A 57,671-nucleotide genomic window follows, 5' to 3' on the forward strand; every position below is an offset into this window, starting at 1 on the left:
ACATGTTATCGAAGTGCTGAATGAGAGACATAAAAAAATCCGATATTATTTCTAATATCGGATTTTGAAGCCATGGAAAGATCAGTCAAGTGATCATAAAAATATTCTTAACTGATCTGCATTAAGCAACTAGCTGGTTTTTTAATAACTTAATAAATAAAAGCTAGACTGATTTAGCTCAGAAAATACAGGCCATAACCAACCATTAATGCCGGTATGGCGGTATAAATTGTAGCAATAATAGCCGCTTTGGGTGTCATTGCAATGGCTGGGAAAAGCGCATCGCCATCGTTGGAAATGGTGTTTGCTGCTAAAGCACTAAACGGTATCACACCTTGAATGTATAACGTGGTGACAATGATTTGCGGCCCACAACCGGGTAAAAAACCAATTAATACCGCAATTAAAGGTGCTAAATAGGCATAATTTACAAACCATGTTTTTAAATCAAGACCAAACACTGTCACCAATAGTTCAAATAATATAAAGGAAGCAACCACCCACGCGGTTACAAAATGCGTATCTTGCAGTACTTTTGTGAATTGTGAAGGTGGACTGCATATATCCTCTTCTGAGGTTACTTCTTTATAGCTTTCACCTTTTGAAGATAACGCCCACATAAATACGGCAAACAACGCCATTAATGCGCCAAAATGAGTAACAGTGATTGTGGTGTACTGTCCAAATTGGCTCAAATCAATATTAAAAGCGAGTAAAAAGGCAGTGAGTAACCCCGGAATAATAGCGATGTACCAAATAGGCTTACTGAGCGTAATTATTTTCGTCGGTAAAAGGGTAACTTGTGGTGTGTGCTTTTGATCAGTTGGGCATAAGTAGCCTGTTTTATGAAGTGTGTTGACGATTAAACCCGTTACTGAGCCAACCACAAACCCTATTGCCATGATGGTTAAACCCTCGGTAGGGCGAGTCGCTAATAATAAAAACGCGGCATCACCCATAGTGGCCGTTAATACGGCAACAATTGCGCCAAAGCTTGCTTGGCCTTTTGTAAATTGAGTCACCACAATAATCGCGCCACCACAGCCCGGTAACATACCTAAAAAAGCAGCAAAGCTGACCTCTAATACCGGTGACTTAGCATTAAGGTAACGAAGCTCTAGTTGGGGTAAATGATCAATCGCGTAGTAGTAAATAAATAAGGTCGCAGCAACAAACACACTGACTTGAAAAAAAGCATCACTGAGCGCAGTAATTGTTATGGCGCGTAAGCTGGGCAGGGCTAAACAGGCTAAAATTAACAGAGGTAAAATTAGGCGTTTATTTTGATGAAAAACACGTTTTGCAGCTGGCGAAATAACTCCTAAATGGGATGTTAAAAACATACAGTACGACCTAACTAAAGAATGAGATCGCACTGTACTATTTTATTAAATGATAATCAATATCATTTGTATGTTGGCCAGTAGTTACTTTTTACGTTGAAACTCTGAGTTTTCATTCCACGTAGGCCACTGAGTTTGTTGTGAAATATCAAATCCTACTTTATAAAATAATTGTAAATCTTGAACCGCACCTGATAAATCCCACTCATCACGGTATCTATCACAAGGTTGGTGGTAACAACCACGCAGTACTAAGCTCATACGCTTACGGTAATTTGCAGTTTCATCGTCAAACGCTTGTGTACCGCCACCGGCATACATGGCAGGAACACCCATATTAGCAAAGGCAAAGTGATCTGAACGGTAGTAACCACCTGAAGATGGTTTAGGGTCGCCCGATACCGTTCTGCCTTGCTCTTTGGCCGCAGTTGCTAATAGCTCATCCATTTGTGATTTACCAATACCCACCACACTAATATCTTTTACTTTACCTAATAGGTTTAAGCTGTCCATATTAATATTTGCAACGGTTTTATTAGCTGGAATAACTGGATTCGCAGCATAATATTTCGAGCCTAATAAACCTTGCTCTTCAGCGGTTACCGCTAAAAAGGTCATTGAACGGTCAGGGCGTTTACCTAGTTTGGTAAAGGCTTCGGCAACTTCTATCATACCGGCTGTACCTGTTGCATTATCGTGTGCGCCGTTATAAATTTGATCGCCTTTACGGTTTTTATCCGTTCCTAAATGATCCCAATGCGCAGAGTAAATAATATGCTCATCGGGTGTTTTACTACCAGGAAGAGTGGCAATAAAGTTATAAGATACCGATTTTTTGATGGTGTTTTTTACATTCACAGTGGCTGTTAAATCGCCCATATCAACATGGTAAGCACCTTTGGCAGCGTTTGCTTTGGCGGTTTCAAAGTCAAGGCCTGCTTTAGAAAAAAGCTCTTTTGCTACATCAACAGTAACCCAACCTTCAACAGCAACACGGTCCATATTATTGTTTTCTTTTACGAAACCAAATTGCTCGCCACTCCATGAGTTCTCAACCACAGACCAAGGGTAAGACGCTGGAGCAGTTTCATGAATAATAATAGCGCCTGCAGCACCTTGACGGCTTGCTTCTTCGTATTTGTAAGTCCAACGGCCGTAATAGGTCATTGCATCGCCGGTGAATAAAGCTGGATCTTTAGTTGCAAAACCCGGATCGTTTACCAGCATAACAACGGTTTTACCTTTAACATCTAGGCCTTCGTAATCATTCCAGTTATATTCAGGTGCGTTAACACCGTAGCCCACAAATACAAGCTCCGAGTTTTCAATTCCTTCTTGCGCACTAATACGGCTGCTGCCCATAACCATGTCTTTTTTGTATTGGTAGTCTTTACCGCCAATATTAAGCACCATATCAGAGTCTGCTTCTAACGATACAAGCGGCACTTCTTGGAAAAAGCTGTCGCCATTACCCGGATTAAAGCCTAAAGCAGTAAATTCTTTTGTTAAGTAATCAAGCGTAAGCTTTTCACCTTCAGATGAAGGAGCACGTCCACCAAATTCATCAGAAGCTAACACTTTTACATGCTTAGCAATTTCATCCGCTTGAATGCTGTTGTAGCCTTTAGCGACATCATCAGATGTAATACTTGTTGTTGCACAGCCGGCTAAAATTGCCGTTGTGATTAGGGTCAAAGAAAAATAACGTTTCATATTGGCTCTTTTTTTGTTCTAAGTGACGTTAGTATATGAACTTCTGTTAATTAGAACCAGTTTTTGCGGTAAACTGTTGCTGATAAAAATGTACAGTAAAGGTAACAATGAAGCGTTTTACTCCCCCAGAACAATTTCAAGTAACGAGTCTATATGGAGGTGCATTTGAGCACCTTCGTCAGCTGTTTAAAATAGATCAGCAAACAGACTGGCCTGAGCCTGCGTACTTTACCCCGTATTTAAACGCCATCAATGCTAATAATCTCCCCATTCGTTTTGTTGATGATGCCAAGGTTGATTTTGCTGAGCGCTATTATGAACAAGTCATTTTTGAAACAGGGGACGTGCCCACCCGACAACAAAACTGGCATGATCTGTTTGGTGGTTTTATTTGGTGTTTATTTCCAAAAACAAAAGCCTTAATAAATCAGCGCCATGTAGACGAAATAGCCGAGCATGGATTAAAACAGCGTAGCAAACATCGTAACGCTTTAACCCTGTTTGACGAATGCGGTGTGGTTTTAGCTATTAGCGAATCACAGTGGAAAGAGTGGTTAAGAGATCATCAATGGAAAACAGCCTTCATCGAACATAGAGAGCTGTGGGGTAAAACCATTGCGCCTTTTATGTTTGGCCATGCTAACTACGAAATGTTGACTAAACCTTATATTGGACTGACTGGCAAAGCCTTATTTGTAAATGTACCGGATGAAATATTTTGTAAAGATTTAGTAACTCAATACCAGTACCTAGATCAGCGCATTTATGAGATGATTAAAACTGATGATTGTTTAGCCGATAACAAACAGCTTTCACCTTTACCTTTATTAGGTGTTCCTGGTTGGTGTGATGAGAATAACAATCCATCATTTTACGATAACACGGACTATTTTAGACCGAAACGAAGGACACGAAAATGATAGAAGTTACCGCGCTTAAAAAGAAGTTTAAGCTCACTAAAGATCATAAAAAAAATAAAATAGATGATATAGACCCCCGTGAAGATAAAGATTATTTTCACTCGGTTAAAAATGTCAGCTTTAGCTGTGCAAAAGGCGAAGTCTTAGGGCTGTTAGGGCCTAATGGTGCGGGCAAAACCACGACATTAAGAATGATCTCTACCGCTTTAAAACCTGATGATGGCAGTATTACTATTGCAGGAAACGACATAATTAAAAAGCCACTTATTGGGCGCAAGTGTATTGGTTTTTTATCCGGCTCTACTGGTTTATATGGTCGTTTAACGGTAAAAGAAAACATAGAGTATTTTGCAAAACTGCACGGCATGAGCAAGCAGGCTATTAAGGCACGCTGTGAAGAGTTATTTACCTTACTCGATATGCATAAATTTATTGATAAGCGCGCTGAGAACCTATCAACCGGCATGAAGCAAAAAGCCAACATTGCGCGTGCTGTGGTACATCACCCAGACGTTGTTATTCTCGATGAGCCAACTACCGGTCTCGATATTATGACCACCCAAACGGTGATCAACTTTATTAAAGGCTTAAAAGCACAAGGTACTCCTGTTATTTTTTCTACGCATCATTTAGATGAAGTTGCGCTTTTATGTGACCGCGTTGCGGTAATTAATGAAGGCGTTAGTTGTTTTGATGGCACGCTTGCTGAATTTAAACAGGAAGGCAACAGTGAAGAATTAAATCAAGCGTTTATGAACATATTAACGGAGAAACATGATGTTTGAAGTATTTAAAAAGGAATTAACAGAGCTATTACGCGATAAAAAAACCTTATTGTTCGTGGTGATATTTCCTATTGTGGTTTTTCCGTTGTTATTTGCTGTGGTTGCGTTTATATCCTCGCAAGCTGCGCTTGATGCTGAACAAAAAGTAAATACCTATGTGATTATCAATGGCGACTATGCACCAGAATTTTCTGATAAAGTGTTTTATCACAAAAGCTTTGAGTTATATAAAGGTGATAAAACTTTCAACAGTGTTGAGGAGCTAAAAACAGGTGTTAATGCCGGCGATATCGACATGGGTATATACCTGCCAAGCGATGCAGTGCAAACATTAAATGAGCAACAGCAAAGCGAATGGCAAGTTGTATTTAATGACTCAAAATCAATTAACTTCTTATTTGAGCGTGTCAAAGAGCTTGCTAAAGAGTACAGCGATACTTTACAAGAAAGTAAACTATTGAGCTTTGGTATAGATAAAAGCGCACAAGAAGCTATTTTAAAGCCAGTTAATGTGGTTAAAGTAGATACTGCCGATAAACGCGAAAACCTAGGTGAAAAAGTGGGTGGGTTTTTACCTTATTTACTTATCCCGTTAGTACTGGTAGGCGCAACGTATCCGGCTATTGATTTAGGGGCCGGTGAAAAAGAACGAGGTACCTTAGAAACGTTATTACTTACGCCTATTACTCGTACTGAGCTAGTATTGGGTAAATTTATTACTCTATTAACCACGTCAATTGCATCAACCACGATAACCGTAATTAGTATGGGGTGTTGGATAGCCTTAGCGCTGGCATTTGCTGATCTTGAATTTATTAAAGCCGCTTTTAGTACATTGGCTATCACAGACTTACTGATGATTTTTGTATTATTATTGCCTATAGCAGCAACCTTTTCTGCATTAGCTCTGGCAATATCAATCTATGCACGCTCGTTTAAAGAAGCGCAAAATTACATGACGCCATTAAGCATGGTCGTGTTTTTCCCGATTATTATTTCAATTATGCCTAATATGGAACTGAGCTCGAAAACGGCGTTTATTCCGGTGACTAACGTCGCTTTAGCGATTAAAGAAATTGTTAAAGGCACCGTCGATTACACGCTGGTGGGATTGATATTCCTAGCAACAGCATTCATCGCTGGGGCACTACTGGCATTTTGTGTGAAATGGTTTAACCGTGAAGATGTACTATTTAGGTAAAATAATATAGACCATAAAAAAGCATCACGTGAGTGATGCTTTTTTAGAAGCTATATATTTAAGGCAGTTTGAATTATGTAATTAAATAGTTAAACTTTATTATCATAACTATGGACTAAGCAAACAAGGATGGATTCTTGTAAATACCGCTTTTTTATCTCTCACTATTGAGTATGAGCTGCACTTTTTGCTCGCTAACATACACAACACCATTACGCGCAAAAACTATTCAGCCAACTACCCAGGTAGGCACATGGCAAAATAAAGACGAATACGGCGATGGCGTGCCTAATGAACAGGATGTTTATCCGTTTGATGCAAATTTATCGGCAGCGACTTATTTTCAAGAATCAGAATTAAACGATAATCTAGGCAAAGCTGAAAACTTAAACTCAGAAATACCGTATTTTGTTTCAGGTGTAGTACAGCAAACACAAGATTTAGATTTGTTTAAGTTCTCAATAAATAAGGCAGAGCGGGTATCAGTTGTACCTAATACAACGAACTCAAATTTTAGACCCACTTCACTGAGCGAAATTCGAAAGTAAATAAAAGATATATTAAAGTAGCTGTTGTTGGGTGTTTTTAATTTAGGTAGTAAGGTTGATATGCAAGATTTAGTATACAAGTATGGACAAAGAGTTATTTCTTTTCTGATCGTTATTACATTGCTCGTTAATTGGGAAATGTATTCAATTATAGGGGCGGTTAGATTGACGCTTGCAAATAACTTGCTAATAATTATATGGATTATTCTTTTATTTACCTTTGCCGTGCAGCAGCAATTAATGAGTGTTCTCGTTTAGCCGTGTTCCGAGGTGCTATACAACTTAGGCTACGCGTTTTAAAATAAGCCCAGCGTACCCGCATTATGCTCGAACGGGATTTATTATAGATAAAGATGACGACCATTTTTACTATATGTCTAAACGTATCGCTTAAAAGCTAATTGCTCCAATTTTAGGCGTTTGTAATGGTAACTTAATTCTTTGTTCAGTCACTCTAAATAACTGTGTGATGATACAAAGATAAAACACTATTTTATAAGAGTCACCGCGGGTCATACTATGCACTTACTTACTAATAAAACATTGATGCTTGGTTTTTGCTTGTTACTAACAGGCGCTATTTTTATGCTTGTAGAGAATAGTTATTATCAATACGTTGATAATAACGGTTTATTGCATGAAAGCTTATTTTTGCCTTTGAGTATGCTGTGTTTTGCTTTGGGGTTATTTTTTGTGGCCAGTTTATTAGCCCGCAAAGTAATAGGGCTCTTTAAAAGCGCTAGTGGAGGTGGGCATTAACCGCTGTTGTTATTGCTCATTATTTAAGTTAGAGGGTTCTAACAAACTAAATGTAGGTAAGCGCCATTTAAAGCGTACCGATGCCATTCGAATTAAATAACCTACCACTAAACTTGCAACCACGCTGATATTGTCATCAATATTGTAGTGGTGCAGTGCTAAGTATAAACAAGCAACAATAAGCGCTACGCTTGCGTAAAGTTCATGATGAAGTACTAATGGCGCTTGTCGACAAATTAAATCACGTAACAATCCACCAAACACACCGGTTACTATGGCTGCAACTACACAAATTCCATAGTGCAAACCCATATTTAGTCCAACTTGGCAGCCAATTATACTAAATGCGGCAAGCCCTAGGGCATCTAGGCGCATAAATATGCCTTTAAATTTAACCACCCATTTTGCCAACCAAGTAGTCACAATACCGGCTAGGCAAGTGATCATTAAATATTCTGGGTGTTTTACCCAAGTCAGTGGGTAATTACCTAATAAAATATCTCGCACGCTGCCACCACCAATTGCTGTAGCACTGGCCACTAACATAACACCAAACCAATCCATGTTTCTGCGTCCAGCGCTAAGAGCACCAGTCATGGCTTCTGCTGTAATACCCATAATATAAACGATGGTTAAAAGCATGAGATGATCACTTGAAAATTTAACATGAAAATAAAAGTGCGATTGTAGAGATAAAATAGTGTATTGACGAGTGAAAAATTACATTAAAAACAGCCACTTTCAGATTAAAAAAACTAATGTTATAGCGAGGTGTGAATAGCCTGTTAATGCAAAGAAACCACTTGCTTTAGTGTTAAAAACAAAAAGGACAAATGACCGTAAAAACGCAATAAAGCCTGAATAAATTTAAGGGTGACAGGGCGTTATTGCCTTTTTTTGCTAGTTTTTAAAAGCAGTGTTAGCTAGAGCCACGTGCAATTAAACGCGGGGGCAGTAGAGTGCTTTGCAATTGCTCACCACGAATTAATTTTAATAAGTTCTCAACTAACATTTGCCCAGCAATAGTGGTATTTTGCTCTATGGTTGTCAGCGGCGGATTAATGTAACTGGCAATAGATATATTATCAAAGCCGATTACGGCCACATCTTTTGGTACGTTTATATTGGCTTCTTTTAAAGCCCGTATTGCGCCTATGGCAATAAGGTCGCTGGCAGCAAAAAGTGCATTAAAGGTAATGTTATTAGCAATTAACGAACGCGTGGCATGATAGCCAGACTCTTCAGTAGAAATAGCGTTAGCAATTTTACGATCATTAAGTGTAATACCATTTTGTTGTAATGCGTCTTTAAAACCATTGAAACGGGCAAAAAATTCAGGGCTATGATCAGAGGCATCGCCTATAAACGCGCAGTCTTTGCGGCTATGTGCCAACAAATGCTCAGCGGCGAGTTTACCGCCGCCATAATTATCACAACTTATGGTTAAATCAGGGCGGTTATCAACACTTGCTCCCCAGCAAACAAACTTGGTGTTTTGTTCAAGCAAGGTGTTAAATTTTGGCTGAAAATCAATGTAGTCGCCATAACCCAATAAAATGATGCCATCTGCACGGTGACTGTCTTCATAATCTGCCTGCCAATCAGCACTTGCCGATTGAAATGACACGAGTAAATCGTAACCCTCTTTAGCGCAGGCACGGGTAATACTGCCCAGCATGGCTAAAAAAAACGGGTTTATTTGTGACTCATCTGAGGTAGGGTCTTCAAACAACAATAATGCTAAGGTACTGCTTTGTTGAGTGCGAAGGTTACTGGCGTTTTTGTCTACTTTGTAATTAAGTTTTTTAGCAATATCGTGAACACGTCTTCGTGTTTCGTCATTTACCAGTGGACTATTTCGTAAAGCACGAGAAACTGTAGATTGAGACACCCCAGCATAATGGGCTATATCAAACGAGGTGGCTTTACCTTTCATCACTATTACTTACTAAAGAGGACAATAAGAGGCTATTCTCGTTTATTGATGGATTTTTTCAAGCTTATTTATCAATAAAGGCATTTTTTTATTGATTTTGGCATGACACCGGTGTCACAATAGGGGCGTTTTATCATTTTGTTGTCAAAACGTATTAGCTACCTTTATTATTTAAGGTAGCTTTTTTTACAGTGATAGCTGCTTTGAGGTGATAGCTCAAAGTAAATAAGTATCAATGATACCCCATTAAAATAATAAGTACTCATTACTTAAACAAAAGAGATAACACTATGGGTTTACACTCTAGCACACACTTTGATCCTATTCTGGTTGCCGATATTGGCGGCACAAATGCTCGTTTTGCGTTGATCACTGGGTTCGACGAATCAAGTAATCAATTTACCATTGAGCATAATCTTACGTTTCCAAGTGCTAACTATGGATCGCTCGAAAGTGCTACCGAGTACTACTTATCAACAGTGTCTCATATAAATCCTAAACGTGCGTGCTTAGCAGTGGCAGGCCCAATTAATGCAGGCCAAGTTCACTTAACTAATTTAGGTTGGCACTTTAGCGTTAATGATTTTAAACACCACTTTGATCTTACTCAATTAAGCGTTATAAATGACTTTGCTGCTTTTGCCTACGCAGCACCGTATTTAGACCCTTCACAAAATGTCACTGTTAAACCTGGTCAAGCGGATGAGTCTGCCAATATAGGTGTAATGGGTCCAGGCACTGGTTTTGGTGCAGCGTGCTTAGTTAGAACCGCACATTCATGCGCGGTGATGAGTTCAGAAGGCGGGCATATTTCCTTAGCAGCCGTTAATCAACTCGACGCTCAACTTATTCAAGAACTCAAAAAAGATCACCCACATGTATCGGTAGAAACGGTATTTTCGGGTCCTGGCATTGCTCATTTGTACAAAGCAATGGCTGCGGTTAAAGGGGTCGCCGCAAAGAATTTAGACGCTGCACAAATTAGTAGCTTAGCCAACAGCGGTGAATGTGAAGTGTGTGAAGCAACCCTTAATCAATTTTGTGATTGGATTGGCAGTGTTGCTGGCGACTTAGCGTTGGCCTACGGCGCCTTAGGCGGCCTTTATATTGGCGGTGGAATTTTACCACGCATGCAGGCTCGTTTACTAGAAAGTCGCTTTATTGAGCGCTTTTCGCAAAAAGGCATTATGTCGCATTACACAGGTCAAATACCGGTCACATTAGTAACACAAGACAACATTCCTTTAATTGGTGCTGCCGCGTGTTTGCATACGAGTCAACAGGTTTAATTACGTTGCATACATTTGGAAATAAATAGATGAAAAAAGTCACTATAAACAGCGTTGCCAGTCATGCAGGTGTTTCTAAAAAAACCGTATCGCGAGTACTCAACAATGAGCCTAATGTCAGTGCAGCTACACGCGAAAAAGTGTTAGCGGTATTTAAAGAACTAGATTACACCCCAAACCCGATTGCTCGAGGACTTGCACAAAACCGTAGTTTTATTATTGGTTGCTTATACGACAATCCAAGTAAAAGTTATATCACCCGTGTGCAAACAGGCGCATTGGCTGCATGCCAAGAAAACAACTATAACTTGTTGATTCACCCTTGTGAGCTCAGAGGTGAGGCACTTATTAATAACATAGAGCAGCTATTACAGTCATCACGCCTCGATGGTTTAGTACTTACGCCACCATTTTGTGACTTTTCAGAACTGGTTGATTTTTTAAAGTCGAAAAAAATTCCTTATGCTCGAGTGGCTTCTGCTATTTTAGAAGATGACTCTATTTCTGTTACCAGTAATGACGAGCAGGGCGCATTTGAGATTACCGAACATTTAATAAACCTAGGGCATACCTCTATCGCGTTTATTAAAGGTCACCCAGATCACAGTGCTACACAGCAGCGTTTTAAAGGCTACAGACGCGCACTGGCAAGCCATGGTATTGAATTTAACGAACGCTTAGTTGAAGAAGGTAACTTTAGTTACCATTCAGGGGTAGACAGTGCCCGTAGTATTTTAGATTTATCTCCACGTCCTACTGCTGTATTTGCATCGAATGATTACATGGCAGCCGCTGTACTTAAATTAGCCACTCAGCGCAACTTACGCGTTCCAGACGATATTTCTATTGCAGGCTTTGATAATGCGCCCATAGCGCGCCATATATGGCCAGGCCTAACGACCATTGCTCAACCTGTAGAAGAAATGACTAAACAAGCGGTTACCCAATTAATTACCCACATTATTGAGCCGCAAGAGTCGCCTTATAAAGTGATTTTAGAAGCAAAATTAATCACGCGTGAGTCTACCGCAGCCGTAAAATAACACCGCTTTTTCACAGTAGCCCGAGTATGAGTGACGCTTACTCGGGCTTTTTTTATCTGCATTTTAATCTTCATTATTTTCCACTGATATTTCATTAAAAATTCACGTTTATTTATTGTTATGTTAAAAAAAAGAACTATTTTTATCACTAAGGGTTGACACCGGTGTCAGTGTCATGCGTTAATGACTGACACCGGTGTCAGGGTTGTTGTGAGAGGCTCCCTGGTAGCGTACCTTTGAACGGGTAAGTCAAAGATGCTCAGTACAGTTATTTTCGTGGAGTCTATAGTTGTTACTGAGCCTTTATCCTCTAACGAATAGAGATGAGTAAAATTATGTTGCACCCTCGAATTCAAGAAGTCACAGAACGCGTTATTGAGCGCAGTAAACAAACCCGTCAAGCCTATTTAGAGCGTATTTCGCACGCAAAAAAACAAACAAGAGTTCGTGCTGGATTAGGCTGTGGCAATATTGCTCATGTAATGGCTGCGTGTAGCAGCGATGACAAAGCGCGTTTAAAAGCAGACGAGGTGCCAAACCTTGCAATTATCAATTCATATAACGACATGTTATCTGCGCATGTGCCTTACAAAGAATACCCCGATTTAATTAAAAGCATTGCCACTAAATTTGACGCCACCGCGCAAGTTGCTGGCGGCGTACCTGCAATGTGTGATGGTGTGACCCAAGGGCGTGACGGCATGGAGCTATCGCTTTTTTCTCGTGACGTTATTGCTATGTCTACTGCGGTTTCGTTATCACATGACGTGTTTGATGGTGTGTTTTGTTTAGGAGTATGTGACAAAATCGTCCCAGGTCTATTAATTGGTGCTTTATCATTTGGCCACCTACCTGTGTACTTTTTACCGGCAGGGCCAATGCAGTCAGGAATTCCAAACAAAGACAAAGCACGTGTTCGTCAGAAGTTTGCGCAAGGACTGGTATCTCGTGAAGAGCTACTAGAAGCTGAAAGCGCTTCTTACCATAGCGCCGGTACTTGTACATTTTATGGCACTGCAAATTCAAACCAAATGCTAATGGAAATTATGGGCTTACACCTTCCAGGTAGCTCGTTTATAAACCCATACACAGAACTGCGTGATGGCTTAACCGGTAATGCGGTTGAAACCATGCTTAAGCAGCTTACTGAAAACAAAGATGGCCCGTGTTTAGCGGATGTGATCAGCGAAAAAACCATTATTAACGGCTTAGTTGGCTTGTTATCAACAGGTGGCTCAACCAATCATGCAATCCATATTGTGGCGATTGCTAAAGCGGCCGGTATTCAAGTTACATGGAAAGACATGTCCGATTTATCAGCGGTTGTTCCATTACTGACGCGTATTTACCCTAATGGCTCTGCAGATGTTAATCACTTTCAAGCAGCCGGTGGAATGGGCTTCTTAATGCGTGAATTAGCAGGTGCTGGTTACCTTCATACAGACGTAACCACTATTTTAGGCGAAGGCCTTGCACCTTACATGTGTGAGCCACTACTCGATAAAGACGATAACCTAATTATGAGTGATGCGAACGGCCCAAGCAAAGTTAAGTGGGTAGCGTGTCCAGAAAACTCACATGATGAAGAAGTACTTCGCCCAGTAAGTAACCCATTTAGTAAGCAAGGTGGTTTACAGCTACTAACGGGTAACTTAGGTAAAGCGGTTATTAAAGTCTCTGCGGTTGCAGAGTCTCATCAAGTGGTGTCGGCACCGGCTAAAGTATTTAGCTCACAAGGTGAGTTACAAGATGCCTACAGCCGTGGCGAACTTAACCAAGATTTTATTGCTGTACTTAAAGAGCAAGGGCCAAAAGCCAAAGGCATGCCTGAGCTTCATAAGCTCACACCGGTAATGGCAACATTACAAGATCAGGGCTATAAAGTGGCTATTGTTACCGACGGTCGTATGTCGGGCGCATCAGGCAAAGTACCAGCGGCAATCCATTTAGCACCTGAAGCGGTTGAAGGTGGGATTATTGCTAAAATTCATGAAGGCGATATTGTTACTCTAGATGCGCCAAATGGTATTTTAAAACTGCATGTTAGCGATGAAGAGCTTGCTAAACGAGAGCCGCAAATTAGCCAAGCAAGCCAAACGTTTGGTACAGGTCGTGAATTATTTACTGGATTTAGAAACATAGTAAGCAGTGCCGATTTAGGTGCAAGTGCTTTTGGACTTGAATAATAATTAGCCATATTGGGTAATGAGGAACAAGTAATGAGTATTGAAAAAATCTTAGCATCGGCACCGGTAGTGCCAGTGGTGGTAATCGAAAAATTAGAAGATGCAGCACCACTTGCAAGAGCGTTATATAACGGTGGCTTAAAAGCACTTGAAATTACACTGCGTACACCCATTGCAGCAGAGGCTGTAAAACTAATGAAAGCAGAAGTGCCCGAAGCTTATGTTGGTACAGGTACTGTGGTTGATAAAGCAAGCTTTAACGCATCAGTAGAAGCGGGTGCTGACTTTATGGTGAGCCCAGGTGTTAGCGATGAGTTATTAGCGCTGGCAAAAGAGTCTACTATTCCATTTTTACCCGGTGCAGCAACCCCAAGCGAAGTGATGAACTTAGCTGCTCATGGTTTCAAATTCTTAAAGTTTTTTCCTGCAGAAGCTGCAGGCGGTGCTGCTATGCTTAAATCTATTGGCGGCCCATTACCTGATATTACTTTTTGTCCAACCGGTGGCATTAGTTTAGCAACCGCACCTGATTACTTAGCACTTAACAATGTTATTTGTGTAGGTGGTACGTGGATGTTAGATAAGCAACTTATTGAAAATAAAGACTGGCAAGCTATTGAAACGCTTGCTCGCCAAGCATGTGAAGTTAATAGGAGTCAAAAATGATTAAGGTAGCAATTAATGGCTACGGCCGAATTGGCCGTAATGTATTACGTGCACTGTATGAATCAGCGCAAAATAATGAAATTAAAATTGTGGCTATTAACGATTTAGCCCCAGCCAATGTAAATGCTCATCTGACTCAGTTTGACTCAGTACATGGTCGTTTTTCACAGCAAGTAACACTTAAAGATAACACTATGCTAATTGGCGATGATGTGATCACGCTAACGCAAGAGCGTGACCCTGCTAATTTACCGTGGAAAGAACTAAACGTTGATATCGTACTTGAATGTACAGGGTTATTTACTTCTCGCGAAGCAGCTAATAAGCATATTGAAGCGGGCGCGAAAAAAGTAGTGGTATCGGCTCCTGGTACAGATATGGATGCAACGGTAGTTCATGGTGTAAACAGCGATGTAATTAATGCCGATAGCAATATCATCTCAAACGCGTCGTGTACAACTAACTGTTTAGCACCAGTGGCCAAAGCAATTAACGATACAGTAGGAATTGAACAAGGTAGCATGACCACCATTCATGCTTACACTAACGATCAAAATTTATCTGACGTATACCACCCAGATTTATACCGCGCGCGTAGTGCGACTCAATCTATGATCCCAACTAAAACGGGCGCTGCAAAAGCGGTTGGTTTAGTACTGCCTGAGCTGGCAGGTAAATTAGATGGCATGGCGGTACGTGTACCTACAATTAATGTGTCGTTAGTTGATTTAACGTTTATTGCTAAACGTGACACAAGCATTGAAGAAATTAACCAAGTAGTTAAAGCAGCCTCAGAAGGGCCAATGAAAGGTATTTTAGAGTACAACGAGCTGCCGCTTGTTTCTATCGACTTTAACCATAACCCAGCTTCATCTATTTTTGATGCAACGCAAACACGTGCTGATGGTAAATTAGTTAAAGTAATGGCGTGGTACGACAACGAATGGGGTTTCTCAAACCGCATGTTAGATCAAGTTAAAGCGCTGGGTGCCTATTTATAAATTTTCCGTGTAGTTAATTTAGCTTTATCCAGCCAAGCCACGCATTGCGTGGCTTTTTTGTGTTTTAGTTAGCCCAAAATTTGCTAGAATATGCGCACTAGAATAGGGACTGCATATTATATTAAGGAAAATAATGCTAAAACACGCCACTAAAAAAATATTTCGCACCAGTCAGTTGCAAATTGGTGAGGGTAATATCAGCGGTTATATTGCTTGCTTTTTGGCGATATTAAGTTGCTTGGGAGTGCTTGCATTCCACTTCCCTGAATATTTAACGACTCCAGAATTGCGTAAAAGTTATAGCGTCGAGTTTTTACGTCAACTTATGTTTGTTGCCCTTATTATTTCAGGAAGCCTGGGTTTACTTAATTTTGTACGAAATACCAATAAGCGCTTGGGGGCGACTGCGTGGTTTTTTATTGTACTAGCAATTGGCTTTGGCGGCCCGAATGTTGAAGTGAATGACTTTGCCGATAACACCCCATATATTGGCTTAGATTGGTTTATATTAGACTTATTAGGCTCAACCTTAATTTTTATTTTAATTGAAAAACTGCTTCCGCATCGAAAAGAGCAAAAAATACTGCGTAGTGAATGGCGCGGGGATTTAAACCATTTCTTTGTCAATCATCTAATAGTGGGCTTTGTATTACTTGTTACTAATCATTTTGTGCATTATGGTTTTGGTTGGGCGGTGTCGAGCACATTACAAGGTTACATAGCGCAAATGCCGTTTGTACTGCAGCTATTTTTAATTATTTTGGTGGCTGATTTAATGCAGTATTGGACACATCGTGCGTATCACGAAGTCCCCTTTTTATGGCGATTTCATGGTGTGCACCACAGTGCCAAAGAAATGGATTGGCTCGCAGGCTCTCGTCAGCATATTTTAGAAATACTGGTTACCCGTAGTTTAGTGTTAACGCCTATATTTGTGCTGGGTTTTTCACAGCAAATTATTAGTTTGTACGTGATTATTGTAGGCTTTCAAGCGGTATTTAATCACGCTAACGTAAATGTAAAATTTGGGTGGTTAAAGTATTTTATGGTTACACCGCAGTTTCATCATTGGCATCACGCATCCGACAAAGCCGCCATTGATCGAAATTATGCAGCCCATTTTTCGTTTTTAGATTACTTGTTTGGTACTGCAGTAAAAGGGCAAGCAGAGTGGCCTAAAGAATATGGGGTTGTGGGTGATTACATGCCTGTAGGTATGCTAAAGCAACAAATTTACCCGTTTAAAAAACAAAAATAGTGTTCAATTTTAGCTTGCGGCCATAATATTAATGGCCGCATAACCACTATAAAAAGTCAGCTAATGCGCTAAGTGTTGGCCGCTGTGCGATATTTTCGCTCATGCATTGCTGCGCAATATGTTTTAAGTGCATGACTTCAGCGCTTTGCTCTTGGCAGGTTGTGAGTAAATCCTCGATTAAACACCCCAAAGCACGCACTTCTATTAACTGCATTTGTTGACGTTGATAGTCACTGAGCATAGTAAGATCAGTGGCCGCGCCAAAGTCCCCAAACAGCACACGCGCGTGCGGATCAACCATGGTATTGTGCGCATATATATCACCATGGCTTATATTGTGCTGGTGCAAGTGGGCCACAGTGCTAACCATTTGCTGCGCTATGGCATAAATTACTTGGGTAGAGTAGTGGCAATCGCTTTCAAATGTATCTCGAGTACAGGTATTAAGGCTCGGCGGTAAACCAAGATTTGTAAAGCTTGAATCAATTAACTCCATCACTAAACCAAGCTGTTGCTGTTGTTCAATGTAAGCCAGTACTTTAATTAAGTTTGGATGCTCAAGCGCTTGCAAGCAGCAATTAACTTCATCCAGCGGATAACCATCGCTTGTAATAGTCCCTTTAAATAACTTAACAGCAACCGGCTCTTTATTCGTTGAATAAGCAAGATGGATAATCCCTGATGCGCCTTGGCCTATTACTTTACTGAGCGAGTAGTCACTCAGTGGTTTATTGGTTAAATTTGATTGGGTAAGGCACTGTGATTTATTAAAGCAATTACCTGCAAATGCAAGCCAAGTCAGCTTTGGTAGTTCAAATAGCCAATTATCAATTTGAGTTAACTGATTTGCAGAGAGCCTAATTAGTTCCAGGTTATGGCAGTTTGCCATGCTTATTGGTAGCTCACTGAGCTGATTACCTGCCAATGCCAGCTTTTTAAGCGCAGTGTATTGGCCAAATGTTGCAGGCAGCTTAGCTATTTTATTATCTGTAAGAATAAGCCATTCAATCGCTTTAGGTAGGCAGTGATCTGCAAATTCAGTGATGTGATTACCTTTAAATGCAACAATGATCAAAGCAGGGCACTTAGCAAGTATTTTAGGTATATGTTTAAACTGATTAAACGATAAAAACAGTCGTTTTAATTTTGTTAAGCAGGCAAATTCATCAGGTAAATCAGATAAATTGTTATTAGATAAATCCAAGACTTCGAGGGTATCCGCGAGGGTAAAAATTTCCTCTGGAAAGTCGCTTAGCGCTTCAACTAATTGTAGGTGTTTAGCACCAAGTAATTGGCCGCTGCGAAGTTGTGAAAGGGTATTCAAAATTAATAATCCATTTTAAAATCAACAAAAAGGCCAACTAAGTTGGCCTTTAAACACGATTAAGCTTTAATGTTTAAAATTGTGCGTTGTGGTACACGTTTTGTACGTCATCACAATCTTCAAGCATGGCTAAAAAGCGTTCCATCACTTCTACATCCTCGCCTTCAATAGGGGCTTCTACTTGGGGTACAAAGGCAATTAAATCTTCGTCAAATTCTGTCACACCCATTTCTTCAAGTGCGGTACGCGTATTGTTGTATTCAGTGTGTGGAGCAAACACGGTCACTTTACCGTTTTCTACTTCTACATCGGTTACATCAACGTCAGCCATCATTAGCGCTTCAAGTACGGTTTCATCATCGTCACCGTCAAATACAAAAATAGCAAGGTGATCAAATAAGTGTGATACCGAGTTTTGTGCGCCAATTTTAGCGTTTGCTTTAGTAAAACACACACGTACATCAGCAAAGGTACGTTTGTTGTTGTCGGTTAAACAGTCAACAATAATCATGCAATTACCTGGGCCGTAACCTTCGTAGCGCGTAGCTGCATAGTCTTCACCGCCGCCGCCTTTAGCTTTATCAATGGCGCGTTCAATTACGTGAGCCGGTACTTGGTCTTTTTTAGCGCGTTCAATTAAACGACGCAGTGCTAGGTTACCGTCAGGATCAATACCGCCGTTTTTAGCACAAATATAAATTTCTTTACCGTATTTTGAATAAACTTTAGTTTTAGCACCCGCAGTTTTAGCCATTGAATCTTTTTTGTTTTGGTAAGCTCTTCCCATCTGCGTTTCGCCTTAATATGTATAAATAATTGAAAAAATTTGCAAGCCCATATTCTAAAGGTAAATGCGGGGCAGGGCTAGTAAGTATTGAGATTGATTACTAAGTAACAGGGGGAAACAGTTATTATGGTTGGAAAATAAAACAACCCGCCATAGCGGGTTGTTTAATACCTTACAATCTATGAAGGGTTGTTAGGGGATTACCAAATACGAACACGCTCGTCTTCTGGTAAGTACAACTCATCACCTGGTTTTACATCAAATGCTTTGTACCAAGCGTCGTGGTTACGAGGAGCTTGTGCTCTAAAGCGACCTGGCGCATGCGTACCGCCACGTAATTGGTTTAACATGCTTTGCTCAGTACGTTTTTCTTTCCATACTTGTGCCCACGCTAAGAAGAAACGTTGATCGCCGGTTACACCATCAATCACAGGGGCTTCTTTACCATTTAGGCTTAGTTTGTAGGCATGATAAGCCATGGCTAAACCACCTACATCACCAATATTTTCACCTAAGCTGTTGCGGCCATTTACAAAGTTACCTGGAATTGGCTCATATTTGCTGTACTGAGCCGCCAGTTTGTCGGCTTTAGCATCAAAAGCAGCACGGTCTTCGTCAGTCCACCAGTTACGTTGTATGCCGTTAGCATCTGATTTTGATCCTTGGTCATCAAAGCCATGGCCCATTTCGTGGCCAATCACGGCACCAATACCACCGTAGTTTACCGCAGGATCTGCATTTGGATCGAAAAACGGCGGTTGTAATATAGCGGCAGGGAATACAATTTCATTAAATGAGCTATTGTAATAAGCATTTACACGTTGTGGTGTCATACCCCAGCGATTACGGTCGGTTTTCTTAAGCTCTTTTTCAACGCTATCGGCTTGGAAAAACTGACGCATATTTTTTATATTAGCCATTAAATCATCTTTGCTAATACTTAAGCCTTCGTACGATTGCCATTCGTCTGGGTAACCAATTTTTGGCACAAACGCCGCTAATTTTGCACGCGCATTTACTTTTGTTTCTGCGCCCATCCAATCTAGATTATCAATACGTTCGCCAAGGGCTGTGCGTAAGTTTTCAACCAGCTCAGACATTTGCTGCTTAGATGACTCAGGGAAATAACGATCTACATAAATTTTACCAATCGCAAAGCCTAGTGAACTAGTGCCTGACATTTGGCTGATCGCACGTTTCCAGCGCGGACGAGGCTCTTGCTGACCGTTTAACTCTTTACCAAAAAAGGCAAAGCTGGTGTTAAATATGTCTTCTGACAACAGCCCAGCGTTACCATTAATTGCATGGTATGTTAGGTAGTCTTTCCATACGCTTAAATCTTCGTTGTTGATTAAATCAATCATGGCCTTTATAGGTTCAGGCTGCGACACGTTTAGCTGCGGTACTTTGTAACCTGTTTGCGCAAAGTATAAATCCCAATTAAATCCAGGGTACTGGGTACTTAACTCGTCGCGTTTTATTTGGTTTAACGTTATGTCACGATTACGGCGTTTTTCACGTGGCCAATGACCTTCTGCAATTTTTGTCTCTAGCGCTAAAATTGCTTGTGCACGTTCAGTGGTATTTTCAACACCAGCAAATTTAAGCATGTCGGCAATATGTGCAACATACGCTTCACGAGTTTTTACAAAACGCTCTGCATCTTCAAGGTAATATGAACGATCAGGTAAGCCTAAACCACCAGCACCTAACGACATTTCGTATTTATTAGGATCTAAGCGGTTAAACCACATACCACCACCAATTGGGGCGCTAACACCTGTGAGCCATGAATTACCAAATATTTTTGCTAAGTCATCAGTTGAGTCGACAGCGTTAATATCGTTAAGCAATGGTTTAATGGGAGTCACACCGAGCTTATTAAGCGTGTCGGTATCCATGTACGAATTATAAAAATCAGCAACTAGTTGCTCTTCTGCATTTAAATTTTCACGTGCTGCAATGTCTTCAATGATTTCTTTTACGCGTTCTTCACTGCGTTCAGCTAACGCAGAAAACGCACCATAGCGTGTTTTATCTGCTGGCATTTCATAGTTGTCGTACCATGAACCGCTGGCATACATAAAAAAGTCATCGCCTGGTTTTACAGCTTCATTGCGGGCAGTTAAATCAACCCCAAACGTGCCTAATTCAGCTTTCTCAGTTGCTTGTGATTTTTCTGCAACGGCTGCGACTTGCTCAGTTTTTGTAGTTTGTGGCTCTGAACAGCCGGTAATAAATGTGGCAGCGAGCGCCGCTGCAATTAAACTCTTTTTCATTACTTTCCCCTATGAATTCACGTTATTTAATTCGTTATATTTTTGTTATAAAAATAGCCATTTGATTGTATTGATAACTTCACTGCAAATAAACCTTTTGAGGTGAATAACCGTACCGGTCGATAAGATGAATAAAATACTATCAAAATAGCAAAAAAACACTCAACTACTTCAATCGTTCTTGAGCGGCTTAGTTTATTGCGCCTTTGACTGCTTTTGCTGTAATGCCCACATACGGGCATATTCACCGTTTTGATCTAGTAGTTCTTGGTGTTTGCCTTGTTCAATAATTTCACCAGCTTTTAAAACAATAATTGAGTCTGCATCGGTTATGGTCGAAAGTCGGTGTGCAATAACAATACTGGTGTGATCATTTGCCACTTCACGCATTGCTTTTAAAATAGCTTGCTCTGCATGAGAGTCGAGCGCAGAGGTTGCTTCATCAAAGATTAAGATGGGTGATTGCTTTAAAATAGCACGGGCAATGGCAATCCTTTGTTTTTCACCCCCTGAGACTTTTAACCCACGCTCACCCACGAGGGTTTTCTCGCCTTTGTCTAAGCTATTAATAAAGTCTGTTAGATGCGCCATGTTTATGGCTTTGTTTACTTCATCTTCACTGGCGCTAGGTCTGCCATAGTGAATATTTTCGCGTATGCTGGTATTAAATAACACAGTATCTTGCGGCACTATGGCAATAGCTTTACGCAAACTTGCCAGGGTGACTGTGTTTATGGCTTGATTATCAATTTTTATAGCGCCTGATGAAAGTTCATAAAAACGATATAACAAGCGGGCTAACGAGCTTTTACCTGCGCCACTAGCACCTACAATCGCTACCTTAGCACCAGGGTTTACATAAAAACTGACATTCTTAAGAATAGGGCGTTTACTATCGTAGCTAAAGCTGACATTTTCAAAGCTAATTGCCCCATTTTTGAGTGCTAATGGTTGCGCGGTTTCGCTATCTGCTACTTTGGGTGAGGTATTTAGTAATCCAAGCATGTTTTCAAGGTCGGTAAGGGCTCGGCGTATTTCACGGTACACAAATCCCAAAAAGTTAAGCGGTAAAAAGAGTTGAATCATATACGCATTGATCATCACCAGTTCACCAATCGTTAACTCGCCCGTGACGACCTCGCTTGCGCCAAGCCACATTAATGCGGTTATTGCACAGGCAATGATGAGCGCTTGCCCTGAATTTAGCGCCAGTAACGAGAGTCTGTTTTTTAATCGTGCTTGTTCCCAGGTTGCTAAAAACGTATCGTAAGTTTTAGCTTCATACTCTTCGTTATTAAAGTATTTAACGGTTTCGTAATTTAATAAGCTGTCGATGGCGCGGGTGTTACTTTGGTTGTCGGCAGCGTTTGACTCGCGAATAAAGCGGTTTCGCCATTGGGTAACTGTCACGGTAAAAAAGATATAAATAGCCACAGCAAGTAGGGTGATCAACGCAAACCAAATAGAAAACAAGGTGCCAAAAATAATCGCCACGGTAATTATTTCAAACAACGTGGGCACAATATTAAACATTAAAAAGCGCATCAAAAAGCTTAAGCCACTTGTGCCGCGCTCTATGTCTCGACTTATACCGCCAGTTTGCCTGTCTAAATGAAAGGCTAAATCTAACGAATGCAAATGTTTAAATACTTTAAGGCCAATATCACGCATGGCATGCTCAGTGACTCGAGAAAATACAGCATCGCGTACTTCACCTAAAAACACGCTGGCAAATCGCAGTGCGCCGTACATAACGAGTAATAAGGTTGGGACGAGCAGTAGGGGGTTAATTGATTTATCAACCGCATCAATTATTTCTTTTAAAGCCCATGGCATAAGAAGTGTCGCGCCTTTAGCACCCACAAGCGCTAATATGGCAATAAGCACACGCCCTTTAAATTTAGTGATATAAGGCCAAAGAGTTTGAATGCTTTGTTTTAAATTCATGGCATCGGGGCGTTTTACTGAACTTTGTCTGGAGCGCATCGAGGATCTCAGTATTGTTTTTATATAAATGAAATAGCTTAATGTTGGCTATTGTATTTTAATTAGCTGTCCTTATATACTAGCTATCCTTTATTTTAGTTTTAAATGACAGATGTTTAAATTTCGCGTTTTTTTAGCTACATGCTTGTTTTTTGTCGCACTCTTTAGTGTGCAAAGCCATGCTATGGGCGTAAAACACGAATTAAACAGTAACCAAAGCAGTTATAGCCATGTTGTTAATGTCGAAAATTTAACTAACGCTCCCACACCTTTAAAATCGCTAGGTAATTTACAGCATAAAAACTCAAAGCATTCTGAGTTTGCTGCGCATCAACCTAGGCTAACAGCCAATAACTCATTTTTATTTTTACACAGTGTGCAGGGCGATCCTGAATACGATGTAGTGCATGAGTTTTTTGCCCTAAATGGGTGTAGGCATATTTTTTTGCGACCGCAAGCAGTCACCATAAGTCAGCCTTGGTATACCTGGGTATTTAAAAGTAAAAAGTCGCGCTTGAGCGGCTGGAAAGATGCGAATCTATTATACACCGCGGTAACCACCTACCACGCTTAATGTTTCTTATTTAATTTAATTGGTTTTAACGTTTTGCGTTTTGACCTGCAGATTAATTGTACCTAATAGGTACGTTACTGGGCTATGCCGAGTAATAAGGAACAACGATGTTAAGTCTAAAAAAACAAAAAAAGCCATTTATGGCTAAATTTAAATTAAGCTATGTAGCCATGCTGATTGTATTGGTTTTACTAGCAATAAGCGCCTTACCTAATTTATACCCGAATAAATCGTGGTTGCATATTAGTGCCGCTCCTGAGGTTAAAACACAAGCAATACCAAGTACTGAAAACATAGTACGCTTTTTAAATAGCCAAGGGTTTGAGGTCAGCCAAGGGGTAGAAAACCAAGCAACAATTAATGTGCTTTTAAATACACCTACGCAAAGTGCCCAAGCTCAAGCGGCTATAAAATCGAATTACCCAAACACACAAGTTAAAATTGTAGAACATGCAACCAGCCCTATTTGGTTACAAGAGTTTGGTTTATCGCCCATAAAGCTGGGTCTTGATTTAAACGGCGGAGTATTGTTTGTACTTGATGTTGATTTAGATAAAGCCATTGATGAGCAATTACTCAGTGCTTACCAGCAAACGAAAGCCATTATTGTTAAACAAAAAGCCTATGGTGTTAAAGCAAAGCAAACTAACCAAGGCTTTGAAATAAGTGCATTAGAAAATGCAGCCGAAAAGCTAACCTCAGTTATTAACGACCTTAAAAGCCGCTTTGAAAATCTAACTATAACCACATCAACTCATGGCAACTTACAGGTCGTTAAAGTGAGTTATTCTGAGCAAGGGCGCAGCGCATTTGATAATCAAGTCATGAGCCAAACACTCACTACGCTTCGCTCACGCATTGAAGAGTTAGGAATTACCGAGGCGGTTACACAGCGCCAAGGTAAGCAGCGCATTCGCATTGAGCTACCCGGCGTACAAGACCCAGCCGAGGCAAAACGTATTATTGGTGCTACCGCGTCACTTGGATTTTATCAACTTAAAGAGATTGGCGGGCAAACATTTAATTTGCAATCGGGTGGGACTATTAAGCTCGACCCTGTGCCTATTTTTACTGGTGAGCATATTAATAATGCCAATATTGGCCGTGATGACTGGGGTAAACCTTTAGTACAACTGAGCCTAGATAGCCAAGGTGGCGATGCTATGTCGGCGTTTTCTAAGGCGAATATAGGCAAGCCGATGGCAACGCTCTATTCAGAGTATTCACAAAATGCTAAAGGTGAAGTGGTTAAAAAAAGCGAAGTCATTAATGTGGCGAATATAGCCCAGCATTTAAGCTCACGCTTTAGTATAACCAATATGCAAAGCCAGCAAGCGGCTGCCGATTTAGCGCTATTACTTCGTGCGGGGTCGCTTACTGCGCCAGTGACCATAGTACATGAACAAACTATTGGTCCAAGCCTTGGTCAAGACAACATAAACAATGGATTGGCGGCCTTAATGTTAGGCATGGGGTTAACGCTTGCCTTTATGGCGCTGTGGTATCGTCGTTTAGGGCTTATTGCAAATGTTGCGTTAGTTTTAAATTTAACGTCTTTAGTGGGGTTAATGTCATTATTACCTGGGGTGGTTTTAACACTTCCTGGTATTGCAGGTTTGGTACTAACCATAGGAATGGCGGTTGATACTAACGTGATTATATTTGAACGCATTAAAGAAGAGCGCCGCAAAGGACGCCCTCCATATCAAGCGATACAAGAGGGCTATAAACAAGCTGCGAATACGATTTTAGATGCCAATATAACCACGATGATCACCGCGATTATTTTATATGGCATAGGTTATGGCCCTGTAAAAGGCTTTGCTATAACGCTGGCGCTGGGACTTATCACATCGGTATTTACTGGTGTGTATGTATCGAAATATTTAAGCCAAAGCTTATATTTAAAGCTTGGTAAAAAAGCAGGAGTAAACGCGCATGCTTAATTCTTTTTTAAAATGTGAGGCAGGGTCTCGTATACGTTATACAGGCATGCTGATAAGCGCCATATTTGTGTTACTGTCGGTATTCACCATTGCACAAAAAGGGCTAAACTTTGGCCTTGATTTTACGGGTGGATACTTAATAGAGTTTACCACCAGCCAAGGTGTTGAACTAAAACAGCTTGAGCAATTTATTGCAAAAAATCATCAGGGTGAATTTGAGCTAACAGCACAGGGCAATAATCATTTTCAACTAACACAAGGCCCCAATAATACAAGCAATAACGATGACTGGAAAACGGCTATAATCCAAAACCCAACTATAAATGCTGAGGTTTTATCATCGGCTTATATTGGCTCTCAAGTGGGTGATGAACTATTTGAACAAGGTTGCTTAGCATTATTTGCTGCTATGGTTGCGGTAATGATTTATTTAGCTGTTCGTTTTGAATGGCGTTTGGCATTAGGCTCTGTGGTGGCTTTATTTCATGACTTAGTGCTGGTTGTTGGCTTATTCTCATGGTTACAAATAGAGTTTAACCTAACTGTTTTAGCCAGTTTGTTGGCGATTATTGGCTACTCATTAAATGACTCAATAATAGTTGGAGATAGGGTGCGCGAGCTGTTGCGCATAGCAACAAACATCACACTCAAACCAAGTAGTATTATCAACAGTGCAATTAAAAGCACCTTAACTCGTACGCTTATTACCTCCGGGACTACGCTCGCAACGGTGGCAAGTGTTTGGCTGTTAGCTGGGGCGCCGCTTCAGGGATTTGCCATTGCTCTGTTTGCAGGAATAGTCGTAGGCACGTTATCGTCCATTTGTATTGCTGCAACATTACCCGAGCTACTTGGGTTAAGTGCTAAAAACTACGATAAGCAAGTGGATCAGCAAACACAGGCATTAATGGATATGCCATAGGCTTAAATCAGCATTGTTGTTACACAGCAAAGGGATAGTGTTAGGTGTAGCAACAATGCTAATACCAACCTGCATAAATATTTGAATAATTTAACGAATTAAATTCCCCTATAACGTTGTTAAAATTTTTTCATTTAGAACAACTAGATGTCAAAAATTTTGCCTAGTTATAGAGTCATTTTCTTATCGTTAAAATAGGTCCCATATCAAAGTAGATTGGTATAAAATGGCAAAATTATTTTTACCGTATTTAGTGAATTTCCAAATGAATAAAGCCCATGTTATAGAGCACCTGCGTTTTGCCTTAGAAGAGCAGCTAAATACTGCGAAAATTGCAGCTAAAACAGCTCACGATACCGCGACTCACGAAGAAAGTATTGCAGAAACTCAATATGATACGCTCGGGCTTGAAGCCGCGTATTTAGCGCAAGGTCACGCTGATCGGGTGAATGAGTGTTATAAAGAAATACAACTATTTGAAGCCATCTACAACGACGCCGTTACAGGCACAATAGCAGTCAGTTCATTGGTGTGTTTAGCTGATGATGCAGGCACACAAAAATGGTTTTATTTAGGCCCAGCAGCTGGTGGATTAACCGTTGATATTAAAGGCACAACTATACAAGTACTTACCTCTGGTGCACCATTAGGCCAACAGTTATTAGGTAAACAAGTCGATGATGAAGTTAGTTTAACACTCGGTGATGTAAAACATAGTTACGATGTAGTTAAAGTGTTTTGAATGTAGTATTTATTTGTCTTTTACTCTGAGACGCAGCATCTCGTAGGCCTCTTTATTAAATAATTGCCTGAAACTGAACCCGCATTCGAATAATTTTAATCAACGCGCTTACGATGAAACATTAACTGTGTTACCTAATAAGCTAATATAATAAACTAGTTAAGGGGTGTTTATAGCTCGATGTTAGCCGGTTTCACTCAACACAACTAAGGCATTTATAGCGTGAACTTATAAGATTTACTTGAGTCTGATAATCATTAACGGATAAGCAGTTAAATAAAGGACATAAATTTAAGGGAATATTATGGAGATAGGGATTTTTACCGTCACAATTACGGGTGTTTTACTCACGGCTTTAATTATAAAGTACTTAACTTTTAGGCCTGAGCGTGTTTTTTCTGATATTGGAGAAAATGTTCTACTTTGCAAAAAACCTCACTGGTTCAATAATAATAAAAGTAGAATGCAGCTTATTCCTAAAGGGGCGATAATTAAAATACAGCTAGCGTCAAATACCGTTACTTTATTTTGTAAAAGTGGCAATGTTATTGATGTACCAGTGCCAAACTCAAAGTTTACTGCCGATGTTTTGCAAAGCGCAAAAACACACTTTCACAAAGCAGAAGTAGTAATACTAGACAACTAACACACCAGTATGAGAACTGAATTTAGATTTTCAATTTTTAAAAGGCGCTTAAAATCAATTGGTTAAAGTGGATTTCAGTTTGTTAATGCAATAAAGCGCCAAGTTTACACAGGTTATGGCTGAATTTAATTTTTAATCTCAATGGGTTTAGGCTTTTTTAACAAATTTAGCCGTCACCATCATTTCACCTATGCCATCTACTTTACAGTCAAGCTCATGATCTTTTTTATCAAGTACACGTCTTACTAAGGCCTTGGTGCCAATTTTAATAACTTGTGAGCTACCTTTAATTTTTAAATCTTTAGCTACGGTTACTTTGTCGCCATCAGCAAGTAAAGTGCCGTTTGCGTCTTTCACTAAAATAGCGTCTTCGTCATTAGTAACATTTGGGTTCCACTCATAGGCACATTCTGGACAAATAAGCAGCTGTTGGTCTTCGTAAACGTATTCACATTGGCATTTAGGACAAGCAGGAAGAGACATGATGATCACTTTTAGTATTAAATTTTGGCTATTTTAAAACACAAATTAGCAATAAAAAAGTTCATCAAAAATTTTTATCTTTACGCTAAAAATATCTCGTTTGTGCGCATCTAAAAAAGGGCATATAAATCACCTGTCGCTTAAGCAATTTAAGCGCTAACGTTTATAGTAGATATTCGTTAAAGCACCTATCGTATTAAGTGATTTGCTAAATGCTGCACTTAGTGCGATAGGTGTTTCTATTTGCTGTTTTATTCGCTGAGCTAACTGATTAGCAAGGCTGCTTTGTATATTTTGACTTAACTAGGAAAAGTCGTGTTTAAAACCTTAATAGTGGTTGATAACAATGAGCAAACGCTTGCTCTTTCATTTGAAAATGTCATTACCTTTAACACCTATTTGCGTGACTACCCAAAACGCAACGAACCAAAAACCCGCATAATAAATCTATGTGATGCTAGCCAGTATTTAAGTAAAGGCTATTACTGTTCGTTACTTGCTGAGGCGCGCAAGCACCAAGTATTACCGAGTGTAAAAACAATTAACGCGCTTCGAAGCAATCAAGCGTCATTACAAAATATTGGCCATATTGATGGTGCTGTTTATTTTGGTCACGCGGGAAATGATCAACAAGCTAAAGCCGCTAAATCGGTATTTAAACAATACCCAGCGCCTATTTTATTTGTTGATGAGCAAGGCCTATTACAACAAGGATCATTAGCGTCCCTAAGCGAGCAACAATATGCTGCGTTTATTGAAAAGCTAAATGAGTTTACCCAAACGCAATGGCGTATTGGTAAAGTAGAGCGCCGTTTTCGTTGGGATATGGCGATATTGGTTGATCATAACGAAAAAGTACCGCCAAGTGATAAAGATGCAATAGCCCGTTTTATAAAAGCAGCAGCGAAACATGGTATTAACGCAAAAGCACTAAGCTTTGAGGAAATAGACAATATTGCCCAATTTGATGCGTTGTTTATTCGCCAAACAACAGCGATTGATCACCCAACCTACCGCCTTGCAAGTAAAGCGCAAAGCTTAGGTTTAGTGGTGATTGATGATGCGGAGTCTATTTTACGATGCTGTAATAAAGTGTACTTACATGATGCATTCAATTATCAAAAAGTACCGAGCTTAAAAACCGTAGTTGTGGCAGATCAATCAAAAGACACAATTGAGCAACTAGAAGCGTCGTTTACTTATCCGCTGGTATTAAAAATGCCAGAAGGATCGTTTTCAAAAGGCGTGTATAAAGTTGCTAATCGTGATGAATTAGAAGTTAAGCTTAGTGAGTTATTTGCTTTAAGTGCGCTAGTTCTGGCGCAAGAGTACATGTACACAGAATACGATTGGCGTGTAGGGGTACTTAATGGCCGTGCTATTTATGCGTGTCGTTATTTAATGGCGCGTAACCATTGGCAAATATATAACCATGACGCGAAACGGTTTTTCTCGGGTGGCTTTGAAACATTGCCTACGTTTGAATTACCTAAAGCTGTACTGGATGCTGCTTTAAAAGCATGTAAAACCGTGGGTAAGGGTTTATACGGTGTGGATGTAAAAGAGCATCAAGGCCGTGCGTATGTGTTGGAAGTAAACGATAACCCAAGTATTGATCACAAAGTAGAAGATGGTTACTTAGGTGATGAGTTATACATGATCATTATGGATGAGTTTAAACAGCGCCTTGAAGCACGAGGTCGCGGCTAATGCTTAACGCATTGTCTGATATGACGATTTTGGCAGGAGCGGGTATTAGTATTCGCCCTGCAAGCGCGAGTGATTTAAAAGCCTTAGTAGCGCTTGAAAATGCCTGCTTTAGTAACGATAAGCTTAGTGCGCGAAGTTTAAAGCGTTGGCTTAGTGCTAAACATGGGATTTTATTAGTCGCCGAGCATAATGCGCAATTATGTGGTTACGGTTTAGTGTGGTGCCACAAAGGCACGCGGTTAGCACGTTTGTATTCGTTAGCCGTATTACCGACGATGCAGGGCAAAGGAATTGCTAAAACGCTGCTTAAAGCCCTTGAAAAAGCCACTAGTGAGCGTGGGCGTATTTATTTGCGTTTAGAAGTGGCAGTAAATAACGACAGCGCCATAGGGCTTTATAAAAGTGTAGGGTATCGTGTTTTTGGTCAGTACAGTGATTATTACGATGATCACAGTGATGCCTTGCGCATGCAAAAAAACATCCGTCAAACCAGCGAGTTGCAAGTTGAGCGTTTAACGCCATGGTATCAGCAAACTACCGAGTTTACCTGCGGGCCTGCGGCATTATTAATGGCAATGGGCTCGCTTGATAACAGCACAGAGCTGAGTCAGTCACATGAACTTGCCTTATGGCGTGAAGGCACCACTATTTTTATGACCTCGGGGCATGGTGGTTGTCATCCGTTTGGCTTGGCATTGGCTGCAAATAAACGGGGATTTAAAAGTGAGGTTATTGTTAATACCTCAGAGCCATTATTTTTAGATGGGGTACGCAGTGATAATAAAAAAACGGTGCTGGCGACAGTACATCAGCAATTTATTGAAGGCATAGCCTCGGCTAATATTTCTGTTACCTACAAAGATGTTGAACTAACCGATATAGAAACCTGGTTAAACCAAGGTTTTAGTGTGTTGCTGTTAATAAGTACTTATCGGTTTGATGGAAAAAAATCACCGCATTGGGTATGTGTTACTCATTTAGATGCGCACTGTGTGTACGTACATGACCCGTTTTGCGAACCAGGTAACGACAACCAATTAGCGATTGACTGTCAATATGTGCCAATTGCACGCAGCGATTTTAGTAAAATGTCTGCTTTTGGTAGTCAAAGGCTTAGAACGGCAGTTGCTATTGGTAAAAAATAATAGATAGGATTTTAAGTGACATTTTTAGATTTTATCGATGTAGCCCCATACTCGTGGGCAGCTATTGGTACGGCGGCTTTTTGTGGGGCTATTATTGGTATAGAACGGCAATTGCGAGGCAAACCTGTAGGGATCCGTACTTCTGCACTGATCACTTTAGGTACTTACTTGTTTTTATCGACTGCGTTTAATTTACAAGGGGATGTGATTGATCATTCTCGCGTAGTCGGGCAAATAATTACCGGCATCGGCTTTTTAGGCGCAGGCGTAATGCTCGCAAAAGACGGTGCGGTAGTCGGGGTTACCTCTGCTGCCACCATTTGGGTACTGGCCTCCATTGGCGTGATGATAGCAACCGAGAATCTAGGGGCTGCTATTAAGCTCTCGGTGCTTGTGGTGGGTATTTTATACGGCGTTGATGTGCTAGAAGCTAAGTTTAAAAGCTTAAGTAAAGGCGTGCATGCTAAAGTGAAAAGTTATCATAAACGCTATTATCGAAAAGACAGTATTGATACCGAGCGCCACTAATTAGTGGCGTTTTTATGCGGGTAGTGCTTTGTTTTGGAAGCTAAGCGCATCTTCAGTTGGTGCGGGGCGGCCAATAAAATAACCTTGTACACTGTCTACATTGAGTATTCTTAACGAGTTTAGTTCTTCTGCGGTTTCACCAAACGAGAACAAGCCGCTCTAAATTATGGCATCGCTATGCTGTTATTTATACTTACTTTGCGGTTGTGTTGCTCGCTATCACCGCAATTAATCTAGAGACTGGCATATCGCATTGGGTGTGTACTCTTCCTGTATTGGTTTACTTATTGTTTGGAAAAAAGCATGGCTTTATAAGCAGCTCTGCGTTGTCAACGGGCTGACTAAAATATCAAACAAGGGCAAAGAAACAATTAACCAAATAACTTTCGTCTGACTACTTTTCTGTATTCGCTCGGGGTTTGGCTCAATACCTTTTTAAACACACGGGTCAAGTGTCCTTGATCGTTATAGCCAACTTCTAACGCGACTTCCTGAATTGATAAGTTCGATGAGGCCAGTAATTCTTTTGCACCTTCAACACGTAGCTGCTGCCAGTACTCTATAGGGCTTTGATTTGTAGCAAGTCGAAACCTGCGTGTAAACGTGCGGTAGCTTAAGCTAAATTGTGCCGCGACTTCTTGTAAATCTAACTCACTAGATAAATTAGTTTTTAACCAAAATTGTATTTGTGCAATAAGTTCATCAGCATGTCGGTTCACGGCGCCTTCTAAATAGCGTTGATCTTCGTAGGGTTTACGTATTTCATGTGAAAAGTTTCGCTCAACATGCTGCGCCGCTTCTTTACCATAGTATTGGCTAATAATATGAACAATAACATCAGCTAAGGCATTTAAACTCGCTACCGTATACAGGCGCTCTGATTGGGTAATAAAAAAATCAGGTTTTAAGCTAACGTTTGGATAATCTTGAGAAAATTGCTTGGCATAATGCCAGTGAGTGGTTGCAGGGTGACCATCAAGTAAACCGGCTTCTGCGAGCAAACAATTGCCGGTACCAACACCAATAATATGGCTTCCCATCGTAAAACTCTCATTGAGCCAATTAACTATTGGTTGATTCGTTTTAACAACCGGGCGTGGATTACGCCAAATACCCGGAACAATGATTAAATCGCAATAGGGGGCGTTATCACTGCTGCAATCAGGCACGATGGCTAAACCTGTTCTGGTTGCAATAGGAGCCATATTTTTAGCAATTAAATGAATATTAAGCGCTCTAAAGTGTTGCTTACTAGTGTGCCCCTTGGCGAACGCTTCACCTGCTCGGAGCATTTCAATTGGCAGGGTTAAACTAGTTACCAGTAGGTGCGAGTAAACAGCAATGGCTATATTTAATGGTGAATTTGTTGGATTATTGCTCATTTAAATGCTCCGACCAGTTGTTTTTGGCCTTTTGTGCTTAATATTTGGCTATTAAAGCACAAAGATGTGTGCGTAATCCATTTAAACTAATTCCATATTCTTATAACACGTTTTTTTAAAGGTAAATTATGACCGCATTACCCGTCATTGTCGGCATGGGAGGCATTAATGCCGCTGGCCGTACTTCTTTTCATCAAGGTTATCGTCGTATCGTGTTAGATAGCTTAGAGTCTCAAGCTCGTCAAGAAACATTTTTAGGCCTTGCCACATTAATGAATTTAGTGAGTGTTGTGAATGGACAACTACAAGACATGCAAGGCAATAATGTTGAGCAAAGCGACATAGAAGCACGTTTTGGTGAGCAAATTATTGCAGGTACATTAATTCGCAAAATTGAAAAACAACACTTTGATGTAGATGCCACGCCGTGGCAGCAAAAAATGACGTTAACCGCATCGGATGAAAACGCGATTGTGTTTGAAACACGCCGTCGTGATTTACCTTCGCCAGTTCCTGAAAGTTGGCACGTAGAAGAGCTTGAAAATAAAAAAGTGAAAGTAACTATTGCGGCTCAATTTGATATTAAACATGATTCTACTCGTGATAACCCAATTAAATCGGCAGGGCAACTACCCACAGGGTTTGATCCTTCAATTATGTACAATAGCCGCTACCAACCTCGAGGCTTACAAGCCACTATTTTTGCTGCCACCGATGCAATAAAATCAACAGGACTTGATTGGCAATACATTATGAATAGTGTAGAGCCTGATAAGATTGGTACCTATTCAGCATCGGTTATTGGCCAAATGGACGATAAAGGATTAGGTGGGTTAGTTAAAGCGCGCCAGCAGGGTGATCGCGTCAGCACTAAGCAGTTGGCACTGGGTTTAAATACAATGTCGACTGATTTTATTAACGCCTATGTTACGGGCAATGTAGGAACTACTTTTTCTACATCGGGTGCGTGTGCTACCTTTTTATATAACTTGCGCGCAGCAGTAAATGATATACAAGCAGGGCGCACACGTGTTGCAATTGTGGCAAGTGTAGAGTGTGCGATTACCCCTGAAGTGGTTGAAGGCTTTGGAAATATGAGTGCGCTGGCTAATATTGAAGGTTTGCGCCGCTTAGATGATTTAAGTAATGACGATGAACCTGATTATCGTAGAAGCAGCCGCCCATTTGGCGAAAACTGTGGCTTTACTTTAGGTGAAGGCGCACAAGTGGCTATATTAATGGATGATGCGCTGGCACTTGAACTAGGTGCAGACATTATGGGCTGTGTGCCTGATGTATTTGTTAACGCCGATGGAGTAAAGAAATCAATTACTTCACCTGGGCCTGGTAACTACATTACCATGGCAAAATCGGCTGCACTTGCCAGTAGCTTACTAGGTAAAGAGGCATTACAGCAACGTAGCTTTATTTTAGCCCATGGTTCAAGCACACCACAAAACCGCGTAACTGAGTCGTTAATTTATCATAAAGTAGCGCAAACATTTGCAATAGATAATTGGAAAGTAACCGCCCCTAAAGCGTATGTTGGCCATACTATAGCACCTGCCAGTGGCGATCAGCTTGCCATTGCCTTAGGTGTATTTAGTCATAATATTATGCCGGGTATTACCACTATAGATAAAGTGGCTGATGATGTTTATGCAGATCATTTAGATATTCGTAACAATCACTATGATTGTGGTGATATGGATATTGCATTTATAAACTCTAAAGGGTTTGGTGGTAATAATGCAACAGCCACAGTACTTTCAGCAAAAGTAACGATGCAGATGCTTGCTAAGCGTCATGGCGATGAAACGATGGGGCTTTATACCAGCAAGCATGCAGCAGTAAAAGAAGCACAACAACACTATCAACAACAAGCAGATTTAGGTCAATACGTACTTGTTTATCGTTTTGGTGATGGGCTGATTGATGAAAATGACATTGTTATTGATGAGCACAGCATTCAGCTGCCAGGCTTTGAAAAAGCAATTACATTCAGTACAACAAATTCCTATCAAGATATGTTCTAAGCACACATACTTGTTAGCAAGGCGCTTTTTAAGCGCCTTTTTTAATATATGAACCCATATTGTAGTTTAACTAATGCGCTAATTAGCTCCTTAACAAAAATATTAAAACTTCACCTCTTTGCAAATACTTCAAATTACTAATCTCTTATTCCGCATTAATCTTTGGATGGCCAGCCTGAAACTATTTTATTGGTGAAGCTTTGCACAGGCGTTGAGTCTTGATTATGTGTAACTTTTGAAGGGGCAGGCTTTATATAAAACAGGCAAACAATAGTACTATAACACCAGCTGCAATGGCTCAGAGCTGTTCAAAAAATAAAAGAAAACAAATAGATAAATAAAAACGCTATAAAGCAGGTAGGTTACTTTCATTCCATTGACCTCATTACTGTTTGTTTTATGAGGCCTTACCTATAAATGCAAAAAGCGCCAAAACAGTAAACCTACTTTGGCGCTTTTATTAGTATTAATAAACAATTAGTTAGCTAATAACCATTCGCTTAGTAAGCGAACACCAAACCCCGTTCCCCCTGGCGAAAGCTCATCTTTACCTTTTTTCACTAAGGCATTACCTGCAATATCGATATGCACCCAACGTGTATCGCCAGCAAAATGCTCTAAGAAAGTGGCTGCAGTGGTTGCGCCTGGGCCACCTGATCCCACATTTGTTAAATCTGCAATGTCAGACTCCAACATATCTTTATACCCTAAAGGTAGGCGCCATAGGTTTTCGTTTACTTGTTTACCGGCTACCGTTAGTTGAGATATTAAAGCGTCGTCATTTGAAAACACAGCCGCGTATTCATTGCCTACAGCACGGATTTTTGAACCGGTGAGTGTTGCAACATCAATCATAATCTCTGGTTTGTAATACTCACGTGCATACCACATAGCATCACTTAAGACTAAGCGGCCTTCGGCGTCGGTATTTAAAATTTCAACACTCAAGCCTTCAGCTGTGCGAACAACATCACCTGGTGCTACAGCGAACTGCGATACCATATTCGCAGCCATACCCATAACAGCTACCACGTTTTTCTCAGCTTTAGCTAACGCCATTGCTTTAACTGTACCCAATACTGCAGCAGCACCGGCCATGTCTGACTTCATACGTGCGATAGATGCGCCGGTTTTAATGCTGTAACCACCTGAGTCAAATGTAATGCCTTTACCAACAAGGGCAATAGGGGCATCGTCAGACCCTTTATAATGGGCAACCACTAAACGGGCACCTTGCTGGCTACCTCGGCCAACAGCTTCTAATGCACCCATACCCAGTTCTTTTATTTCTTTAGGCTCTAATACTTTGATGGTTACGCCTAAAGATGCTAATTCTTTTGCCGCATTAGCAAAGTCAACCGGCGTCATTTCGGTAGCGACTTCAGAGGTTAAATCGCGGGCTAAAAAAACCCCCGCTTGAATACTTTCTAATTGGGTGTAAAGCTTGCGAGTTTGCTTGGTGTTATTAACATCAAATGTGTAGCTAACTGTTTCAGTGTTTGGTTCTTTTTTATAGTTTTCAAAACGATGATCGCGTAAGTTTGCACCATGGGCAAAGTTAGCAGCAAGTAATGCATTGTCACTTACACCGGTTACATCTTCAAAAACAACGCTGGCAGTACCAACTTTGGCTTTAACTAGTTGAGCATGAATATTACCGCCTAACTTAGCTGCTTTTGCTTTATCAAGCTCGCTAGTTTTACCAGTACCTACGACTAAAACGCGGCTGTAGTTACTTTTACTTGGCGCAGCAAGTTGTGCCACTTTAGCGTAATCGCCGGTAAAATTTTCTATATCAATAACGCGTTGCAATTGGCCATCGAACTGCTTGTCGAGCGCTTTAAATTGGCTGTTATTTCCATCTTGGCTATAAAATACAACCAGCGTATTTGCATCGCTGTTCACTTTTGAAGAAAAATTAAAGTCTGCGGCTTGGGCATTCATGCACATACTCAGTGCAAGCGCGATTGAAGAGGCTTTTATAATACGTTTCATTTTTTTACCTAAGAATAATATAAAGGTGTGTTTTACACTATTTACGATGCTGTGGTTAAGTAGGATACGGCGAAATCGCAAATAACAGCGATATACGTTTAAATCATGTCTAATTACCATGACATAACGACTTGATAAACATATTGTGATGCTTAAAGGTTTAATTAAAACAATGCTCGCGTTACTATTAAATATAAAGGTAACACTGCGCTTTTAACAACTAACCTAGAGAGCCCACATTGAAAGCTAAAGAAATTCGTAATTTTTATATCAACGAAGAGCAATCGGTTTATTTGCTGTCACACCGTGATGCAAAAAAACATCGTCAGTGGCTTAATATTTGTATTAAACAGCTCACTTTGCTTGGGTATAAAAAGGTAGAAATGATTGGCTCAGGGGCATTTGGGTTTGTATTTGCAGGGGATGATGAGCATGGCCTGCCTTGGGTGTTTAAGTTTTCTAGAATTACGCTCGCGCAAAGTGTACGTGATCGCCTTGAAGATGAAGCGTATATGCTTTCGCAAATCAAAAATCCCTTAGTGCCAACATTTTATGGCTTTGAGCGAATAAAAAAGCAAGGTATTTTGATGATGGCGCGCGCCATTGGTGAAGACCTTGAAAAAATATCACTAAAGCAAGGGCGCTTACCGGCCGCCAAAATAATGAGCTTAGCGGTTAAATTAAGAAATGTGTTGCTTGATTTACGTCGTCATAAAAATGGTTTAAGTCCGCAGCCTATTGTACATGGTGATATTAAACCCTCTAACTTGGTGTGGGATGAAAATGAAAAGCAGCTATCCTTGGTTGACTGGGGAAGCTCTGTCTATGCCCAAGTAGATGAACAAGGAAACCCAATTACCAGTAATTTTATGGATTTAATGTCCGGCGATTTAAGTACCACTAACGCACGAATGGGTGATGTTTATTTTATAGGTGATGCGCAAATGTCGGGTGAAAAGTCATCCCCTCGTTTTGATGAGCAAGGGGTTGCATCAACGCTATATGCACTTGCCTCAGCGCAGTCTTGCCGATTTGGTGCTCAGGCTATACCGGCCAGCAGTTTAATGTTACCTAAGGAGCTGGCAAACGTTATTGATGGCATGCTTTCAAAAGAACGGTTGGTTAGAGACAAAGCGGGTGACTATTTTATGCGTAACATAGAAACCATGGCAAAAGCGTATTTACCAAAACTACCAAAAACAGAAACTAAAGCGGCAATTCCGTTTTGGTTTAGCCAAGACCCCGAACCCGAAACCGTAGTTTATAGCTCTAGAAAACAATTTTTACGCCAAGCCGACCATAAACAGCAATTACTCGATGTAAACGATGCTCAGCTTGATAGGTATTATAAAGAGTTTTTATTTGATACTGGGGATACCGAAAAAGCATTTTTAGCCTCTATTAGTCGTTTAGCTAAATATCCTGTAGTAGGAGGGCTCAGCTTTCATTGGAAAGATGAATCGCTCTATGTTGAATCGTCACTCATTATGCATGACGAAACACTCGCAACCGCGTTTACTGATGCGGTTAATAACACGGTGATGCTTGCACAAGCTATTAGCCAAAAAGGCTTATTTAAGTGCTGTTTATTTGATGCCCGCAAAACAATTCAGTTAGAACGTGATGGCACCGGCGCATTTAAATTTAATCAATTACCAGAGCTTGATTATGAAGTGGTTAATGTAAAAGCCAGCGATGTGACGCGTCCGCATTCATATTTTGAAGATGGTAAAGACCCCGATGAGCAACTGCAACTGCCTAAAAAAGTCATTAAATGTGTATTTGAGCTAAACCAGATACATCATACCGGCTGTATTATTTTTGAGGCGCTGCCAGATAGGATGAAAATTCATCATTACTACAGATTACTTGATGCCAGCAAAGAAGTAGAATTTAAACGTTTACTAAATAAGCTTATGCAATACGCGGTAAATATTACCGACGTGGGGGTGGCTGGCTTTATGAAGTTACCTTATAAAAACACTCGTGAGTTCGGTTTATGTGAACAACAACCCAGCAATTATTACCCTAAAAATCCAAAGCAACTACTTAATTAATAAACCGCTCGCTTAAGCTGGTGGTTTAAAAATTGAAAGTCAAAAATAGAAAGTTCAATGGCAAAATCTAAACCACAAATTACATTACAAAGTTTCGGCATATATAGTCACTGGGACAAAGACAGTAAATCACTACCGCAAATTACTCAATTCACTACGCAAGTCAAAGCAGAACTTGATGTAGAATTTGGTCTGATAGTTAATATTAAAAAAGCCAAAGGCGAAAAACTACATTTCTGTATTTACCACCCAGATATTATAGATACCAATGGCGAAGTGATGCTGCCTTTTGAGGGCACTGTATATGTTAAAGATAACGACTGGTCGTTTTATTTAGGCGATACGGTATGGGAGCCTATTGAGGATAAAATAGGTGACTGGCGTATGACCTTATCTTTAGCGGGGAAAGTCATTGCGGATAAAACATTTAATCTTATCAATGAAAAAACTAAAACTGAAGACGATTTTTGGAAATACCGCCGTTATTAATTGCTACACTATGCAATAACGCAAGAGCTAACGTTTATTGTTAACTCTTGCCTAAAAGGTGTATTAGTTACCCCACGGGTTACTTGAATTTGAACGTTGCTTACGGGTACGCGCACGTTGTTTTGCTGCTTTTTTTGCTTGAATACGTTTGGCATCAGAAAAGCTTAACTCGCAAGGCTCACCTGGTTTATCACCTTCAGGAATAATACGGTCGCGTGGAGGCAGTTCGTATTGTACGTCATCTGGGCGAGGTAAGTTTTTAAGGCGGTACAAATAGAAATTATCTACTTTTTGTTGTGCCCACTCGGTTTTACGCAAAAATTTAACTGCAGATTTAATGTCTGGATTATTTTTAAAGCAGTTAAGTTGTAAGTAGGCATGCAGGAGTTCCCACCCATATTGCTCAACCAGTTCTTCAACCACTTGCTCTAATTTAACGCCTTGCAGTGGGTTATTACTGAAAAGTTCTTGGTTGCTCATAGGTGTTCTCTCGTTATTAAAAAATCAGCGAACATTATAAATTTAATAACGAGAGTTTAGTAGCAAAAATGCTTAACTTTGACAATTAACCACTACACGACCACGAATTTGGCCTTGCATTAGTTTCTCGGCGCTTTCAATGACTTGATCAAGATTTATTTCAGTTGAAATTTTATCCAAATAATCAGCATTAACTAATGAAGCTAAACGATCCCAAGCTTCAACACGATCCACTTTAGGGCGCATAACGCTATCAATACCCATTAATGAAACCCCACGTAAAATAAATGGTGCAACCGAGGCCGGTAAGTCCATACCTTGAGCAAGCCCGCAAGCAGTAACAACCCCCCCATATTTAAGTGATGCACAAATATTTGCAAGTGTATGGCTACCCACAGAATCAATAGCTGCAGCAAAGCGTTCTTTTTGCAGAGGTTTACCAGGGTTCGAAAACTCATTTCTATCAATTACATTAGTTGCTCCTAATGATTTTAAATAGTCTGCTTGCTCCATACGACCTGTTGCAGCGGAGACTTGATAACCTAGCTGGCTTAGTAAATAAATAGCAAAACTACCTACGCCACCATTAGCACCGGTCACTAAAATTTCACCTGACTCGGGAGTAACGCCTTGCTTTTCTAGTGCAATAACACTGAGCATTGCCGTATAACCGGCAGTACCAATTTGCATAGCTTGTTTAGGTGATAAGTTAGCGGGTAGGGGAATTAACCAATCACTGCTCAGTGCTGCTTTTTGAGATAAGCCACCCCATTGCTTTTCGCCAACACCAAAACCATTTAAAATAACGTGGTCGCCACTTTTAAATTCAGCACTGTCGCTGCTAGTCACTGTACCCACTAAATCAATCCCCGGCACCATAGGAAAGCTACGTACAACTGGGCCTTTACCCGTGATGGCTAAGCCATCTTTATAATTTAAGGTACTGTAAAGCACATCAATTAATACATTTTCGTTTGGCAGATCGTCACTGTTTATGGTGCTTAGGGCTGCAGTGTAGTTGTCGTCTTGCTTATCTATAACAATAGCTTTAATAGAATTGCTCATTAGATTTCCTTTTAGACCGATCGTCTTTAAATTAATAATAAAAAATACATTAACTGAGTAATGCGCGTAAAAACATTTCTGTGTATAAGGTAAGTGGCTTACTTGATTGGGTAAGTTTAGCTCGCATTACTGCGCCTTCCCAACCCACCCAAAAATATTCACTCATTTGTTCGGTATTAATGTGTGGATTAATAGTTTGTTGCTGCTGGGCTAAATCTAAACATCGTTTTAATTGTTGTTGCCAAGCGATGTAGCTTTGCATTAAACGGGTTTTAAAGTCGTCACTTAAATGATTAAGCTCTTGATTTAAGTTACCCACCAAGCACCCGCGTTTGTAATCATACTTTTGCATTCCAGTAATTGCGCTTTGTGTGAAATTAACAATGCGCTCGAGTGCGGGCACTTCAGATTGCTCTAGGTAACATTTAAGTTTATTTATAAAAAAATCGTCGTAGGCATCAACAAGTGCCAAGCCATAGGCTTCTTTACTTTTAAAGTAATGATAAAAGGAGCCTTTAGGTACTTTTGCTTTTTTTAATATGGTATCGAGCCCGGTGGCACTAAAGCCAAACTCAGTTAAGGTTTCTAAGCCCACACGAATGAGTAGCGCTTTTGTATCTGCGCTGTCTCTGGCTATTTTGGGTGGGCGGCCACGCCTAGTTGCAACTGCTGGTGTTTTGTTCATGCTTTATATTAGACCGATCGGTTTTAATTAATCAAGTTTTTATTTGGGATGTTTTTAAAACAGCTCTGACGTTCATTTTTTGATTACAAATTAATTGGGAACTTAAGGGTATATTGTTAGTCACAAATATGACACTTGTGTGTTTTGAACCGATGTATCGGTACATTTTAATAAAGTTAAATAGGTTAAAGTTGAGCAATAAAATTATTTTTAAATTAATTTATCATTGCATCAGCAGCTTAGTTAAAGTCAAACAAATTAATTGTATTTTGTGTTTGAATTAAACATTTTTGTTAGCTATTTATTAAATGTAGATGAACTTAATGCTACAAAAATATAAATATAAAGGTGAGGATTTTACCGATGAAGAGACAGAAAAGAGATCGTTTAGAAAGAGCTCATTCTCAAGGTTTTAAAGCTGGTTTAGCTGGTCGCTCAAAAGAGCACTGCCCTTATCAACAAGTTGATCCTAAGTCTGAGTGGCTTGGTGGTTGGCGCGAGGCAATAGAAAATCGCAATATGTATAAAACATAAACTCACAACGAATTTAAGCAAAAAAGCCTCTAGTTAGAGGCTTTTTTGTTGCGTGCGTTAAAATTAAAACGCGCTAGTGTCTTGGAATAAGCCCACTTTTAAATCTTTTGCTTCGTATATAACGCGGCCGTCTACTTCAACAGTGCCATCAGCCATACCCATAAACAACTTACGTTTAATAACGCGTTTCATATCGAGACGGTAAGTTACTTTTTTTGCCGTTGGTAGGATTTGGCCAGTAAATTTCACTTCGCCTACACCTAATGCGCGGCCAAGACCAGGGCCACCAGACCAGCCTAAGAAAAACCCAACCAGTTGCCACATTGCATCTAAGCCTAAACAACCCGGCATTACAGGGTCGCCTTTAAAGTGGCAGTCAAAAAACCATAGGCTAGGGTCAATATCTAGCTCAGCAATAATTTGGCCTTTACCATGCTCACCACCATCATCGGTGATAGAGATGATACGATCCATCATTAACATGTTGTCACTTGGTAAACGACAATTTCCTTCACCAAACATTTCACCTTGACCACAAAGGATCAAATCTTCTTTTGTATAGCTATTCTTAGGTTCCATAACACTTTATCTTTGCTTAGAAATTGCCCCGTACTTTAGCGTACACTTGTACGCTAAACAACTCGGAGCAGTTAAAAAATGGTTTAAATATAGCCAATCAGACAATGGAACTGATTTTAGTATGATTAAACCGCGCAATTACTAACAGAAATCATTATAATTAGGGCTGACTTTTAATCAGTTTAAAGGAAATTTATGACCCTTTTTGTTAACTCACTCACTGTGATTGATTTTTCTTACTTATGCAATAAACGCGGTGCAGTTGGCGAAAGTTGGATTGTTGATTTGACTTTACATGGCAAACTAAATGAAGAGTCTATGGTTTTAGACTTTGGCTTAGTTAAAAAGCAAATAAAAGGCATCATTGATGAATGCATTGATCACCGTTTAGCCGTACCTAACAATATAAACGGCAGCATTCATGAGTTTGCTGATCACAAAACATTAGATTGCACGTTTGCCGATAATAAGCACCTAGCAATGAGTGCGCCTCATCAAGCTTTTTGCCTGATTGATACCGATAAGATAACCATTGAGTCGGTTACAGAGTATTTAGTTGCCACAATACTGCCACAGCTTCCTGATAATATTGAAAAAATTGAACTTGTATTAAAGCCTGAGCACAATCAAAGTTTTTACTACCACTACAGCCATGGCCTTAAAAAGCATGATGGTAACTGCCAACGTATTATTCATGGCCATCGCTCACAAATTGGTATAAGCCTTGGCGGTATTTCTATGCCTCGTTTACAAAAACAGTGGGCTGATAAATGGCAAGATATATACTTAGCTACCAGCGAAGATAAAATCAGCGCCTCTGAATTAAAACATATTATCGCCAAAGAGGATGACGTGTGTTTTGCATATACAGCCGCGCAAGGTTATTTTGAAATGGCTATTAGCGAATCGCGTTGCGACATTTTACCAATGGATACCACAGTAGAATGTATTGCTGAGTATATTGCCGGCCAAGTAAAACTGCAGCATCCAGAAAAAGACGTAAAAATTACCGCTTATGAAGGCGTTGGCAAAGGGTCTATTAGTTATGCTTAAATCCTTATTAGTGTCAGCGTTAATTGCATCATTTAGTTTTAGTGCTTTGGCAGTTGAACTAAAAGGGCATTTAACTCAAGGCGGCTTGGTTACAGGGCAATTAAATAACGCAAAATCGGTTAGCTTAAATGATAAGCCATTAAAGCTATCTGATACTGGCTTATTTGTATTTGGTTTTGGTCGTGATGCAAAACCAAACCACACTTTATCATGGGTTGATAAAAGTGGAAAAAGCCACAGCCAAGATTTAGTTATAACCCTTCGTGACTACAACATCGATAAAATAACCGGTGTTGCAAAAAAATATGTATCGCCACCAAAAGCGGTCAGTGAACGTATTAGCCGTGAAGCGGCCGCGGTAAGAAAAGCGCGCGCTGTTAACTCTGACCTAGAGTACTTTTTACAGCCTGTGCTTAGGCCTGCCGAGGGCCGTATTTCAGGTGTTTATGGAAGCCAGCGTTACTTTAATGGTGAACCACGCAGACCACACTTTGGTTTAGACATAGCAAATAAAACAGGCTCTCCTGTGTATGCGCCGATCAGCGGTACCGTGGTATTTGCTGAACCAGATTTATATTACTCAGGTGGCACATTAATTTTAGATCATGGCCATGGGGTTACCTCGACTTACATTCATCTAAGCAAGCTAGATGTAAAAGTGGGGGATAAAATTACACAAGGTATGAAAGTGGCTGAAATAGGTGCTACGGGCCGTGTAACTGGCCCACATTTAGATTGGCGATTTAATTGGCAAGGTGAACGCCTTGACCCTGCATTATTGATGCAAGACACATTAGCAAACAAAAAGTAGAGATTATGACTCAAGTAGAGCGCGAAGCAATTATTGCGCAGCGTATAAAAGATTCGACCACATCGGTTACAAAAGCGGTATTTCCTGGGCGTACTAATCACCACAATACGCTATTTGGTGGTGATGCATTAGCGTGGATGGATGAGGTTGCTTTTATTGCAGCTACCCGTTTTTGCCGTAAGCCATTAGTGACTATTTCATCTGATAGGGTAGATTTTAAAGAGGCTATTCCGGCAGGTTCATTTGCCGAATTAATCTCAAAAGTGTCGCATGTAGGGAATACCAGCCTAAAGGTAGATGTAGAAATATTCCTAGAAACCATGCACAAAGATAATAAGCATTCTGCTATTACGGGTAGTTTTACCTTTGTTGCCGTGGATGATAACCACAGACCAACACCGGTAGTATGCGATAAAATGCTACATGGCTTTGAGTTATAACGCTAAATAGTAAATTAATATAAGCACCTAGTTTTGGTGCTTATATTAAAACCCACCAAGAACACATCATACATTATCTGTTAGTGCTGCAAACTTAGCATTAATGTTTGTCTGAAATAATGAGTAAAAAGGAGGGGGTAAATTTCAAAATAAAAAGGCGTGCACAAAGCACACCTTTTAAAAATTAAAGTACCATGGCGGCTATCCAGCCGAATACCAATAGCGGTAAATTAAAGTGAATAAAAGTTGGAACAACCGAATCCCAAATATGGTCGTGCTGACCATCAGCATTGAGTCCGGAAGTTGGCCCTAACGTGGAATCAGATGCAGGGGAGCCGGCATCACCTAATGCGCCAGCAGTACCAACAAGTGCAGCGGTTGCCATTACGGAAAAGTTTAGCTCTAAACATAAAGGAACAAATAAGGTGGCAATAATAGGTACCGTTGAAAACGAGCTGCCAATTCCCATCGTTATAAATAAGCCGACTAATAAAATTACAGCCGCAGCCATCGGCTTATTACCATCAAAAATAGCGGCGCTACTGTGAACTAAGCTGGCTACGTGCCCAGTTTCTTTCATGACTGCGGCAAAGCCTTGTGCTGAGATCATAATAAAGCCAATCATGGCCATCATTGCCACGCCTTTACTAAATACGTCGCCGTTTTCTTCCCACTTAACCACACCAAATACACTAAATATAACCACGCCAACTAGGCCGCCTAATATCATAGAGCCACTGGCATTTTGAGCAATTAAGGACGCAACTACAGCAAATAAACCAACCATCAATACTTTTTTGGGGTTATCAATTTCTGTTTGTTTACTTTCAAAGGTAAGGGCGGTATTTGTATATTCTCGGCGTTTTCTATAAGTCATAAACAGCGCAATTAACAACCCCACGAACATGCCAATAGCAGGAATAATCATCGCCATAGGTACGCTGGTATTGACTATTTCAAGGCCATTATCCACTAGGTTTTTATGTAATATAGAGTATAAATAAATTCCACCAAACCCATAAGGGAGTACCATATACGAGGTGGCTAAACCAAAGGTTAAAATACAAGCAATAGCGCGTCTGTCTAATCGCAATTTGTTAAACACCACCAATAACGGGGGAATTAGAATAGGAATAAACGCAATATGAACAGGGACTAAATTTTGTGAAGAAATAGCACAAATCAAAATAATAAACAGAATAAAATAGCTTAGCAGGGTTTCGCTTGAGCCAGTTTGTGCGTTAACTTTTGCCAGTAACTTCGCAGCTAAAATACGTGTTAGGCCTGACTTAGAAATTGCGACGGCAAATGCGCCCAACATAGCATAACTTAAAGCAATCTCGGCACCTGACGATAATCCTGAATTAAATGCATCAATACTTTCTTTTAAGCCCATGCCTGCGGTTAATCCGGCAACAAGCGCACTTATTGTCATTGCAACAATCACATTTACACGGACTAAAGTGAGTCCCAGCATTAAAATAACGCCGATAATTACTGCGTTCATAGATTTCTCTGTTTTGTAGATTTAATTAATTTTATCAGATATTTAGCCTGATTTTTACGTTCTTTAGTAAATGGATGCCTTGCATAGCGCACTTGCTTAAATAACTCACAAAAAGCGGTTATTTGTTGCTCAGTATGGGGCGCTTGGTTGCTAATGTATTCTAAAGTTTGGGTTGGCGTGGCATTTTCAGGATAGCTAATCGCGTGTTTATTAGCCCAACGAATAATTTCATAATACTCATTGACCAGTGGCGGTTGTTTTATTGAGGCTTTAGGTCTGTTTAAATAAATAAAGTAAGCCGTAAAACTCAAAATTAAAATAATAATAACCCCAAGCGGCACCAGCCAAATAAACTTATTACCAAATAAGGTAGCAAATAAATCTTGTTGTTTGTCTTTATCAAACCCAAGTACCCAACTAGACCATTGATAATCTAAGTTTTCTAATTCAAGTCTAAGCCAATTAATTGCGGCATAGTTACTTAAACTAACGAGTCCAAAGTTAATATTATTTTTAAATTCGTCATTAAGGGTGGTACTTTGTGACAAGGAGCCGTTTAACCGTTCGGGTGCGACAACCGCTGTGGCATCAAATACTCTCCAACCGGCACCGGTATATACTTCAACCCAGGCATGCGCATCGTATTGACGAATAGTCATATAATCACTGTTTTTATTTAGCTCGCCTCCTAAATAGCCACTGACAACACGCGCAGGAATACCTGCGCTTCTAAAAATAAAGGCGGCGGCGCTGGCATAATGCCCGCAAAAACCGCGCTTATTATCAAACATAAACTGATCGAGCGTATTTTCGCCGCGCATGGGGGTGGGTGTAAGTGTATAGCTAAATTCATTTTTTGAAAAATAGCTTAAAAGTTGATTAAAAAATTCATCAGCATTCGCGCTATTATTTTTTAATTGTTGCGCTAACTGCTGAGATTTTTGATTATTACTAACAGTTAATTGGCTATAAAACCGCTGTTGGGACTTATTAAGCGATGTACTAGATAACGGTTCACTATTAACTGCATATTGTAAAACTTTGGATTTATATTGCTGTTTACGTAATAAACCTAAAGTATTGGCAATAACATTGGGGGTTTCACTAGTTGAAAAACCAAGCCCATATAGCCAATCTGAAATAGCAGGCTCAGCTATAACCGTATACTGAGCAACAGTTTCACTCGTACTTTTTTTAGCGGGTAATATCAACGCTTGCTTTAAAAAGGAGGATGTTTTCCACGCTGCACCATCAAATTCATCATGTACAATAGCGCGCCAATAATAGGGCTTAGGGGGTGGTGTACTATTAAATTTGGCTCTAAATACTAGTTCATCTGAATTTGATAACTTTGCTATATCAAACGGATCGACTTGTTCAGATAATCCTGTTTGTGCCATTTTGGGCCCAGGTAGTTGCCAAAATGCTGGAAGTTTAGGTAAAAATAATAAAAGTATTACGGCTAAAGGAAAAGCCAGTAGCATAATTTTAGCACTTTGTTTTGAAGAGAGTTTTAAACTATGACTAGACTCTAATAACCCTAGCACCGCAAAGTTTAAAATATATAAAGTGCTTATAACTAAGGTAGTAACAATGGTTTGGCTAAACAAATATACCGCTGAGAGTGAAAAGAACGTAAGGGTAATGATCAATTGGTAATGCTGTTTTGATTTTGCCTGCAATAATTTAAAAACACACGACAATAACAGCATGGCTACAAACAATACAACGGTATCTTTAAAGCCTATGCTGCTTAGCATAATAATTAAAGCAATGGCGGCCAATCCATTAGCAAACCACGCGTTGGGTTTCTGCTTTTGTTTAACTGTTAAATAAACATTCCAGCCACATAACACGCTAAGCATTGCAATAAAGGGCAGGGGTAAGTGCTCTGTAAAAAAACTGACTAGCCCTAAATAAATAAACGATAGAGCAAAGTTAATAACGCGATGGTTTTTAATCTCACTCATTATCATTACCGACTTGGCTTAACGCTTGTAAACAGTGCTGATGATGCAGCTTGCCTGAATTGCTGGCGATTAATTTATTAGGAAGTTTTAAAGAATAATTAATGTCACTTTCAAATGCTTGGCAAACTAAAAAACAGAGTTGCCCTAAACGCTGTTCGGTATCGCCCGTGACTAAGTTAAAATCGAATTGTGCATCGGCTGATTTAAAATCACTAAATTGTTTTACAAGTAATTGCTGTGTTTTTGCATAGTGCTTCCATGATATTCGCTGTAACCCCATTTCTGGCAAATGAGTAATTAAACTTTCAAATTCGTCATCACCTTTATGTTTTTCAGTGCCTTCATCGGTATTATTTGCAACTAAGTTTGGGTGTTTTTGATTTGTTGTTTTAATTATTGACGGATAAACATACACCACTTTATTAGGTTGTATATAACTCCACACACTGACTAAACCAAAGGGGTAATTACTGGCAATTTTTATTGGCTTTAACTGATAACAGCCTCGCTTGGTATAAGGTAATGATAATTGACATTTTATTGCTTCATTTTTAACGCGCGTAATGTAACACGCATTTTTTAAATCATTGGAGTAACTCAATGTAATTGATTGGCAAGGATCATCGGCTTCTATTTGCCAAACTAGCTGTGGTGTCTGAGGCGCAAAACTGTCAATGGCGTATTTAAAGCTGACAGTTAAACCTCTGGCATTACTGTAGCCCAATAACAATGCAAAAATTATAATCACAAACATTAAATAAGCCATAAACAGAATTAAATTATTTTGATAATTAATCCCCATTACAAAATTTAATGATGCAACAACGCTAAAGTAAACGCCAAGCGTGGATGGTAAAACATAAATAGTATTATGTTTTAAGGTGATGCTATTTTTTTTGTGCTTATTTTTTAATAAGACCGTTAAAATCGCGCTTTTTATATCGTGAATAAAAGTAGGGCGCTTAAATTTATAAATACGCATTTACCTAAACGGGCACTAATACATGTTGTAAAATGGCCGCTATTTGTGTATCGCCCGCATCACTATGTAAACCTAATCGATGCTGACACACACTTGAAAAAACAGCTTGTACATCTTCGGGTAATACATAATCACGGCCTTCAATATAGGCCCACGCTTTGGCCGATTTAGCCAGTGCCATACTGGCTCTTGGGGAAAGCGAAGTCGTTAATGTTTGAGACTCACGAGTATAAGTCACTAACTCAATTATATAATCAACCACCGGCGAACTTAGCGTGATATTTGATATAGCATCTTGAATTTGCTTAAGTTGATGTTGTTCAATTCGCTGCGGTAACTGCGAATAGTCACGTTTTTGATTATTTAACAGTAACCGTTTTTCTGCATCTTTAGGTGGAAACCCTAAACTAATTCGCATTAAAAAACGATCTAGTTGTGATTCTGGTAACGGGTAGGTACCTGCCTGATATAATGGATTTTGAGTCGCAATTACAAAAAATGGAGTAGGGAGCGGGTACTTGTCTCCATCTACTGTTACTTGATGTTCTTCCATCGCCTCCAATAAAGCACTTTGTGTTTTAGGACCCGCGCGATTTATTTCATCAGCGAGCACCACTTGGCTGAAAATCGGGCCTTTATGAAATGAAAAACTATGTTCATTATTATTAAATATATTGGTGCCAATAATATCAGCGGGCAATAAATCGCTGGTAAATTGTATACGCTGATAAGATAACCCCAGTACTGCAGCTAATGCATGCGACAAAGTGGTTTTTCCCATGCCAGGTAAGTCTTCAATTAGTAAATGGCCTTCACTAAATAAACAGGCTAACGCTAATTTTATTTGTTGTTGTTTACCAAATATAACGGTAGATAGGTCATCAATTATTGTCGTAACAATGTGCTGCATAATTTCCTTTAATCTATGAGTTCTAAACGTTTCATTACCGCATCAACTTTTTGCGCATTAAAGGGCTTAGCTATAAATTCTTTTGCGCCTAGCTCCCAGGTATTTTGCACTGTTTCAAAGCTATTGTGGCCTGAACACATAACAACATGTGCATGAGGGTGTTCGTTGTTAATTGACTCTAAAATTTCAATGCTTTCAGAATCAGGTAAATCAACATCTAAGAATATAACGTTGGGTGATTTTTCAATAAGCAGAGGTTTAGCACAATTAAAATTATCGCACTCAATAATGTCATCAAAACCTAAACCGGCTAATACTTGGCTTAAATCAGCGCGGATCTGTTTAACATCATCAATAATTAAAATTGGTTCGAGTGGGCGTACAAATTCCATATGAATACTTCAACGTTTTTTACGGCTTGTGCTTTAATATTAAGCTAAGCATTAAGGAACCTCAAGGTGATAACTATGAATAACCATAATAGTCGTTTAAAGTCATAAAATGTCCGATACCGTCTAGTATTGGACATAGTGAGCTAAAGCTTTTAAAATACAGCGCTGGTTATATATAGGTACATTACTACCTATAATTTATATTATGTTAAATAAGATTAAAATGTACTTAATCAAACTAACTATCGGTAATTACGTCACTTATAAACATGGTATTTTAGCCCTTTTATTCGCACATTATTTATTTATAGTAATATGCTCTACTTTATTAAATATAAAAACGCTGTAATGACATTTTAATTAATCAAACTATTTAGCTCATTAATTAATTGCTTAAGCTGTTTAGTTTCGTCGTTTAGCTTTTGCTGATACTTTTCAACTTTGTCATGCTTACCTTGGCGCTTAGCTTTTTTAATATCGGTTTTATATTCTTCAATTTCTGAATTTGTATCATCTATTTCTTGCAACTCTGCTTTTAATCCATCATGGGTACAATATGCGTTTATGTTATTGAGTGATTTATTAAGACCTGCAGCTTGATGTGAATTACCTTGGCGTTTTGCAGTTTATAACTGGTGGTTAACTTCACAGGCTTTTTTCGCACATCCCGTTAAATCTGCACAATCATCTTTGGCCAATACGACTGTTGAACCGGCAAATAAAAAACTTATTGTAATACCTTTAATAATTGTCATTTTATAGTTTTTATTATCTCGCATTATTAATTATTCCTATTTAATTCATCGCTAGCGGCAAAATATAGATAACAGCCCTTGCAGCTCTTCATTTATAACATGTTGTTTTACAACATCTTGCATAGGAGTATTTGATACTTTGTTATTTAAAATACCCACCATTTTAGCGCTTTCTCCAGCACATAAAGCCTTAACACTGTGTACGCCTAATCTTATTGCTAACATACGATCCGCTGCAGATGGATTACCGCCGCGTTGTAAGTGCCCTAGCTTAGTTACGCGCAAATCTATACTGGGATTAACGGTACTTATTTTCTCACATATATGCTCAACGCCAATTTCATCACCTTCAGATACCACCACAATAAAAGCATGCTCACTGTGATAATCGCTAATTTTATTCACTAAATAAGTTATGTCTTCATCATTTTCAGGTATTAATATCGAATCGGCGCCAGAGGTTAAACCGGCATAAGTGCCAATATAACCAGAATCACGTCCCATTACTTCAATAACAAACACCCTATTATGTGATTCTGCAGTATCTCTAATATTATCAATACATTGCATTGATGTGTTTACTGCGGTATCAAACCCTAAGGTGTAATCTGTACCCGCAATATCATTATCAATAGTGCCTGGAATGCCTATATACGGTATGTCAGTAATTTGTGATAACCATAAACACCCTCTAAATGAACCATCTCCACCTATCACAATTAAAGCGTCAATATTATTATGTTCAATTGTGGCTAGTGCTTGATTTCTACCGGCATCACCTCTAAATCTTTCACTACGCGCTGTTTTTAACACAGTACCACCTAAGTGCATGGTTTGTTGTAGGTTTTTGCAATCAAGTGTCACTAAATCATTATCAATTAAACCCTCAAACCCTTTTCGAACGCCCGACACTTTTATTCCGTGTTGTTGAGCGGCTTTTACTATGGCAAATAATGCGGTGTTCATCCCAGGCGCATCGCCTCCTGAGGTTAATACGGCAATGTGTTTAATTGGCTGCATCGGTTCACATCCTTCGATAAGCTAAACTTCAATAATTCATAATAGCTGTTTATGAGTAGGCTGTGTAAAGTAAGCGCAGTAAAGTTGATCTACTTAGGGTTTATTTGATTGTTTAATCAGTATGAAGGGAGCAGTTTTAAATTGAAAACTTTGCTTTTAAAACAACATACCGTAATTTTTAATGGAGAGCCGCTGTAAAAGGAATATTTTTACAAATTTCGGCTTCTATTGTTAGTAACTCGTCTAAGCGTTCGTCAACTTCTTGCTTATCAAAGTATTCGTAGGCGAGTTCCACAAATAAATTTTTATGTTTTTCTTCTGATTTAGCAATTGCGACATAAAAATCTTTTTCTTTTCCTTCAGGTAGTGCCTCGGCAACTAAAGAAAAACGTTCATGTCCCCTCGCCTCAATTACCCCACCTACTAATAATCTGTCCATTAAAAAACCGTCACGACCATGCCTAAAGTGTGCACGAATTTGTTTAATGTATGGATCTTTTTTATCATCACCTAAATTAGTATCGCGTTCAATTAATAGTTTAAGTACTTGTTTAAAATGAATTAACTCTTCAAGAGCTAAGTCAGTCATGGCTTTAACTAATTTACGCTTATCCGGATAATGTGAAAGCATTGACATAGCCATGCCAGATGCTTTTTTCTCAGCAGCAGCGTGGTCTTGTAAAAAGGTTTCGAAGTCGGCTAAAACAACTTCGGTCCATTCAAATGGCGTGTGGTATTTTAATTCAAACATAGTGATACAACTTATAAAATAATGCGTGGATTTTAGCGTATTTAAAAATAAAAATCTTTGGTTGCGATTTAAATTTAACTTTCATAAGGCAAAAACTTATCAATCCGCCCTTTTGCCGTCGACTCAATTTTTAATGGGTGCTTTATATCATTCCATGCAGTGACTTTACCGCCCATGTTCATTTTTTCAAAGCCAGCTAAGCTGCTGGTAATATTTAAAAACTCACATAGCTTATTAAAACTCTCGGGATTTGCTATATCAATGGCTAAAAAATCATTAGGCCGGTCAGCAAAATAAGTATTAGCACTATTAATATGAGTGTTATAACAATTAGTTAAATATTCATCCTGGTTAATATTTTCGAGTGAAAAATCACTAAACGTATTTAAATAACAGCGCTTTAAATGAATATTAAAGCCCCCATCAGCACGCGTTAAATTAGTATGCATACGCAGTAAAAGCTGTTTGATTGATGGCAACCACGCGCTAAGTTCTCGCTTTAAATATACAAATTTAGAACCTGGGTAATATTTATCTAATGTTTGATAATCGTTAAATACAGGTGTGTCAGCGATAGCCACCGCATTTTCAAAACAAGCGTTAGTGTAAGCAGTATGGGCAGTAGGTATACCAAAATCTAAAAATGCATTACATACGCTAGTCGTCCCAGTGCGTGGTAAACCAATAATAAATATTTTTTGTGTCATGGCGTTTTAAATGTCTTTTCCTGAAAACCAAAGTGATGCATCATTAAGGGGTGTTAATGCGGGTAACTGATTGTTTTTTAATTTAATGATAATTTTATTTTTTATATCTGCATGCTCAATCGCACTGCGATGATAAGCCTTAAACAAACGATCAAACTCACCGTTTTTACGCATAATAGCTAAGCCTTTCTCAACCGCTTGCGCTATTTCGGGCTTTTCTTTACTAAAAAAGAAGTAGATTGCACTTGGGTATTGCAACAAGAAGTGTGGCACTATCGTGAGGTTAGCACCGGCTTCATCTTTAAAGGTATTGAGCTCAGTTTCAACCTCTAACACAGAACGAGGAAATACATCACCTCGGCCTTTTATCAACATATTAAATAACGAACTATATTCGATTGATGTCGATACAGTTAAGCCGTTATCCTGCAGTATTTGTGTGTCAGGCCAATCATGCCCTTGAATAAAGTGTATGCTTTTAAAGTCGCTCAGGGTATTGATGTTTAATAAGGTATTCACTTTATCCTGTGTAGTTACCAAAACACGCCACCCATATAACCCCTTAAATATAGGCACTCTAACGGGTAGTAATTGTTGCTCACGCTGTTTAGAGGTCATGGTCCAAGCTACGTTTATTTCATCATTATGAAGAATTTGCTTTAACGCGCGGCTCTGTGGCATCGAAATACTTGAGGGTTGTAATGTAAAATTTTCTCCGCTGAATTGCATGGCTGTTCTTAATAGTACTAACGGGTATAATATTTCATCTTCACCACTGCGCATTGTTTTGGGGTATACAACATGCAAACTAGAAACGGTGTTTTTGCTATTATTTTCTATTGCCCATGCAAATGATGTCAGTGAACTGAAAAAATATAAACATGTAAAAAAAATAGCTAACCGCATAATCGTTTATCTACTTAAAAGTAATAACACCGCGCTTACTATCACAATAGCAAAGGTGAACATCATGCTCAATCCACGTGCCTTTAAATTATTGTTAATAATGGCAGACCCATGAACAACACGGCTGATAAATAATAAACCGCCTAGTGCATGTACATAATGACTAGCTAACCCTTGATACTCCAATAAAAAAACTAAAATTAAGCTAATGGGCACGTACTCAATAAAATTACCATGCGCTCGGGTTGCACGTTCAAGCGCGGTATTACTGCCATTACCTAACGAAATCCCTTCGGCTTTACGTATTTTTATAACATTAACACTCAAATAAATATAATAAAGGGCCAATAAGGCCGCATAGCTAGATATGATCACAGTATAGTCCATTTAATTTTTCAACAATAATAACACATAAGTTAAGCGGTAAATCAGTAGTTTTATCATGAACTATGCTAGAGTAATTTATACATTGGAATAGTAATAAGTAAGGATAATATGTATTTAAGAACAAAAATCATCAATCACTATCGTGAAATAATAAACAGTATTGGCTTTTATCCCTCGCTCCTGTCTGTTGCGTTTTTAATTTTTGCTGTACTCACTATGTCTGTTGAGTATTTAGCCCCTATAGAGCAATTTAAATCATTAATCTCATTTGTATTAGTAGACAGTGCAGAAAACGCACGAACCATATTAAGCACCTTAGCTGGTAGTATTATTTCGTTAACTGTATTTAGTTTTTCTATGGTGATGGTGGTTTTAAATGCGGCCAGCGCTAGCTTGTCACCCAGAGTCGTTCCTGGGCTTATTACTCGTAAATCGCATCAAATGGTATTAGGGTTTTATTTAGGCAGTATTATTTATTCTATTATAATGCTCATTAATATTAATAAGTTAGATAACGGAAATACGGCAATACCCTCATTAGGGGTACTCTTTGCGTTAATTTTTGGTTTGATTTCTTTGGGCTTGTTCGTTTTTTTTATTCACTCTATTTCAAAAGCAATTCAGGTTGATAACGTATTAAATGGTTTATTTAGACAAACCAAACAAGAGATCCAAGACATCATCAACAAACAAGGCGATAACCCCGTTGATAACTTTCCTGAATTTTCAAATTGGCATTCAATAAAAAGTACTACTGAGGGTTACTACAAAGGGGTTCACACAAATAAGCTGTGTGCTATTTTGGCTGAAGAAAAAATAGAACTTTTTATTACTGTTAAGCAAGGTTACTTTACCGTTAAAGGCTACCCTTTCTTAAAGTGTAATAAAGACATTTGTGAAAACGAAGAGTTAATAGAGAAAATCTTAGACTGCTTTATTTTTTATATAGAAGAATACATTAGCGATCATTACCGTTATGGATTAACCCAAATTTCTGAAATTGCGGTAAAAGCAATGAGCCCTGGGATTAACGATCCGGGGACAGCGGTTAAAGCTATTGATATGCTGAGTATTTTATTGATTGCTCGCCTAAAGATTAATGCGATTAACTACGCGTATTATCAATCAGAAGAAGCCCCTTTGCTCTATTTCCATGAAACCAGTTTTGATGAATTACTGCACGATAACTTCACTCCTTTGCGTAATTATGCCAAAGCAGATGCCTATGTAATGACCAATGTTATTGAAGCATTTAAAAATATTTTGTTTATTGCCAACGAGGATGTTGAAGCTCGAAACAGTGTGTTTAATTATTTAGGTGCCATTGTTGATGATATTAATCAGCACATTTGTAATGAGTATGACCGGCGAGAAATTAGAAATATGCTACAAGCAATAGTGCGAATTAGTGAGTTACAAGGTAATCAGTTGGTGGCACGTTTTGAGCAGCACCAACCTATTAGCGAGTAGGCTCTGTAGAGCTATTTATTCTGCCGAGGGGTAAAGAGTTATCGCTCCTCGGCAGCGCCTATTTGGCATTGAAAGATCATCAAGCCCTAATCTATATAATAAATTGCATAGCTTGACGCGCTAATAGTAATTTCACCCGCATGATAGGCATCTGGGACATAATTACCAGGTGCACTGTCTGCCATCATTACTTTTTCACTTCGCATGTACGGTGTAGATGGCATATCAAGCGGGGTTAACGACGCGCTATATAAGCCTTTTAACTCTACATCAAAGTCGTCACTTAGCTCTTTTGCCGCGACTTTGGCTTGTTTAATTGCCATTTTTTGTGCTTTTTTATGCAGCTCATCGTAGTTGCTAGCTAAAAATTGCGTTTGTCTAATTTCATTAATGCCATTATTAACTAAGCTCTGAAGTAATTCAGGGTATTTATTAATTGCAGAGAGTTTAATGGTGAGCGTTCTTGATACTTTAAAGCCAGTAAACTCTTGTTTACCTGTTTCACGATTATATTGGTTATCACGGTATATAGAAATTTGACCGGCATTAATATCCGCATCATCTACCCCTAGTTTTTTTACTAAACTT

56 protein-coding genes and 1 pseudogene (1 of these 57 running past the window's edge) are annotated in these 57,671 nt (G+C 39.5%); 28 read left to right on the top strand and 29 right to left on the bottom strand.

From position 1 onward, the window contains the following. Positions 1–173 precede the first annotated feature (173 nt). Both CWC30_RS04775 and CWC30_RS04780 read right to left on the bottom strand, forming a co-directional pair. On the bottom strand, positions 174–1,343 hold the full coding sequence (locus tag CWC30_RS04775; protein WP_138626563.1) for a putative manganese transporter: 1,170 nt from the start codon (positions 1,341–1,343) through the stop codon (positions 174–176). Positions 1,344–1,427: 84 nt separating this feature from the next. Beyond that, entirely contained in the window at positions 1,428–3,056 is a 1,629-nt protein-coding gene (locus CWC30_RS04780; protein WP_138626564.1) for a M28 family metallopeptidase, read from the bottom strand. Between the two features lie 107 nt (positions 3,057–3,163). Between CWC30_RS04780 and CWC30_RS04785 the strand changes: the two genes are divergently transcribed. From CWC30_RS04785 to CWC30_RS04810, 5 genes are all read left to right on the top strand, one after another. After that, positions 3,164–3,976 (top strand): DUF3025 domain-containing protein, encoded by an 813-nt coding sequence (locus CWC30_RS04785; protein WP_138626565.1) that lies wholly within the window; start codon positions 3,164–3,166, stop codon positions 3,974–3,976. Then, positions 3,973–4,761, top strand: a complete 789-nt coding sequence (locus tag CWC30_RS04790; protein ID WP_036982630.1) for an ABC transporter ATP-binding protein — start codon at positions 3,973–3,975, stop codon at positions 4,759–4,761. Before CWC30_RS04785 ends, CWC30_RS04790 begins: the two co-directional genes overlap by 4 nt. Continuing rightward, positions 4,754–5,962, top strand: a complete 1,209-nt coding sequence (locus CWC30_RS04795) for an ABC transporter permease (protein WP_036982632.1) — start codon at positions 4,754–4,756, stop codon at positions 5,960–5,962. The genes CWC30_RS04790 and CWC30_RS04795 overlap by 8 nt, the downstream gene beginning before the upstream one ends. Positions 5,963–6,135: 173 nt before the next feature. Further along, on the top strand, positions 6,136–6,510 hold the full coding sequence (locus CWC30_RS04800; RefSeq protein WP_138626566.1) for a hypothetical protein: 375 nt from the start codon (positions 6,136–6,138) through the stop codon (positions 6,508–6,510). A gap of 546 nt (positions 6,511–7,056) precedes the next feature. After that, positions 7,057–7,269: a DUF3955 domain-containing protein gene (locus tag CWC30_RS04810; RefSeq protein ID WP_283956806.1), complete on the top strand. Its 213-nt coding sequence runs from the start codon at positions 7,057–7,059 to the stop codon at positions 7,267–7,269. Between the two features lie 9 nt (positions 7,270–7,278). Here the strand turns inward: CWC30_RS04810 and CWC30_RS04815 are convergent, their stop codons facing one another. Continuing rightward, positions 7,279–7,911: a trimeric intracellular cation channel family protein gene (locus CWC30_RS04815; protein WP_036982642.1), complete on the bottom strand. Its 633-nt coding sequence runs from the start codon at positions 7,909–7,911 to the stop codon at positions 7,279–7,281. 277 nt (positions 7,912–8,188) lie between these two features. After that, a complete protein-coding gene (locus CWC30_RS04820) occupies positions 8,189–9,205 on the bottom strand; it encodes a LacI family DNA-binding transcriptional regulator (protein WP_138626568.1) in 1,017 nt (338 codons plus the stop codon). 290 nt (positions 9,206–9,495) lie between these two features. Between CWC30_RS04820 and glk the strand changes: the two genes are divergently transcribed. The 6 genes from glk to CWC30_RS04850 all read left to right on the top strand — a co-directional run bounded on the left by glk (position 9,496) and on the right by CWC30_RS04850 (position 16,648). Beyond that, positions 9,496–10,494: a glucokinase gene (gene glk / locus CWC30_RS04825; protein WP_138626569.1), complete on the top strand. Its 999-nt coding sequence runs from the start codon at positions 9,496–9,498 to the stop codon at positions 10,492–10,494. A gap of 29 nt (positions 10,495–10,523) precedes the next feature. Continuing rightward, on the top strand, positions 10,524–11,537 hold the full coding sequence (locus CWC30_RS04830; protein WP_069439485.1) for a LacI family DNA-binding transcriptional regulator: 1,014 nt from the start codon (positions 10,524–10,526) through the stop codon (positions 11,535–11,537). 335 nt (positions 11,538–11,872) lie between these two features. After that, a complete protein-coding gene (edd, locus tag CWC30_RS04835) occupies positions 11,873–13,723 on the top strand; it encodes a phosphogluconate dehydratase (RefSeq protein ID WP_138626607.1) in 1,851 nt (616 codons plus the stop codon). Positions 13,724–13,756: 33 nt separating this feature from the next. Further along, positions 13,757–14,389, top strand: a complete 633-nt coding sequence (eda, locus tag CWC30_RS04840; RefSeq protein ID WP_013464823.1) for a bifunctional 4-hydroxy-2-oxoglutarate aldolase/2-dehydro-3-deoxy-phosphogluconate aldolase — start codon at positions 13,757–13,759, stop codon at positions 14,387–14,389. Further along, positions 14,386–15,390: a type I glyceraldehyde-3-phosphate dehydrogenase gene (gene gap / locus CWC30_RS04845; protein ID WP_076921018.1), complete on the top strand. Its 1,005-nt coding sequence runs from the start codon at positions 14,386–14,388 to the stop codon at positions 15,388–15,390. Before eda ends, gap begins: the two co-directional genes overlap by 4 nt. 133 nt (positions 15,391–15,523) lie before the next feature. Next, positions 15,524–16,648 carry a sterol desaturase family protein gene (locus CWC30_RS04850; protein ID WP_076921020.1) on the top strand — a complete coding sequence of 375 codons (1,125 nt, stop codon included), beginning with the start codon at positions 15,524–15,526 and terminating at the stop codon, positions 16,646–16,648. A gap of 46 nt (positions 16,649–16,694) precedes the next feature. Here the strand turns inward: CWC30_RS04850 and CWC30_RS04855 are convergent, their stop codons facing one another. The 4 genes from CWC30_RS04855 to CWC30_RS04870 form a co-directional block, all read right to left on the bottom strand. After that, positions 16,695–17,972, bottom strand: coding sequence for a protein kinase (locus CWC30_RS04855; RefSeq protein ID WP_138626570.1), 1,278 nt, complete (start codon positions 17,970–17,972; stop codon positions 16,695–16,697). A gap of 73 nt (positions 17,973–18,045) precedes the next feature. Next, the gene (locus CWC30_RS04860) at positions 18,046–18,759 is read right to left on the bottom strand and encodes a YebC/PmpR family DNA-binding transcriptional regulator (RefSeq protein ID WP_128583594.1); all 714 of its coding nucleotides are present in this window, start codon (positions 18,757–18,759) and stop codon (positions 18,046–18,048) included. A 200-nt stretch (positions 18,760–18,959) separates the two neighbouring features. Beyond that, a complete protein-coding gene (locus tag CWC30_RS04865; RefSeq protein WP_138626571.1) occupies positions 18,960–21,038 on the bottom strand; it encodes a M13 family metallopeptidase in 2,079 nt (692 codons plus the stop codon). Positions 21,039–21,233: 195 nt separating this feature from the next. Then, complete coding sequence (locus CWC30_RS04870) at positions 21,234–23,024, bottom strand: ABCB family ABC transporter ATP-binding protein/permease (RefSeq protein ID WP_171034686.1); 1,791 nt, start codon at positions 23,022–23,024, stop codon at positions 21,234–21,236. 112 nt (positions 23,025–23,136) lie between these two features. Between CWC30_RS04870 and CWC30_RS04875 the strand changes: the two genes are divergently transcribed. The 5 genes from CWC30_RS04875 to CWC30_RS18650 all read left to right on the top strand — a co-directional run bounded on the left by CWC30_RS04875 (position 23,137) and on the right by CWC30_RS18650 (position 27,854). Further along, entirely contained in the window at positions 23,137–23,598 is a 462-nt protein-coding gene (locus CWC30_RS04875; protein ID WP_138626572.1) for a hypothetical protein, read from the top strand. A 107-nt stretch (positions 23,599–23,705) separates the two neighbouring features. Then, on the top strand, positions 23,706–25,544 hold the full coding sequence (secD, locus tag CWC30_RS04880) for a protein translocase subunit SecD (RefSeq protein WP_138626573.1): 1,839 nt from the start codon (positions 23,706–23,708) through the stop codon (positions 25,542–25,544). Continuing rightward, on the top strand, positions 25,537–26,466 hold the full coding sequence (gene secF / locus CWC30_RS04885) for a protein translocase subunit SecF (RefSeq protein WP_138626574.1): 930 nt from the start codon (positions 25,537–25,539) through the stop codon (positions 26,464–26,466). The genes secD and secF overlap by 8 nt, the downstream gene beginning before the upstream one ends. A 265-nt stretch (positions 26,467–26,731) precedes the next feature. Continuing rightward, positions 26,732–27,208 carry a GreA/GreB family elongation factor gene (locus CWC30_RS04890; protein ID WP_138626608.1) on the top strand — a complete coding sequence of 159 codons (477 nt, stop codon included), beginning with the start codon at positions 26,732–26,734 and terminating at the stop codon, positions 27,206–27,208. Between the two features lie 304 nt (positions 27,209–27,512). Next, positions 27,513–27,854 (top strand): hypothetical protein, encoded by a 342-nt coding sequence (locus CWC30_RS18650; RefSeq protein ID WP_249929828.1) that lies wholly within the window; start codon positions 27,513–27,515, stop codon positions 27,852–27,854. 147 nt (positions 27,855–28,001) lie between these two features. Here CWC30_RS18650 and CWC30_RS04900 read toward each other — a convergent pair whose 3' ends face one another. Continuing rightward, a complete protein-coding gene (locus CWC30_RS04900; protein ID WP_013464836.1) occupies positions 28,002–28,337 on the bottom strand; it encodes a zinc ribbon domain-containing protein YjdM in 336 nt (111 codons plus the stop codon). A 315-nt stretch (positions 28,338–28,652) separates the two neighbouring features. Here CWC30_RS04900 and CWC30_RS04905 point away from each other — a divergent pair, with 315 nt between their 5' ends. Genes CWC30_RS04905 through CWC30_RS04915 form a run of 3 tightly spaced genes read left to right on the top strand, consistent with a single transcriptional unit; the run spans position 28,653 to position 31,720 of the window. Further along, positions 28,653–30,047, top strand: coding sequence for a RimK family ATP-grasp domain-containing protein (locus tag CWC30_RS04905; protein WP_138626575.1), 1,395 nt, complete (start codon positions 28,653–28,655; stop codon positions 30,045–30,047). Then, on the top strand, positions 30,047–31,192 hold the full coding sequence (locus CWC30_RS04910) for a GNAT family N-acetyltransferase/peptidase C39 family protein (protein WP_138626576.1): 1,146 nt from the start codon (positions 30,047–30,049) through the stop codon (positions 31,190–31,192). The genes CWC30_RS04905 and CWC30_RS04910 overlap by 1 nt, the downstream gene beginning before the upstream one ends. A gap of 15 nt (positions 31,193–31,207) precedes the next feature. Continuing rightward, positions 31,208–31,720 (top strand): MgtC/SapB family protein, encoded by a 513-nt coding sequence (locus CWC30_RS04915; RefSeq protein WP_013464839.1) that lies wholly within the window; start codon positions 31,208–31,210, stop codon positions 31,718–31,720. Positions 31,721–31,732: 12 nt separating this feature from the next. Here the strand turns inward: CWC30_RS04915 and CWC30_RS18360 are convergent, their stop codons facing one another. Further along, entirely contained in the window at positions 31,733–31,873 is a 141-nt protein-coding gene (locus tag CWC30_RS18360; RefSeq protein WP_171034685.1) for a hypothetical protein, read from the bottom strand. Here CWC30_RS18360 and CWC30_RS19220 point away from each other — a divergent pair. After that, positions 31,849–32,061 carry a hypothetical protein gene (locus CWC30_RS19220; protein WP_435371035.1) on the top strand — a complete coding sequence of 71 codons (213 nt, stop codon included), beginning with the start codon at positions 31,849–31,851 and terminating at the stop codon, positions 32,059–32,061. The genes CWC30_RS18360 and CWC30_RS19220 overlap by 25 nt on opposite strands. Before the next feature lie 30 nt (positions 32,062–32,091). On the opposite strand, the gene CWC30_RS04920 is transcribed toward CWC30_RS19220, so the two are convergent. Next, the gene (locus tag CWC30_RS04920; RefSeq protein ID WP_138626577.1) at positions 32,092–33,102 is read right to left on the bottom strand and encodes a GlxA family transcriptional regulator; all 1,011 of its coding nucleotides are present in this window, start codon (positions 33,100–33,102) and stop codon (positions 32,092–32,094) included. A 128-nt stretch (positions 33,103–33,230) separates the two neighbouring features. Between CWC30_RS04920 and CWC30_RS04925 the strand changes: the two genes are divergently transcribed. After that, the gene (locus tag CWC30_RS04925; protein ID WP_138626578.1) at positions 33,231–35,138 is read left to right on the top strand and encodes a beta-ketoacyl synthase; all 1,908 of its coding nucleotides are present in this window, start codon (positions 33,231–33,233) and stop codon (positions 35,136–35,138) included. Between the two features lie 477 nt (positions 35,139–35,615). On the opposite strand, the gene CWC30_RS04935 is transcribed toward CWC30_RS04925, so the two are convergent. Then, the gene (locus CWC30_RS04935) at positions 35,616–37,133 is read right to left on the bottom strand and encodes a leucyl aminopeptidase (RefSeq protein WP_138626579.1); all 1,518 of its coding nucleotides are present in this window, start codon (positions 37,131–37,133) and stop codon (positions 35,616–35,618) included. Between the two features lie 239 nt (positions 37,134–37,372). On the opposite strand from CWC30_RS04935, the gene CWC30_RS04940 reads away from it, so the two are divergent. Both CWC30_RS04940 and CWC30_RS04945 read left to right on the top strand, forming a co-directional pair. Then, positions 37,373–39,190 carry a protein kinase domain-containing protein gene (locus tag CWC30_RS04940; RefSeq protein WP_138626580.1) on the top strand — a complete coding sequence of 606 codons (1,818 nt, stop codon included), beginning with the start codon at positions 37,373–37,375 and terminating at the stop codon, positions 39,188–39,190. Between the two features lie 57 nt (positions 39,191–39,247). Beyond that, complete coding sequence (locus tag CWC30_RS04945; RefSeq protein WP_138626581.1) at positions 39,248–39,679, top strand: DUF3859 domain-containing protein; 432 nt, start codon at positions 39,248–39,250, stop codon at positions 39,677–39,679. Positions 39,680–39,742: 63 nt separating this feature from the next. On the opposite strand, the gene CWC30_RS04950 is transcribed toward CWC30_RS04945, so the two are convergent. The 3 genes from CWC30_RS04950 to acuR all read right to left on the bottom strand — a co-directional run bounded on the left by CWC30_RS04950 (position 39,743) and on the right by acuR (position 41,909). After that, positions 39,743–40,159: a VF530 family protein gene (locus CWC30_RS04950; protein WP_036982679.1), complete on the bottom strand. Its 417-nt coding sequence runs from the start codon at positions 40,157–40,159 to the stop codon at positions 39,743–39,745. Between the two features lie 72 nt (positions 40,160–40,231). Then, complete coding sequence (gene acuI / locus CWC30_RS04955; RefSeq protein WP_138626582.1) at positions 40,232–41,224, bottom strand: acrylyl-CoA reductase (NADPH); 993 nt, start codon at positions 41,222–41,224, stop codon at positions 40,232–40,234. Between the two features lie 49 nt (positions 41,225–41,273). Next, positions 41,274–41,909, bottom strand: a complete 636-nt coding sequence (gene acuR / locus CWC30_RS04960) for an acrylate utilization transcriptional regulator AcuR (RefSeq protein WP_138626583.1) — start codon at positions 41,907–41,909, stop codon at positions 41,274–41,276. A gap of 363 nt (positions 41,910–42,272) precedes the next feature. Here acuR and rmf point away from each other — a divergent pair, with 363 nt between their 5' ends. Continuing rightward, the gene (gene rmf / locus CWC30_RS04965) at positions 42,273–42,443 is read left to right on the top strand and encodes a ribosome modulation factor (protein WP_008114656.1); all 171 of its coding nucleotides are present in this window, start codon (positions 42,273–42,275) and stop codon (positions 42,441–42,443) included. A gap of 63 nt (positions 42,444–42,506) precedes the next feature. Here the strand turns inward: rmf and fabA are convergent, their stop codons facing one another. Then, positions 42,507–43,022: a bifunctional 3-hydroxydecanoyl-ACP dehydratase/trans-2-decenoyl-ACP isomerase gene (fabA, locus tag CWC30_RS04970; protein ID WP_008114654.1), complete on the bottom strand. Its 516-nt coding sequence runs from the start codon at positions 43,020–43,022 to the stop codon at positions 42,507–42,509. A 195-nt stretch (positions 43,023–43,217) separates the two neighbouring features. On the opposite strand from fabA, the gene CWC30_RS04975 reads away from it, so the two are divergent. From CWC30_RS04975 to CWC30_RS04985, 3 genes are read left to right on the top strand one after another with little or no spacing between them, the layout of a single operon-like run. Further along, positions 43,218–44,075, top strand: a complete 858-nt coding sequence (locus CWC30_RS04975) for a 6-carboxytetrahydropterin synthase (RefSeq protein ID WP_138626584.1) — start codon at positions 43,218–43,220, stop codon at positions 44,073–44,075. Further along, on the top strand, positions 44,068–44,886 hold the full coding sequence (locus CWC30_RS04980; RefSeq protein ID WP_069439467.1) for a M23 family metallopeptidase: 819 nt from the start codon (positions 44,068–44,070) through the stop codon (positions 44,884–44,886). Before CWC30_RS04975 ends, CWC30_RS04980 begins: the two co-directional genes overlap by 8 nt. 5 nt (positions 44,887–44,891) lie before the next feature. Beyond that, positions 44,892–45,326, top strand: coding sequence for an acyl-CoA thioesterase (locus CWC30_RS04985; RefSeq protein WP_008114650.1), 435 nt, complete (start codon positions 44,892–44,894; stop codon positions 45,324–45,326). 184 nt (positions 45,327–45,510) lie between these two features. Here the strand turns inward: CWC30_RS04985 and CWC30_RS04990 are convergent, their stop codons facing one another. From CWC30_RS04990 to CWC30_RS05040, 12 genes and pseudogenes are all read right to left on the bottom strand, one after another. Beyond that, positions 45,511–46,833 carry a Na+/H+ antiporter family protein gene (locus CWC30_RS04990; RefSeq protein ID WP_138626585.1) on the bottom strand — a complete coding sequence of 441 codons (1,323 nt, stop codon included), beginning with the start codon at positions 46,831–46,833 and terminating at the stop codon, positions 45,511–45,513. Beyond that, entirely contained in the window at positions 46,830–48,803 is a 1,974-nt protein-coding gene (locus CWC30_RS04995; RefSeq protein ID WP_138626586.1) for a transglutaminase TgpA family protein, read from the bottom strand. The genes CWC30_RS04990 and CWC30_RS04995 overlap by 4 nt, the downstream gene beginning before the upstream one ends. After that, on the bottom strand, positions 48,796–49,785 hold the full coding sequence (locus tag CWC30_RS05000) for a DUF58 domain-containing protein (RefSeq protein ID WP_138626587.1): 990 nt from the start codon (positions 49,783–49,785) through the stop codon (positions 48,796–48,798). Before CWC30_RS05000 ends, CWC30_RS04995 begins: the two co-directional genes overlap by 8 nt. A 4-nt stretch (positions 49,786–49,789) precedes the next feature. Continuing rightward, entirely contained in the window at positions 49,790–50,695 is a 906-nt protein-coding gene (locus CWC30_RS05005) for an AAA family ATPase (protein ID WP_138626588.1), read from the bottom strand. An 8-nt stretch (positions 50,696–50,703) separates the two neighbouring features. After that, complete coding sequence (locus CWC30_RS05010) at positions 50,704–51,087, bottom strand: response regulator (RefSeq protein WP_013464929.1); 384 nt, start codon at positions 51,085–51,087, stop codon at positions 50,704–50,706. Positions 51,088–51,443: 356 nt separating this feature from the next. After that, a pseudogene (locus CWC30_RS18655) lies at positions 51,444–51,698 on the bottom strand (DUF1090 domain-containing protein); the annotation flags it as partial. 15 nt (positions 51,699–51,713) lie between these two features. Beyond that, positions 51,714–51,866: a hypothetical protein gene (locus CWC30_RS18660; protein ID WP_249929830.1), complete on the bottom strand. Its 153-nt coding sequence runs from the start codon at positions 51,864–51,866 to the stop codon at positions 51,714–51,716. Positions 51,867–51,893: 27 nt separating this feature from the next. Beyond that, complete coding sequence (locus CWC30_RS05020) at positions 51,894–52,862, bottom strand: ATP-dependent 6-phosphofructokinase (protein ID WP_138626589.1); 969 nt, start codon at positions 52,860–52,862, stop codon at positions 51,894–51,896. A gap of 178 nt (positions 52,863–53,040) precedes the next feature. Next, complete coding sequence (locus CWC30_RS05025) at positions 53,041–53,613, bottom strand: MiaE family protein (protein WP_013464932.1); 573 nt, start codon at positions 53,611–53,613, stop codon at positions 53,041–53,043. A 74-nt stretch (positions 53,614–53,687) separates the two neighbouring features. After that, complete coding sequence (locus CWC30_RS05030) at positions 53,688–54,320, bottom strand: sulfotransferase (RefSeq protein ID WP_138626590.1); 633 nt, start codon at positions 54,318–54,320, stop codon at positions 53,688–53,690. 6 nt (positions 54,321–54,326) lie between these two features. Continuing rightward, positions 54,327–55,226: a substrate-binding periplasmic protein gene (locus CWC30_RS05035; RefSeq protein WP_138626591.1), complete on the bottom strand. Its 900-nt coding sequence runs from the start codon at positions 55,224–55,226 to the stop codon at positions 54,327–54,329. Between the two features lie 6 nt (positions 55,227–55,232). Then, positions 55,233–55,601: an MAPEG family protein gene (locus CWC30_RS05040; RefSeq protein ID WP_138626592.1), complete on the bottom strand. Its 369-nt coding sequence runs from the start codon at positions 55,599–55,601 to the stop codon at positions 55,233–55,235. Between the two features lie 120 nt (positions 55,602–55,721). Between CWC30_RS05040 and CWC30_RS05045 the strand changes: the two genes are divergently transcribed. Next, positions 55,722–57,083, top strand: a complete 1,362-nt coding sequence (locus CWC30_RS05045; RefSeq protein WP_138626593.1) for a DUF2254 domain-containing protein — start codon at positions 55,722–55,724, stop codon at positions 57,081–57,083. Positions 57,084–57,169: 86 nt separating this feature from the next. On the opposite strand, the gene CWC30_RS05050 is transcribed toward CWC30_RS05045, so the two are convergent. Further along, positions 57,170–57,671, bottom strand: the 3' portion of a protein-coding gene (locus tag CWC30_RS05050) for an SIMPL domain-containing protein (RefSeq protein WP_069439459.1). The gene runs 209 nt beyond the window's last position; 502 of the gene's 711 nt are visible here — the last part of the coding sequence; its start codon lies beyond the right edge, outside the window; it ends in the stop codon at positions 57,170–57,172.

Origin of the sequence: Pseudoalteromonas sp. S4741 (genome assembly GCF_005886135.1) — a bacterium.
In the GTDB taxonomy this organism is placed as follows: Bacteria; Pseudomonadota; Gammaproteobacteria; order Enterobacterales; family Alteromonadaceae; genus Pseudoalteromonas; species Pseudoalteromonas tetraodonis.

Coding starts and splice junctions, on each gene's coding strand:
- CWC30_RS04775 (WP_138626563.1), bottom strand. CDS start 1,343: ATGTTTTTAACATCCCATTTAGGAGTTATTTCGCCAGCTGCAAAACGT.
- CWC30_RS04780 (WP_138626564.1), bottom strand. CDS start 3,056: ATGAAACGTTATTTTTCTTTGACCCTAATCACAACGGCAATTTTAGCC.
- CWC30_RS04785 (WP_138626565.1), top strand. CDS start 3,164: ATGAAGCGTTTTACTCCCCCAGAACAATTTCAAGTAACGAGTCTATAT.
- CWC30_RS04790 (WP_036982630.1), top strand. CDS start 3,973: ATGATAGAAGTTACCGCGCTTAAAAAGAAGTTTAAGCTCACTAAAGAT.
- CWC30_RS04795 (WP_036982632.1), top strand. CDS start 4,754: ATGTTTGAAGTATTTAAAAAGGAATTAACAGAGCTATTACGCGATAAA.
- CWC30_RS04800 (WP_138626566.1), top strand. CDS start 6,136: ATGAGCTGCACTTTTTGCTCGCTAACATACACAACACCATTACGCGCA.
- CWC30_RS04810 (WP_283956806.1), top strand. CDS start 7,057: ATGCTTGGTTTTTGCTTGTTACTAACAGGCGCTATTTTTATGCTTGTA.
- CWC30_RS04815 (WP_036982642.1), bottom strand. CDS start 7,911: ATGCTTTTAACCATCGTTTATATTATGGGTATTACAGCAGAAGCCATG.
- CWC30_RS04820 (WP_138626568.1), bottom strand. CDS start 9,205: ATGAAAGGTAAAGCCACCTCGTTTGATATAGCCCATTATGCTGGGGTG.
- glk (WP_138626569.1), top strand. CDS start 9,496: ATGGGTTTACACTCTAGCACACACTTTGATCCTATTCTGGTTGCCGAT.
- CWC30_RS04830 (WP_069439485.1), top strand. CDS start 10,524: ATGAAAAAAGTCACTATAAACAGCGTTGCCAGTCATGCAGGTGTTTCT.
- edd (WP_138626607.1), top strand. CDS start 11,873: ATGTTGCACCCTCGAATTCAAGAAGTCACAGAACGCGTTATTGAGCGC.
- eda (WP_013464823.1), top strand. CDS start 13,757: ATGAGTATTGAAAAAATCTTAGCATCGGCACCGGTAGTGCCAGTGGTG.
- gap (WP_076921018.1), top strand. CDS start 14,386: ATGATTAAGGTAGCAATTAATGGCTACGGCCGAATTGGCCGTAATGTA.
- CWC30_RS04850 (WP_076921020.1), top strand. CDS start 15,524: ATGCTAAAACACGCCACTAAAAAAATATTTCGCACCAGTCAGTTGCAA.
- CWC30_RS04860 (WP_128583594.1), bottom strand. CDS start 18,759: ATGGGAAGAGCTTACCAAAACAAAAAAGATTCAATGGCTAAAACTGCG.
- CWC30_RS04865 (WP_138626571.1), bottom strand. CDS start 21,038: ATGAAAAAGAGTTTAATTGCAGCGGCGCTCGCTGCCACATTTATTACC.
- CWC30_RS04870 (WP_171034686.1), bottom strand. CDS start 23,024: ATGCGCTCCAGACAAAGTTCAGTAAAACGCCCCGATGCCATGAATTTA.
- CWC30_RS04875 (WP_138626572.1), top strand. CDS start 23,137: ATGTTTAAATTTCGCGTTTTTTTAGCTACATGCTTGTTTTTTGTCGCA.
- secD (WP_138626573.1), top strand. CDS start 23,706: ATGTTAAGTCTAAAAAAACAAAAAAAGCCATTTATGGCTAAATTTAAA.
- secF (WP_138626574.1), top strand. CDS start 25,537: ATGCTTAATTCTTTTTTAAAATGTGAGGCAGGGTCTCGTATACGTTAT.
- CWC30_RS04890 (WP_138626608.1), top strand. CDS start 26,732: ATGAATAAAGCCCATGTTATAGAGCACCTGCGTTTTGCCTTAGAAGAG.
- CWC30_RS18650 (WP_249929828.1), top strand. CDS start 27,513: ATGGAGATAGGGATTTTTACCGTCACAATTACGGGTGTTTTACTCACG.
- CWC30_RS04900 (WP_013464836.1), bottom strand. CDS start 28,337: ATGTCTCTTCCTGCTTGTCCTAAATGCCAATGTGAATACGTTTACGAA.
- CWC30_RS04910 (WP_138626576.1), top strand. CDS start 30,047: ATGCTTAACGCATTGTCTGATATGACGATTTTGGCAGGAGCGGGTATT.
- CWC30_RS04920 (WP_138626577.1), bottom strand. CDS start 33,102: ATGAGCAATAATCCAACAAATTCACCATTAAATATAGCCATTGCTGTT.
- CWC30_RS04925 (WP_138626578.1), top strand. CDS start 33,231: ATGACCGCATTACCCGTCATTGTCGGCATGGGAGGCATTAATGCCGCT.
- CWC30_RS04935 (WP_138626579.1), bottom strand. CDS start 37,133: ATGAAACGTATTATAAAAGCCTCTTCAATCGCGCTTGCACTGAGTATG.
- CWC30_RS04945 (WP_138626581.1), top strand. CDS start 39,248: ATGGCAAAATCTAAACCACAAATTACATTACAAAGTTTCGGCATATAT.
- CWC30_RS04950 (WP_036982679.1), bottom strand. CDS start 40,159: ATGAGCAACCAAGAACTTTTCAGTAATAACCCACTGCAAGGCGTTAAA.
- acuI (WP_138626582.1), bottom strand. CDS start 41,224: ATGAGCAATTCTATTAAAGCTATTGTTATAGATAAGCAAGACGACAAC.
- acuR (WP_138626583.1), bottom strand. CDS start 41,909: ATGAACAAAACACCAGCAGTTGCAACTAGGCGTGGCCGCCCACCCAAA.
- rmf (WP_008114656.1), top strand. CDS start 42,273: ATGAAGAGACAGAAAAGAGATCGTTTAGAAAGAGCTCATTCTCAAGGT.
- fabA (WP_008114654.1), bottom strand. CDS start 43,022: ATGGAACCTAAGAATAGCTATACAAAAGAAGATTTGATCCTTTGTGGT.
- CWC30_RS04975 (WP_138626584.1), top strand. CDS start 43,218: ATGACCCTTTTTGTTAACTCACTCACTGTGATTGATTTTTCTTACTTA.
- CWC30_RS04980 (WP_069439467.1), top strand. CDS start 44,068: ATGCTTAAATCCTTATTAGTGTCAGCGTTAATTGCATCATTTAGTTTT.
- CWC30_RS04985 (WP_008114650.1), top strand. CDS start 44,892: ATGACTCAAGTAGAGCGCGAAGCAATTATTGCGCAGCGTATAAAAGAT.
- CWC30_RS04990 (WP_138626585.1), bottom strand. CDS start 46,833: ATGAACGCAGTAATTATCGGCGTTATTTTAATGCTGGGACTCACTTTA.
- CWC30_RS04995 (WP_138626586.1), bottom strand. CDS start 48,803: ATGAGTGAGATTAAAAACCATCGCGTTATTAACTTTGCTCTATCGTTT.
- CWC30_RS05000 (WP_138626587.1), bottom strand. CDS start 49,785: ATGCGTATTTATAAATTTAAGCGCCCTACTTTTATTCACGATATAAAA.
- CWC30_RS05005 (WP_138626588.1), bottom strand. CDS start 50,695: ATGCAGCACATTGTTACGACAATAATTGATGACCTATCTACCGTTATA.
- CWC30_RS05010 (WP_013464929.1), bottom strand. CDS start 51,087: ATGGAATTTGTACGCCCACTCGAACCAATTTTAATTATTGATGATGTT.
- CWC30_RS18660 (WP_249929830.1), bottom strand. CDS start 51,866: ATGCGAGATAATAAAAACTATAAAATGACAATTATTAAAGGTATTACA.
- CWC30_RS05020 (WP_138626589.1), bottom strand. CDS start 52,862: ATGCAGCCAATTAAACACATTGCCGTATTAACCTCAGGAGGCGATGCG.
- CWC30_RS05025 (WP_013464932.1), bottom strand. CDS start 53,613: ATGTTTGAATTAAAATACCACACGCCATTTGAATGGACCGAAGTTGTT.
- CWC30_RS05030 (WP_138626590.1), bottom strand. CDS start 54,320: ATGACACAAAAAATATTTATTATTGGTTTACCACGCACTGGGACGACT.
- CWC30_RS05035 (WP_138626591.1), bottom strand. CDS start 55,226: ATGCGGTTAGCTATTTTTTTTACATGTTTATATTTTTTCAGTTCACTG.
- CWC30_RS05045 (WP_138626593.1), top strand. CDS start 55,722: ATGTATTTAAGAACAAAAATCATCAATCACTATCGTGAAATAATAAAC.